Origin of the sequence: Halobellus captivus, from assembly GCF_003697845.1 — an archaeon.
Classification (GTDB): Archaea; Halobacteriota; Halobacteria; order Halobacteriales; family Haloferacaceae; genus Halorubrum; species Halorubrum glutamatedens.
On the sequence record NZ_RDQE01000002.1, the window covers coordinates 223,606 to 277,281 of the forward strand.

Here is a 53,676-nt window from a genome sequence, read left to right on the forward strand (position 1 = left end):
CACGGCGACCCGATCGGCGAGCGGCCACAGAGGCTCACGAGGTCGTGGAGGTCGTCGATCTCGTAGGTCGGCTGCGTGGAGAGCTCGAAGGACCGGCGGTGTGGGCGTCGGATGAACGCGGAGTCGATCCCGGCGTTGTCGGCCGCGAGGACGTCCGACTCGTTGTCGCCGACGAACAGCGCGGTCGACGCGTCGAGGTCGGCGATCGCCCGCTCGAGGTAGTACGGCGAGGGTTTCTTCCGCGAGAGGCTGGCGATGGAGGGCTCGCGGCCGTAGACGACGTCGAACCGGTCGGCGAGCCCGAAGTGTTCGAGGAGGTCGTCGACGGTGGCCTGTTGGTTCGACGAGACGATCCCGAGCGCGGCGTCGAGGTGTGCCAGCGCGCCGACGTCCTCGTAGGGGGTCTTGCGACCGGCCCGCGAGGCGGCGACCTGCGCGTCGGACGCGGTCCGGTCGCGGACGCGCCAGAACTCGACCGGATCGATCCCGTAGCGGTCACAGATGTCGGACAGCGTCGCCGGGTCGACGCCGACCGCGACGTCGTCGACGTGTGCGAGGTCCGGGTCGGTCACGCCCAGCCGCTCGAACGCCTCCCAGGCGGCCTCGCGGAGGGTGTCGAACGGCGTGCGGCCGACGATCACCCCGTCGTGATCGAGAACGACGGCGTCGTACACGTCGCTTCCTCGGTCCGTAACCGGCAAAAAGGTTTCAGTGGGAGCGCCGGCATCGATCTTTCGGGACTCGCGAGAACCCCTGTACTTTCAATACCCGGCGCGTCCAACGTTCCGCTTGGACCATGAACATCGCTGATATCGCAGTGCCGGAGTACGTCGAGGTCGACGCCGACGAGCGGCTCGCCAAGGTCCGATCCATCTTCGAGCGTGAGAACCCGAAGGGAATCGTCGTCACGGAGGACGGCGAGTACGCGGGAGTCGTCGGGGAGAAACAGCTGCTGCGGTCGCGGATGGAGGACGACACGAAGGTCTCCGCCGTCGTCAAGCCCGCCCCCTCGGTGAAGCGAACGGAGGACGTTCGCGAGACCGCTCGGCTCCTCGTCGAGGGCGACGTGAAGATCGCGCCGGTCTACGAGGGCGAGAAGCTCTACGGGATCGTGACCGTCGACCAGATCCTCGAGGCCGTCCTCGAGAGCCTCGACGCCATCACGGTCGAACAGATCGTCACGACCGACGTGATCGGCATCAACGAGAAGGACAGCGTGGGTCGCGCGATAAACTGGCTCCGCGAGAACGGGATCTCCCGGCTCCCGGTGCTCGACGACGACGGGATGCTCACCGGCGTCGTCACCACGAACGACATCGTGGAGTTCGTCGTCCGCGACCAGGAGCGGCAGGGGAGCGGCGACCGCGCCGGCGACATCGACCGGATGCTCGACCTCCCCGTCTACGACATCATGTCGAGTCCGGTCGTGACGGCGACCGCCGACGAGACCGCAAAGGAGGCGGTCTCCCGCATGTTCGACAACGACGTCTCCGGGCTCGTCGTCACTCCCGAAGACGTCGACGCGGTCGCGGGGATGGTCACCAAGACCGACGTGTTGCGCGCGCTCACGTTCACCGAGGAGGACTCGCTCGACGTCCAGATCACGAACGTCGACCTCCTCGACCGCACCTCGCGGGAACACATCGTCGAGTCGATCGAGAGCGTCGCGGACAAGTACGCCCAGATGCAGGTGATGCACGCGCACGTCCGGCTCCACCAGCACAAGGAGAAGCTCCGCGGGACGCCGCTCATCCAGTGTCAGATCCGCCTCCGGACGGACCAGGGCCAGCTCGGCGGCTCCGGCGAGGGATACGGCGCCGAACACGCCTTCCACGTGGCGCTCGACAAGCTGGAGCGGAACGTCCTCGAGCTCAAGGGCGTCAACGCCGACGAGGAGTACCGCGGCCAGCTGCTCCGGAAGCTCGGCGAACTCTAGGCGCTCCCGACGCGTCGTCGATCCGGCTCCGGCCCGCCCGACCTCGTTTCTCTTCTCGCTCGTCCGCTCTCCCGTTCGACCGTCCGCTCCCCGGTACCTAGTCGCCGCTCGCGCCGGCCATCAGCCCCTCCTCCACGATCCTGAACGTCGCGGAGTCGCCGGCGGGTCTCGAACGGTGTTTCTCCAGCGTCGCCCGCCGGTTGCCGCCGCGGAAGCGGTCGACGCGTACGATCGCGCCGGTCCAGTGGTTGAGCGTGTTTCCGCCGAGCGCGCGGTCGCGGTCGCTCTCGGGGTCCGTGAACACCTGGTTCGTTATCACCACCGCGACGTCGTGTCGTCGCGCCAGAGAGAGGAGGTGTGTCACCTGTTTCGCGACCTTCCGGAGCGACTGGCCGCCCTCCGTGTCGTCGGCGCGCTCGAGCCGATAGAAGCCGGTCGCGGAGTCCAACACGATGAGCTCCACCTCCGCCGCGAGCTCCTCGGCGTCGCGGACGGCCTCGCGCTGGTCCTCGAAGTCGTACGCCTCGGTTATCACCAGCCGGGAGGCCAGTTCCTCGACGCTCTCGTCGACGTCCGGACGGTCGATTCGGGCACTCGCCATCTGCTCGAACCGGTCGATCGAGAGCCCCTCGGTGTCGATGAAAAGCGATCGGTCGCCGGCCGCCGCGACCTCGATCGCCGCGGCGAGCGCGAGGTTGGTCTTGCCCGCGGCGGGCGGGCCGTACACCTGCGTGACGACCCCGCGTTCGAACCCCCCGCCGAGCAGGTCGTCGACCGACTCACAGCCGGTCGGGATCGGATCGCTCACTGGGGGACGTTCAGTCCCGTTCGTCTTTAAGGGGTCGGTACGGCGGAGCGGATCGACGGTCGGACCGTCGACCCCACCCTATCGCGCTGCCAACCGTCCAGATAACGTCCTACCGCGCCGCCAGCCACTCGGCGAAACCGCCGGTCAGGAAGTCGGCGTAGTCGACGATTCCCAGATACAGCGAGACGAGAACGACGACGACGATCGGGATCCGGACGATCCAGATCCAGGCGATTCCGAGCGAGCCGAGGTCGCCGATCCCCTTTTCGAGTTCGTTGCGGGCGACGTCGGGGATCACCCAGCCGACGAACAGCGCGAGCAGCAGGGAGCCGAGCACGAGCAGGACCCCGCCGGCCAGGTTGTCGTACAAACCGAGGAAGATCAGGTCGATCGTCACCGGGACGCCGAGCAGGAAGACGGCGACGCCGATGGCCGTCGCGGCGGGGACGCGCGCGACGTCGACCTCGTCGATCAGATACGAGACGAGCACCTCAAGGATGCTGATCGCCGAGGAGAGCGCCGCGATCCCGACCATCGCGAAGAACACGATCCCGATGACTCGACCGCCGGGGATCCCGGCGAACGCCGACGTGAGGCTCACGAAGATCGCGCTGGGACCGGGACCGCCGGGCTCGATCCCGGCCGCGAAGAGGAACGGGAACACGACGAACCCGACGAGCACGGCGACGAAGGTGTCGAGCGCGGCGATAATGCCCGCGTCCGCCGCGAGGTTCCGGTCCTCGCCGAGGTAGGAGGCGTAGGTGATCATCACGCCCATCCCGAGCGAGAGCGTGAAGAAGGCCTGTCCGGCGGCGGCCGGCAGGATGCTCGTCCAGTTCGCGGCGAGGTAGCCGAAGTCCGGCGTGAGGTAGTACGCGTACGCCGCTCCCGCGGCGTCCAGCGTGAACGCGTACCCCGCGAGCCCGACGAGCAGCACGACGATCGCCGGCACCATCACCTTCACACCGACCTCGATACCCCGACGCACGCCGGCCGCGATGATCCCGATGACGAGTGCCATGAACACGGCGTGAAACAGGAGGGAATCGAGTCCGGTGGTGACCGAACCGTACAGCGCGTTCGCCTCCTCGGGACCGGCGAGCGCGTACCCGTCGGTGACCCCGATCAGGGTGTATCGGAGGAACCAGCCGGCGACGACGCTGTAGTACGAGAGGGTGACGAAGCCGGTGACGACGAACAGCCAGCCGAGGTAGTTCCACGCCCCGCTGCCGAGTTCGCGTATCGCACCGACCGGGTTCAACTCGGTGTACCGGCCGATGACGAACTCGACGAGGATCGCCGGGAACCCGATCAACACGACGAAAAGCAGGTAGAGCAGCAGGAACGCCCCGCCGCCCTCCTGACTGGTGATGAAGGGGAACCGCCAGATGTTCCCGAGCCCCACCGCGCTCCCGACCGCCGCCAGGATGAACCCCATTCGTGTCGCCCACGTCTCGCGTGCCATCGTTATCGGACCGACCCGGTTGGTAACTAAAAGCGTGTCTTTCCGCCGCCGAGGATCGGCGGTAGAATTGGATGAACGATCGTTTTCGATCGGTCCGCGGCCGGCCGGACGCGAGTCCGGAACGGGCTCGAAACGGGCAGAACCGGGACGGTCGACCGAACCCCGGCGGCGACCGTGAATTTAATGCCGTGAGGTCGACCTCACAGGATATGGAACGCGTAGACGTCGCGATCGTTGGCGGGGGGCCTGCCGGTTCGGCCGCGGCGCACGCGGCCGCGAGCGGCGGCGCGGACGCCCTCGTGTTGGAGAAGGGGGTACCGCGGGCCGACCGCGAGGGGCTCGGTCCCGACTCTACCGACGCCGCCGGGATCTTGAACTACTGGGTCGACATCATGGGGATCCACCCCGACGAGTTCGCCGACGGGGTCGTCCAACGGGAGCTGACCCGGGCGGAGTTCCGCGGCCCCTCGGAGGCCGCAACGCTGTACGACACGGGCATCGAGTCCTCGTACGACGGGTTCGGATACACCTTCCACCGCGCCCGCTTCGACGACTGGCTCCGCGAGCGTGCCGAGGACGCCGGCGCGGAGTATCGGGTCGGCGTCTCGGTCCGCGAGGTCGACACCGACCCGGACGCGGGTCCCGACGGCGACGATACCGACGGAACGCCTCGACACGCCCTCCGGCTCGCCGACGGGGACGAGATCGGTGCCGACTTCGTCGTGCTCGCGGACGGGCCCCAGCGGACGGTGACCAACCGGGTGCTCGACGGATATCTCCCGCCGGGGGAGGGCGGGTCCGACCGGCTCGCGCCGCCGGAGGCCAACCACATCGCGTACCAGGAGTACCGTCGCGTCCCCGAGGCGGTCTACGAGGAGGTGAAGGACGCCATCGTCTTCTGGTGGGGCGTGATGCCCGGCGAGACCGCGTACCCGTGGATCTTCCCGAACCGGGACCGCGTCTGTCGGATCGGGCTCACGATGCCCATCGGGATGGACCTCGACGACTTCGACGTCGACGCCTACGAGCTGCTCTCGGCGGACGACGAGTCGATCCCGGGCGGCGCGGAGTACGTCCGCCGGCTGCTGGAGTGGCAGTACGGCGACGAGTACGACGTCGAGGAGGACTTCCCGCTCGTCGAGGACGCCGGCAAACGCGGCGGGACCGAGACGTATCCGATCTCCTCGACGCGGCCCATCGACTCCCCGACCAGCGCGGGGGTCGCGGTCGCCGGCGGTGCCATGGGGACCACCTCCGCGTTCCACGAGGGCGGCGACCACGTCGCCGTCCGCACCGGCGCGATCGCCGGCGAGCTCGCCGCCGCCGGCGACCTGGCCCCGTACAACCGCCGCTGGAAGGAGGCGATCGGCGACGAGGTCGTCCGAAACGTGACGATGGCGGACATGGTCGCCGACTACGGCCCCGAAGACTGGAATCGAGTCATCGGCGCGGCGGACGCGATGCTCGCCGCGGGGGCGGGCGACGGCCTGCTCGCACAGCCGTACCGGTCGGGCTGGGAGTCGCTGAAGCTGATCCTCGGCTACAAGTGGAACAAGCGGAAGACGAAACGAGACTACGTGACGATAGACGAGGACGAGTACGTCTACTGAACGATCCCTACGCCTCGCCCCGTCACTCGACCCGGCGATCGGCCGCCGTCGCCGCCGCCTCCCGTTCGCGCGCGTACAGGTCGAGGACCACCTTCGCTCCGCCGAGCGCGACCGGCCCGACGAAGAGACCGACCCCGCCGAAGAGAACGATCCCGCCGAATATCCCCACGACGATGATCGCCACGTTGATCGCGCCGGCCCGGTTGATCACGGCGGGGCGGAGGTACACGTCCGAGAGACTGACGAGAACGCCGAAGACGAAGAGGACGATCGCCGCGGTGGACCGGCCGCGGGCGAGGAGGAACACCGACATCGGGACCCAGACGCCGAACGAGCCGACGAGCGGGAGCAGCGTGAGGACGAACGCCGCCACGGTGAGGAACGTGACGCCCGGAACGCCGAGCAGGAACAGCCCGACGCCGAGAAGCAGCGCCTGGATCCCCGCGACGATGACGTTGCCGACGACCGACGCCCACATCAGGTCGTCGAGCTCCGACATCAGGTCACGCTGGACGCGGTCGGAGATCGGCGCGACGGCGAGCGCCCACCCGGCCAGTCGGTCGCCGTCACGCAACAGCGCGAAGAGAACGAAGAACGTCACCGACAGTCCCACGGTCAGGTCGGGGAGCCCGCGGAGCAGTCCGAGCCCCCAGCTCGCGAGGCGCTGTATGGCGGCGTTGATCGGCTCCTGATAGGTCACGTAGAGCACGTCGATATCGATGACGTACCCGAAGATCTCGATCTCTTCGACCACGAACTGCCGTAGCTCGCCGCGGCGGATCGCGGCGAGGAGCGTGATCCCCTGTCGGATCGCGACCGTGAGGACGTAGGTGATCGGAACGAACAACACGAGGATCGATCCCGCGATCACCGAGGCGGCGGCCACGTCCGACCGCATGTGCTCCTCCACACGGTGCTGGACGGGCGCGAGCACGTACGCGAGGACCACCGCGAGGAGCACGTACTGGAGATACGCGACGATGAACGCGGTCGCGAGCAGCACGCTGGCGGCCGCCAGGACCGTGAGTCCGGAGGGGTTCGGCAACCGCTGTGCTGTTCCGCCGCTCATCTCGATCCGGGGAGTCGGCGGGTTCGTTCGGGCATTCGATGTGTCCGTGACGGACGGGAGACCGTATAAATCCGTGCGGTGTGTCGGCACGGCTGGACGTGCCATCCCGATCCCGCGGATCGGTCGAAACGCCAGCAAAAACACCTCACTAGTCCAATTATATCCCGACAACACTTAATTTTCAACTTCGATATTTTCGGCAGCAAGTATTATGAGGGCTCCGTGCACGGTCAGGTAACCAGCAACCGGTCGGGGGAACTGACCGTCCCGAACCGTCGGATTCAGACAACCAAACCACACAACCCGTTCAACACGGACGACCGCACGAAGAAGCCGTACGTCCCCTACGAAACGGTCCGGATCGAGGTCGAGTTCGGCTACCGCGCGGCGAAGGATCAGATTCGGCCGTATCGGCGTAGCCGACGTCTTTGAAGTCTTCGATCTGGCGGTTCATGGCGCACACCCCCCGAACGCCGTTTACGGGCGATAGACGGTGCTAATACTCCCGATAATGGAGACTGTAAAACGTATGATGGGACCGCTGAGAGTCGAACTCAGGTCCTACGGACCCCATCCGCAGAGGATACCACTACCCCACGGTCCCGGGTCGCACTCGGAGGAACGAGTGTCCCGTAATTAAGGACTTCGTTTCAGTCGTCGCGGGGGACGACGAGGTCGCCGTCGTCGCGCACCGCCAGGCTCGCGATCGGGTCGCCCTCGTAGACGGCCAAGCCCTCACACCGCGAGACTACGTACCCGTCGTGGTCGGCCCGAACGCGTCCCAGCGGCTCGCCCGTCGCCGAGACGACCGTCGCGAGAGCGTCGCCCTCGACGAACTCCTCGCCCGCGTCGACGCGATGGCGGACGAGCCCGGAGACGTCCGTCGTCGGGCCTCGATAGCGCCGAACCGGGTAGTCGACGGGGCGCTCGTCGACGTATTCCGCGGGCTCGCCGACGCCTTCCGGCACTTCGTCGGAGGCGAGTAAGCCGAGTTCGACCGCGACCGCGAACGCACCCGCGACGCCGCCGGCGACGAGGCGGTCGTCGACGACGCTGTGGGAGCCGAGCTCGGCGGTGAACGCCGGGATCCCGGCCTCGTTGAGGACGGCTCCCGCGAGCGATCGCTGGAGCTCCTCCTCGACGTACTCCGCGGCCGGGTACTCGGTGAGCGTCGGGAAGCCGAACGCCTCGACGAGCGACTCGAGATCCGCCGCGAGCGCCTCCGCCGCCGCCTCGCCCCGTCGGTCGCCGTACAGGACCCGGTCGCGGATCGCGAACGGCTCGCTGTCGACGCCCGCGGTGTGACAGTCGATCAGGGCGTCCGCGGCGACGGCGTCGGCGGGACCCGACCCCGCCTCGCCCTTGCCGACGACCGCCTCGTAGAGCCGCGCGTCGATCCGCTCTTGAAGCTTCGGGGGGCGCGCCGACTCCGCGTCGGCGTCGGGGAAGTGTCGGTTCGGGTCCTCCTCGTCGTAGTAGGTGTGTCTGGCGTTTCGACGGAGCCCGGCGGGCGAGACGACCGGGACCGCGACGACCGCCCCCGCGAGCGAGGTCAGCGTCTCCGAGTCCGCGACGAGCGCGTCCATCGTCTCCAACACGACCGCGATCCCGGTCGCCTCGTCGCCGTGGACGCCGCCGGTCAGCCAGAGCGTCGGACCCGGGGCGCTCCCGTTGGCGACGATCACGGGGAGCCGTTCCGGCGTCCCGGTCGGGAGGTCGGCGATCTCGAGCCATCCGCGGTCGACGGTTCCGGGGGCGGCGCTCGCGCTTCCGAGTTCGAGGTCGCGTCGCTCGTCTTCCATGGGCGAACGGCTCCCGGAGCGCTTATAAAAGAACGCGTTCGAGCGCGACGGCGACCCCCGAGTCCACGTCCGGGTCGCCGACGAGGCGGCCGAGACAGACCGCCGTCCCGTTCGGAATGAAGCAGGCCACGAGCGGGGCGTCCGTGTCAGCGTCCCGCTCCGGTCCCGGCGCCGCGTCCGACGCGTCGAGGTCGCTCTCGATCACGCCGGGCGCGTAGACGGGGGCTCCGGTGGCGACGTTGCGCGCGGCGGAGGGCGCGACCGTCACCGACGGGAGGTGGACCAACGCGTCCTCGGCGGGGCGGACGACCTCCCGGAGGAATCCCTCATCGCCCTCCTCGGCCCACGCGAGCGCGTCCGTGAGGTCCTGGAGCGTGTGGAGGTCGCGGTCGTCGAAGGGGTCCGTGGCGGTCCGACGGAGGTGCCCCATGTGCGCGCCGACGCCGGCGGCGAGCCCGAGGTCGTGACACAGCTTTCGGACGTACGTCCCCGACTCACAGCCGATCCGGAGCAGGGCCCGTCGTTCCTCGAGTTCGAGCACGTCGAGCTCGTGGATCGTCCGAGTTCGCAGCCGGCGAGTGACCGCGCTCTTCCGGGGAGGTTTCTGGTATAGCTCGGTCTCGAACTCCGCGACGACGCTCCGGAAGTCCGAGGGTGCGGGACCGTGAAGCTCCAGCACGGAGACGTACTCCTTCGACCCCTCGAGGAACACCTGAGCCATCCGGGTCGCGGTGCCGGTGAGCGTGGGGAGACAGCCGGTCACCTTGGGGTCGAGCGTGCCCGCGTGGGCGACGCCGTCGATCCGCGGACCGTCGGGATCGAGCGCCGCGAGCGTGTCGTTGATCGCGTCGCGGACCCACGCAGAGAGCTGGTGTGAGGAGGGGCCCGCGGGCTTGTCGACGTTGACGACGCCGAACCGGAGCAGCTCCGGGACCGACCGCTCCCCGGGCGGGGCGCGGAGCGGGTCATCGGCGTCGTCGATGTCGTCGGTGTCGTCGGTCATCTGGATGTCCGTGTGTGCTGGATTTGCGAGTTCCGGTTCGGCGGCGTTCAGAAGTCGTAGGAGACGCCCTCGATCGGGACCTTCCCCTCGTCGTCGTCGGGATCGTAGGCCTCGACCGTGGCGACGAGCGCGTCGAGGAAGCGGTCGGGACCCCAGCGGGCGGTGTTGTAGGCGGCGTCGTAGATGGAGAGGTCGTCGATGTCGACGTCGTAGTACTCCAGGTACCGCTTTCGCTCGGAGGCCTCGCGACGGAGCGTCTCCTCGCGCGCCTGCGAGACGGGTTTGTCCTCCCGGTCCGCGATCCGTTCGGCGCGGACGTCGACGGGTGCGTCGAACCAGAACCGTAAGTCGGCGTGCTCGCCGGCGAGCCAGCCGGCCAGCCGCGACTCGAGCACGACCGCCTCGCGGGTCGTCGCGATCTCGCGGAGCCGGCGGTCGAGGTCGCGGTCGATGTCGCCGTCGTCCTCGGCGTGTTCGTTGAACTCGACGGGCGTCATGCCGCGGTCGGCGGCCATCTCCCGGAAGATGTCGCCGCCGGAGACGTGGTCGAGCCCGAGCGCCTCGGCGAGCCCCGCGGCGTTCGTGCTCTTCCCGCTCCCGGGCGGGCCGGAGACGGTGATCAACATATCCACCCTCCGGCAGGACCGTTCAAAACGGTTGTCGTTCGCGTCCGGTGCGGTTCATCCGTATCCGGTGCGGTTCGTCACGCGTCGCTCCACCGCGTGTCACTCCGTCGCGGCCGTCATCGACCAGACCGCGACGAGACCGAGGAGGACTGCCGGGACGAGCGGGAGCGCGAGGTACGTCGCGAAGAACGTGAACCCGAACGCTCCGGCCGCGTACGGATACGCGTAGATGATGCCGGGAATGACGAGGACGCAGGTGAACAACACGGCGGTCAGCGCCCATCCCTTTCGGCCGAAGCCGTCGGCGGTCGGCTCCATGGCTTCGGTCGCCGACTCCGGACCGTCGGCGGTCGGTCCCGGAGTCTCGGCGGCGGATACCGCTCCGTCCGTGTCGGAGTCCGCGGATCCCGCGTCGCCGTCGGCCGGGTCGTGGACGTACCCGTCCTCGCCGTCGGCCGAGGAACGGTCCGCCGCGTCGGTCTCAGAACTCACTGTCCGGTTTCAGGACCACTTTGCCAAAGCCCTCACGGTTCTCGATCATCTCGTGTGCGCGCGCGGCCTCGCTCATCGGGAGCGTCTCGCGGATCCGCGGCTCGAAGGTGCCGTCCCAGACGAGTTCGAGGACGTCGTCGACCTCTCCCGGCGTCGCCATCGTCGAGCCGAGCACGGAGAGCTGGTTCCAGAAGATCCGGTTGAGCCCCGCGTCCGGGTTCGGACCGGTCGTCGCCCCGCAGGTGACGAGCCGTCCGCCCTTCGCCATCGACCGCAGCGAATCCGGGTACGTCGCCTCGCCGACGTGGTCGACGACGACGTCGACCCCGCGTTTCCCGGTCAGTTCGGCGATCTCGTCCGCGAAGTCGGTCGCCTCGTAGTCGATGACGTGATCCGCGCCGCACGTCTCGGCGTGAGAGAGCTTCTCCTCCGTGGAGGCGGTCGCGAACACCTCACAGCCCGCGTGGTCGGCGATCTGGACCGCGGCGTGGCCGACCCCGCCCGACGCGCCGAGCACGAGCACGCTCTCGCCGGCCTCGACGTCCGCGCGCGTGTGGAGCATGCGCCACGCGGTCTGGAAGACGAGCGAGGCGGATCCGGCCACCTCCCAGTCGACGTCGTCCGGAACGGGAACGAGGTTCTCGGCGGGCACCGCGGCCCGTTCGGCGTGGACGCCGCGGACGTGCTCGCCGATGATGTGGAAGGAGACGCAGAGCGACTCCTCGCCGCTTCGGCAGAACTCGCACTCCCCACAGGCGACCCCCGCGCTCACCGCGACGTGGTCGCCGGGCTCGAACCGCGTCACGCCCTCGCCGACCGCCTCGACGACGCCCGCGGCGTCGCTGCCGGGGATATGCGGCATCTCCAGATCGACCCCTGGAAGCCCACGGCGGGTCCAGATATCGAGGTGATTCAACGCGCCGGCCTTAACGTCGACGAGCACCTCCCCGCGGTCCGGTTCGGGGTCGGGGAACTCGTCGTACTCGATCACGTCGCGGTCGCCGTGGGCGTCGAACTGGACGGCCTTCATGGAGACACCCATCGGGGGAGTGCACTAAACAGTACGCCACACGGCGTCGTCGCCGGCGGTCCTCGGCGACGGTTCTCGACGACGGTCCTCGTCGCCGGGATCCTCCGTGGGAACGGGGACCACTCGGCCGATCCTTTCGTGATGTTTAAGTACCGAAGCGGAGTTGATCCGGATGCACGAACTGCAGGGGTGCCGGACCCCGAGTCCGAGAGGGCGACGATACGACGCGAGTTGCGGTAGCCAAGCCTGGCCCAAGGCGCAGGGTTGCTAACTCTGTGGCGTCACTGCCTCCGGGGTTCGAATCCCCGCCGCAACGCTCGAAACGACCGAGCACCGCCGGGATCGCGCCGGTAGGGCTCACTGCGATCAACACATGAGCACGGAAGAATCACAGGACGACTCGCCGGAGGAGGAGGAAGACCTCCAGTACTTCGTTCGGATCGGGGGAGCGGACCTCGACGGGACGAAGACGGTCGAGCGAAGCCTATCTGAACTCAACGGCATCGGCACGCGCATGGCGCGGCTGGTCGCCGAGAAGGCCGGCGTGGACCGGACGTCCACGTTCGGGCTTCTCGACGAGGAGGAGATCGAGGCGGTGGTCGACGTCGCCGAGAACCTCGAGGACCACGTCCCGTCATGGATGACCAACCGACAGAACGACTTCTTCACCGGGGAGACGACCCACCTCGTCGGCACCGACGTCAACGAGAAACGTCGTCACGACATCAACCTGATGAAGCAGATCGAATCGTACAAGGGCGTCCGTCACAAGCGCGGCCAGAAGGTCCGCGGCCAGCGGACGAAGTCCACGGGCCGGACCGAGGGGACCATCGGCGTCAACGTCGAGGAGATCCGCGAGGAGATGGCCGAAGAGGAAGCGGGTGACGACGAATGAGCACCGGAAAGAACACCAAGGGCTACGAGACGCCGAACCACCCGTACCAGGGCGAGCGGATCGCCGAGGAGTCCGACCTCCTCTCGCGGTACGGCCTGAAGAACAAGGAGGAGCTCTGGCGAGCGCAGTCGGAACTGCGCCGCATGCGCCGGGAGGCACGACGCCTCCTCGGCGAGGCCCAGGGTGACGTCGAGGTCGCCGGGGAGGCCGGCTCGGAGTTCGTCGCACGACTGCGCCGCATCGGCGTGCTCGGCGACAACGACGACATCTCGACGGTCCTGTCGCTCGACGTGACGGACCTCCTCGAGCGCCGCCTGCAGACGGTGGCGTACCGACAGGGGTTCGCCTCCTCGACGCAGCAGGCCCGCCAGTTCATCGTTCACGGACACGTCACCGTCGACGGCGCGCGCGTGACGCGCCCCTCGGTGAAGGTCGACGTGAGCGACGAGGGCACCATCGCCTTCGACGAGAACAGCCCGCTCGCGGACGATCTCCACCCCGAGCGCGCGGAGTCACAGGAGTAACCAATCATGAGTGGATCCGAGGACGGAAAGTGGGGAATCGCCCACGTGTACGCGTCGTTCAACAACACCCTCATCACGGTCACCGACGAGACGGGCGCCGAGACGATCGCCAAGTCGTCCGGCGGCACCGTGGTGAAGCAGAACCGAGACGAGGCGTCGCCGTACGCCGCCATGCAGATGGCCGAGGTCGTCGCGGAGCGGGTCAAGGAGGCCGGCTTGGAGGGCGTCCACGTCCGCGTTCGCGGTCCCGGCGGCAACCTCAACAAGTCGACCGGCCCCGGCGCGCAGGCGACGATCCGTGCGCTGTCGCGTGCGGGGGTCGAGATCGGGCGCATCGAGGACGTCACGCCCATCCCGCACGACGGGACGAAGGCGCCGAAGAACAAACGAGTCTGACATGACGGAAGCCGACTTCGACGTGGAGTACGTCGAACGGGACGATCGCAGCGCGCGGGTGCTGATCCGCGGGCTCACGCCGGCGTTCGCCAACGGCATTCGCCGCGCGATGATCGCCGACGTCCCGACGTTCTCGATCGACACGGTGCGGTTCGTCGAGAACTCCTCCGTGATGTTCGACGAGATGATCGGGCTGCGATTAGGGCTCGTTCCGCTGACGACGCCGCTCGACGAGTTCGAGATCGGCGACACCGTCACGCTCGCGCTCGACGTCGAGGGGCCGGCGACCGCCTACTCCGGGGACATCGAGTCCGCGGAGCCGATGGTCGAGCCCGCCGACGAGAACGTGCCCATCGTCGAACTGAAGGAGGGACAGCGGCTGGAGTTCGAGGCCGACGCGGTCCTCGAGGCCGGCAAGAAGCACGCCAAACACCAGGGCGGCGTCTCCGTCGGCTACAGACACCTCCAGCGCGTCTCGGTCGAGGGCGATCGTGGCGAGTTCGACGACGAGGAGCCGCGCATCCTCCGTGGCGTCATCGAGACGCCCGAGGGAGAGGTCGTCGCCACCGACGAGTTCGGCAACGACCTCTCGGAGCGGTATCCCGGAAAGGAAGTGCGCGTCGAGGACGTCCCCGGCGCGTTCGTCTTCCACATCGAGACGGACGGCTCGTTCACGGTCGAGGAACTGCTGCTCCGCGCGATCGACTCCATCGAGGAGCGCGCGGACGAACTTCGAACGAAGGTCGCGGTCTAAGGAATGTCGACTCCCGGAACCACACACACGGCGCTCGCCCCGTTCGCGAGCGTCGGCGTCGCCCCGAACGGCGCCACCGTCACGGACGACGGGACGATCCCGCACGGCGGGACGCCCCCGAACGGCGGGACCGAAAGTGGTTTGAAGGGAGCCGGATTACCCAGGAGTGCACGCAGGGATAGCCAAGTCAGGCCAACGGCGCAGCGTTCAGGGCGCTGTCCTGTAGAGGTCCGCAGGTTCAAATCCTGCTCCCTGCACTCCGCTTTTCAGGAACCCCCCACAGGGAGGGACAGCTATGAGTAGCAAGACGAATCCGAACTTACAGAACCTCATCGCCGATCTGAAGTCGGTCTCGCGTGACTCCGGTGCCAACGTGTGGCAGGACGTCGCCGACCGACTGGAGAAGCCACGGCGTACCCACGCCGAGGTCAATCTGGGTCGCATCGAACGGTACGCAAACGAAGACGAGACGGTCGTCGTTCCCGGCAAGGTGCTGGGCAGCGGCGTCCTGGAGAAGAACGTCACCGTCGCCGCCGTCGACTTCTCGGGCACCGCCCGAACGAAGATCGACCAGGCGGGCGAGGCGGTGTCGCTCGACCGGTTCGTCGAACGGAACCCCGAGGGCGGCAACGTCCGGGTGATCCGATGAGCCTCGCGAAGGTCGACGCGGACGTCGTCGTCGACGCCCGGGACTGCATCCTGGGCCGGGTCTCCTCGAAGGTCGCACAGCGCGTCCTCGACGGGGAGACCGTCGCGGTGGTCAACGCGGAGCACGCGGTGATCACCGGCAACGAGGAGGCGACGATGGACACCTACCACACCCGCGCGGAGCTCGGCTCCGACAGCGGACCGTACTACCCCAAGCGGCCGGACCGCATCTTCAAGCGGGCCATCCGCGGGATGCTGCCGTACAAGAGCGAGGACGGTCGCGAGGCGCTCTCGAACGTCCGCGTCTACGTGGGCAACCCCTACGAGCGCGACGAGGACGCCGAGGCGGTCGTCCTCGAGGACACGTCGCTGGACCGACTCTCGAACATCAAGTTCACCACGCTCGGGGACGTCTCCGAGTCCCTGGGAGCTAACGTCACATGGTAACTAACACCTCGGGCAAGAAGAAGACGGCCGTCGCCCGCGCAACGGTGCGCGACGGCGAGGGTCGCGTTCGCATCAACTCCCAGCCGATCGAGCTGGTCGAACCACAGCAGGCGCGCCTCAAGATGCTGGAGCCGTTCCGCATCGCCGGCGAGGAGATCCGCGACGACGTCGACATCGACATCGACGTGACCGGCGGCGGGTTCAGCGGCCAGGCGGACGCGACGCGGACCGCCATCGCCCGCGGGCTCGTTCAGCACCTCGGCGACGCCGAGCTGCGCGACGCGTACATGAGCTTCGACCGCACGCTGCTGGTCAACGACGTGCGCCAGTCCGAACCCAAGAAGTGGGGCGGACCCGGCGCGCGTGCCCGCTACCAGAAGTCCTACCGCTGAGGTGATCCAGTCATGATGATCCCCGTCCGGTGTTTCACGTGCGGCAACGTCGTGGGCGAACACTGGGAGGAGTTCAAGGAGCGCGCTCGCGAGGGAGACGAGGACCCCGGCGAGGTGCTCGACGACCTCGGCGTGAACCGACACTGCTGTCGGCGGATGCTGGTGAGCCACCGGGATCTCGTCGACGTCGTCTCGCCGTACCAGTAACCATGTCAACACAGAGATATAATCGGTACGAGAAGGCGCGGATCCTCGGGGCGCGCGCCCTGCAGGTGTCCTACGGGGCTCCCGTGCTGATCGAGACGGACCAGACGGAGCCGATCCTCGTCGCCGCGGAGGAGTACGACGCGGGCGCGCTCCCCTTTACCGTCCGGAGGGAAGCCGACGCGTGACCCGGATCACCAACGTCTCGTTGCGACGGATCCTCGACTCGCGGGGCAATCCGACGGTCGAGGCGGACGTGCTCACCGAGTCCGGCGGCTTCGGTCGCGCGGCCGCGCCGAGCGGCGCGTCGACCGGCGAGTTCGAGGCGATCGAACTCCCCGCCGAGGAGTCGATAGCGAAGGCGAGGGAGCGCGCGGTTCCCCGTCTCGAGGGGCTGTTCGCCGGCGACCAGCGGTCCGTCGACGCCGCGTTGCGCGCGGCGGACGGCACCGACGACTTCTCGGCCATCGGCGCGAACAGCGCGGTCGCCATCTCGATGGCGGCGGCGAAGGCCGGCGCGGACGTGCTCGGCGCGCCGCTGTACCAACATCTCGGCGGCGCGTTCCGCGGCGAGAACTTCCCCGTCCCGCTCGGCAACGTCGTCGGCGGCGGGGAACACGCCAAGGAGGCGACGCACATCCAGGAGTTCCTCGCCGCGCCGGTCGGCGCGCCGAGCGTCTCGGAGGCCGTCTTCGCGAACGCCGCGGTCCACGCGGCGGTCGCGGACGTGCTCGACCAGCGCGGCGTCCCGGCGGCGAAGGGCGACGAGGGCGCGTGGGCCCCGCCGATCTCGGACGCGGAGGCGTTCGAGGTCGTCGAGGAGGCCGTCGACCGCGTCGAGGAGGAGGTGGGTTTCGAGATCCGCTTCGGGCTCGACGTGGCGGCCGCGGAGCTGTACGACGACGATCGGGAGGCGTACGTGTACGGCGACGAGACGCGCTCGACCGACGAGCAGATCGAGTACGTCGCCGGACTCGTCGAGGAGTACGACCTCGCGTACGTCGAGGACCCGCTCGACGAGAACGACTACGGGGCGTTCGCGGAACTCACCGACCGGGTGGGCGACCGGACGCTGATCTGTGGCGACGACCTGTTCGTCACCAACGTCGATCGGCTCCGCGAGGGGATCGACGCGGGCGCGGCCAACAGCATCCTGATCAAGCCGAACCAGATCGGGACGCTCTCGGACGCGTTCGACGCGGTCGAGCTCGCGACCCGAAACGGCATGGAGAGCGTCATCTCCCACCGCTCGGGCGAGACCGAGGACACGACCATCGCACACCTCGCCGTGGCGACCGATGCCGCCTACATCAAGACGGGCACGGTCGGCGGCGAGCGAACCGCCAAGCTGAACGAACTGGTCCGCATCGCGGACGACGCGGTATGACGGACCCATACGACGCATGAGTGAAGACAACGACGCGGTCGAACTCGACGAGGACGCCGAGACCGAGGCGGTCGACGCGGACGTCGAGGAGGAGGCCGACACGACCGAGGAATCGACCGCCGACGCGGGTGCCGAGGAGGCCTCCGCCGACGCCGACACAGAGACCGAAACCGCGGACGACGCGGTCGAGACGGACGCCGCGGCCGATCCGGATCCCGACGCCGACGAGGCCGAGGCGGAGGACGCCTCGCCGTTCGACGACGACGTGATGCCCGACGACGACGTCGACCTGCTCATCCCCGTCGAGGACTACCTCTCCGCCGGCGTCCACATCGGGACCCAACAGAAGACGAAGGACATGGAGCGGTTCATCCACCGCGTCCGCGACGACGGGCTCTACGTGCTCGACGTGAGCGAGACGGACGGTCGGATCCGAACGGCGGCCGACTTCCTCGCGCACTACGACCCCGAGCAGATCCTCGTCACGTCCTCGCGCCAGTACGGCCGGTTCCCGGCCCAGAAGTTCGCCGACACGGTCGGCGCACGCGCGCGGACCGGCCGGTTCATCCCCGGAACGCTCACGAACCCCGACTACGCCGGCTACATCGAGCCGGACGTGGTCGTGGTGACGGACCCGATCGGCGACGCCCAGGCCGTCAAGGAGGCGATCACGGTCGGCATCCCCGTGATCGCGATGTGTGACTCGAACAACCAGCTGTCGAACGTCGACCTCGTCATCCCGACGAACAACAAGGGTCGACGCGCGCTGTCGGTCGTCTACTGGCTTCTGGCCAACGAGACGCTCGACCGCCGCGGGACGGACACCGTCTTCGCCCTCGAGGACTTCGAGGACGAACTGTAAGCCGGCCGATTTTCGAGTTCGACTCGCCTTTTTACCGCCGCTCTGTCCCCGCCGAGCGACGGCTCCGTCGTTCAGTCCTCCTCGGGGGCGACCTCGGCGTCCGGCACGTCGTGGGTCCACCGCGACTCGATCTCCCGGTTGGCCATCACGATCCGGTCGCCGCCGTCGGTGTCGATCCGGGTCTTCCGGAGCTCGATCGCCGCGACCGTTCCGGTCACGCCCTTCGCCTCGACGCGGTAGCCGACGTTGAAGTCGGGGTCGCGGAGGAGGTAGACGCCCGCGACGGTGTCCTCGATCATTTCCGAGAGCGCGTAGGAGACGCCGAGCGCGATGAAGCCGATAGCGGTGCCGAGGCTGGCCGCGATCTCGCCCATGCCGACGACCTTCAGGAAGGTGAGCGCGACGCCGAACCAGAGGAAGACGGCCAGGATCGTGACGAGGAGGTCCCCGACCAGTTCGCGGTCGCCGACGTACATCCGCTCGACCGACGACCGGACGACCGCGAGGACGACCCGGACCGCCACGTACGCCAGCGCGAGGAAGACGATCCCCGAGAGGATCCGGGGGATCGCGGCGACGATGCCGTCGACGAAGTCGGCGAGCGATCCGGCGATCAGCGATCCGATCGGCGTCATGGAGGCACGACGGCGGCGGGGCGTGAAAAGGTACGGGGCGAACCGACCCCGACGTTGACGTCGAGGCGACCCGCCAAGCGCAACGCCTGTAAGCCCTCGGGGTGAGTGGGAGGACATGACCGTCTGTGAAGCGCCGGGGAAGGTCTACCTCTTCGGCGAACACGCCGTCGTCTACGGCGAACCCGCGGTGCCGGCGGCGATAGAGCGTCGGGCACGGGTGACCGCCGAACCCCGCGAGGACGACCACGTCCGGGTCACCGCCGAGGACCTCTCGCTCGACGGGTTCACCGTCGAGTACGCCGGCGGCACGGGTGAACGTCCCGACATCGACGCGCCCGCGCCGCTCGTCGAGGCCGCGATGGGGTACGTCGACGCCGCGGTGCGGCAGGCCCGCTCGGCGGCCGACGCGCCCGACGCCGGCTTCGACATCACGGTCGAAAGCGAGATCCCGCTCGGCGCCGGGCTCGGCTCGTCCGCCGCCGTCGTCGTCGCGGGGATCGACGCGGCGACGCGCGCGCTCGGCGAGCCGCTCGACCGTCGGGAGCTGGCCGACCGGGCCTACCGCGCCGAGTTCGAGGTCCAGGACGGGCAGGCCTCCCGCGCGGACACGTTCTGCTCGACGATGGGCGGGGCCGTCCGCGTCGAGGGCGACGACTGCGAGCCGATCGACGCGCCGAACCTCCCGTTCGTGATCGGGTTCGACGGCGGCGCGGGCGACACCGGCGAGCTCGTCGCCGGGGTCCGCGAGCTCCGCGAGGAACACCGGTTCGCCGCCGACACCGTCCGGTCGATCGGCGACATCGTGCGGGCGGGCGAGGAGCTGTTGGCGGACGCCGTCCCCGAGGCCGACCCGTCCCGCGAGCTGCTCGAGGAGCTGGGCGACCTGATGGACTTCAATCACGGCCTCCTGTCCGCGCTCGGCGTCTCCGCGCGCTCGCTCGACGCGATGGTCTGGGCGGCCCGTGACGCGGGCGCACACGGCGCGAAGCTCACCGGCGCGGGCGGCGGCGGCTGTATCGTCGCGCTCGACCCCGGCGAGGAGACGCCGACCGCGCTCTCGTTCACGCAGGGGTGTGAGGAGGCGTTCCGCGCCGAGTTGGCGACCGAAGGGGTCCGAGCGGTGGATCCGTGACGCCCGGCAAGGGAGGGAGCGGCGAGTCCACCCTCGACGCCCCAGTCGTGCTCAAGCTCGGCGGGAGCGTGATAACCGAGAAGGACCGCCCCGAGACGGTCGACGAGCCGGCGCTCGCGGCCGCCGGCGACGCGGTCGCCGACGCTCTCGATCGGGGCGCGATCGAGCGGCTCGTCCTGGTTCACGGCGGCGGGAGTTTCGGCCACCACCACGCCAACGAACACGGGATCTCGACGAGCGAGGGGACCCGGGACGCCGGCGCGGTGATGGACGTCCACGGCGCGATGAAGCGGCTCAACCGGGCCGTCCTCTCGGCGCTCCACGACCGCGACGTGCCCGCCGTCCCCGTCCATCCGCTCTCGCTCGCGGCGCGGTCCGCGGGCGTCGACGACGACCTCGACCTGCCGCTCTCCTCGACGGCGACGCTGCTCGGGGAGGGGTTCGTCCCCGTCCTCCACGGCGACGGGGTCGCGACCGCCGGCGAGGGGGTGACGGTCGTCTCCGGCGACGAACTCGTCGTCGAGCTCGCTGCGGGGCTCGGAGCCGACCGGGTCGGCGTCTGCTCGACGGTCCCCGGCGTCCTCGACGACGACGGGTCGGTGATCCCGTCCATCGACGACTTCGACGCGGTCGCCGACGCGCTCGGCGCGAGCGACGTGACGGACGTCTCGGGGGGCATGGCGGCGAAAGTAGGGGAGCTGCTCGCGCTCGACGCGCCGGCGTCCGTCTTCGGCCCGGACGGACTGGAGGCGTTCCTTCGGGGGGAGACGCCGGGAACGCGGATCGAGTGACGACGCCGAGCCCGATCGAAACCGATCCCTCGATCCGTCCGGGTACTTATGTAGTCCGCTCAACGATCCCCATAGAGCCGGCACCATCATGAGTACACTCTCGGATACGATCCGCCTTCTCCACGTGGACGACGAGCCGGAATTCGCGGAGACGACTGCGGCACTTCTCGAACGCGAGAACGAGCGTTTCACCGTCGAGACGGCGGCCAGCGCGAGCGAAGGTCTCGATCACGTCGCGACGAACCACGTCGACTGTATCGTCAGCGACTACGACATGCCCGGGCTGAACGGGATCGAGTTCCTCGAGGCCGTCCGCGAGGAGAACCCCGACGTCCCCTTCATCCTGTTCACCGGAAAGGGGTCCGAGGAGGTCGCAAGCGACGCCATCTCGGCGGGCGTCACCGACTACCTTCAGAAGGGGTCCGCCGCCAGCCAATACGCCGTCCTGGCCAACCGGATCCGCAACGCCGTCGAGGGCTTCACCGCCAAGCGTGAACGCCGACGACACCTCGACGCCATCGAGACCGCCCAGGAGGGGATCAGCATCCTCGACGATGGACGGTTCATCTACGTGAACCAGGCGTACGCCGACCTGTACGGATACGAACCTGCGGAGATGATCGACGAGCATTGGGAGCTGATCTATCCCGACGGGGAGGTGGCTGCGGTCCGCGAGGAGGTCCTCCCGACCGTAGCCGAGACGGGCACCTGGCACGGAGAGACGACCGGCCTCCGGGCTGACGGCAGTACGTTCGTCGAGGATCACACCCTCGCGAGGACCGAAGGGGGTGAACTCGTCTGTACCGTTCGGGACGTCACCGAGCGCGAGGAACGGGAGAAGCGGCTCGAACGAACCACGGCCCGTCTCGAACTCGCGGTCGAGGGCGCGAACCTCGGAGTCTGGGACTGGGACATGCGTACCGACGAGGTCCAGTACAACGAGAAGTGGGCCGAGATGATCGGCCACACGGTCGCGGAGATCGAACCGCATCTCGATGCGTGGGAGACCCGCGTCCACCCGGACGACCTCGACGACGTCGAGGCGGCGTTAGAGGCTCACATCGACGGAGAGACTCCGTACTACGACTGCGAACATCGGATGCGAACCGCCGATGGCGGCTGGAAGTGGATACGTGACATCGGCACGGTCGTCGAGCGGGACGACGCGGGCGAGCCGGTCCGCGCCGTGGGGATCCACCTCGACGTCACCGAGCAGAAGGAGCGCGAGCGGGAACTCGACCGACGCACCGAGAGCTTGGAGGAGTTGACCACCGAACTCGAGGAGCAGTATCGGTATTTCTTCGAACAGGCACCGGTCATGGCGGCCGTGACCCGGGTCGAAGACGGGAAACCGGTCGTCGAGGACTGCAACCAGTTGTTCGCCGAAACGTTGGGATACAGCAAGGAGGACGTTCTCGGCCGGGGGCTGGCGGAGTTCTATACGGCCGAGTCACGCCGAGAGCTCCTGCGTGAGGGGGGCTACGAGCGAGCCCTGAACGGGGAGTTCCTCCGGGAGGACAGGGAACTGAGAACCGCCGACGGCGAAACCGTCGAAGTCCTCCTGCGGGCCGTTCCCCGGCACGACGCTCGCACGAACGCCGTCGGAACGCTCGCGTTCTACATCGATGTCAGCGAGCGAAAGGAGCTCGAACGGGAGAAAAATCGGCTGGAGGAGTTCACCAGCATCGTCTCCCACGACCTGCGGAACCCCCTGAACGTCGCAGCAGGACGAGTCGATCTGGCCCGTGACGAGTGTGACAGCGACCATCTCGAGAACGCCGCGGATGCACTGGAGCGGATGGAAGAGCTGATCGACGACCTCCTGCGGCTCGCACGGAGCGGGGACCACGTCGACGGGGCGGTCCCGATCGATCTCGAAGCCGCCGTGCAGAACTGTTGGCGGAACGTCGAGACCACCGACGCAACGCTCGTGGCCGGGATCGAACGGACGATCCGGGCCGATCGAAGTCGGATGAGTCAGCTCTTCGAGAACCTCTTTCGGAACAGCGTCGAGCACGGCTCGACGAGCAGTCGGCCGCAGGCCGACGACAGCGTGGAACACGATTCCACGAGCAGCCGGGCGGAGCCCGGCGACGGCGTCGAGCACGGCGGGACGGGCGTGACCGTCACCGTGGGCGAACTGGATGACGGGTTCTTCGTCGAGGACGACGGGCCGGGGATACCCGAAGACGTCCGGGAGGACGTGTTCGAGGCCGGATACTCGACCTCGACCGAAGGGACCGGCTTCGGGCTCTCGATCGTGAGACAAGTCGCCGAGGCACACGGGTGGACGATCCGCGTAACCGACGGCTCCGAAGGCGGAGCACGGTTCGAGATCACGGACGTCGAGTTCGTCGAGACGTAGCTCCGCCGTACCGGGAGCGGCACCGATCGAGCACGAGGACGCGAATCGTCGTCTGAGACCGAACTGTCGTGTGACGTCCGCACGTCGGCGGACGATCGGAGGCGGACAGAACCCTTATTCGACCGACTACCCTCCCTTCGGGCATGAACGAAGCGGACGTCAGAGAGCGGCTGCGGGCGGTCACCGATCCCGACCTCGGGGACGACGTGGTCTCGTTGGGACTGGTGAACGGGATCGACCTCGACGAGGGGGCGGGGACCGTTCACGTCTCGCTGGCGCTCGGAGCGCCGTTCTCGCCGCACGAGTCGACGATCGCCGACGAGGTGCGGGCGGCGCTGTCGGACGCCGGCCTCGACGTGGAGCTGTCGGCGTCGATCCCGAACGACCTCTCGGCGGACGAGCAGGTCCTTCCGGGCGTCGAGAACGTGATCGCGGTCGCCTCCGGGAAGGGCGGCGTCGGGAAGTCGACGGTGGCGGTGAACCTCGCGGCGGGGCTCTCCGAACTCGGCGCGCGGGTCGGCCTCTTCGACGCCGACGTGTACGGTCCGAACGTCCCGCGGATGGTCGCCGCCGAGGAACGGCCGCAGACCGACGGCGAGACGATCGTCCCGCCGGAGCGGTACGGGGTGAAACTCATGAGCATGGACTTCCTCACCGGCGAGGACGACCCCGTGATCTGGCGCGGCCCGATGGTCCACAAGATCATCACCCAGCTGGTCGAGGACGTCGAGTGGGGCGAGCTGGACTACCTCGTGATGGACCTCCCGCCGGGTACCGGCGACACCCAACTCACGATCCTCCAGACGCTGCCGCTGACGGGCGCGGTGATCGTCACCACGCCACAGGACGTGGCGCTCGACGACGCGACCAAGGGCCTTCGAATGTTCGGCAAACACGACACGAACGTGCTCGGGATCGCAGAGAACATGGCCGGGTTCCGGTGTCCGGACTGCGGCGGGTTCCACGAGATATTCGGCTCCGGCGGCGGGAAGGCGCTCGCGGCCGACCACGACCTGCCGTTCCTCGGCGGGATCCCGCTCGATCCGGCCGTCCGGACCGGCGGCGACGACGGCGCGCCGGTCGTGCTCGGCGAGGGCGACACCGCCGACTCCTTCCGGGTGCTCGTCGAGAACGTCGCGAACAACGCCGGCGTCGTGCGCCGCCGCGAGGTGACCGAGGGGCGATGACGGCGGAAGGGTCGGGCGACGACGATGCCGAGGAGGCGGCCGACGTCGACGACGAGGAGGCGGCCGACGTCGACGACGAGCCCGCCGACCCGCTGGAGGCCGCCGGCGTCGACCCGGTGGTGCCGGAGTCGGCCTCGGACGCGGCGGCCGCGGAGTTCCCCGACGACGCGGAGGTCCGCGAGTTCCTTCGGGAGGTCGCCGCCGACGTGCGCGGCGACAGCTCCGAGAGCAAACAGCTCTCGGCGGTGTTGTACCGCGTGTCGGACCTGTACGACCCCGCCGAGTCGACGTCGCCCGAGGAGATCTACCTCAACGTCCGCCACATCATGCGGATCAAAGAGCAGGGCGGGATCGAGCGGTAGTCAGGGTCGTGGAAGAAGGGAAGCCAGGGCAGGGATTTGAACCCCGGAAGTCTCGATTACAAGTCGAGTGCATGAACCACCCATGCTCCCCTGGCGCGGCCGGACGTTCTCGGCGCTCGTATGAGTGCGTGTCGCTTTCGGCGAACCTCCCGGGACGAGCGAGTCCGGGTCCGACTCATTCCTCGTCAGCGATCTCCTTGCGGAGTTCGACCCGGTGAAGGTCGTATCCGCGGTCCACGTAAAACGATCGCGCCCGCCCGTTGTCCGCGAGCGCCTCCAGCGCGATCGCATCGGCGCCCGCCTCGTCGAGTTCGCGTTCGGCCGCCGCGAGCAGCGCCGACCCGATCCCCTCGCCGCGCCGCTCCGGCGACACGAAGAGGTTGCTCACGACGCCGCGCGTACAGTCGCGTTCGTAACCGTCGCGCTCGATCGAGAACGCCACGAATCCGACGATCGTTCCCGATCCGTCCTCTTTGTCCTCCTCGGTGACTGCCTCCTCGTCGCCCGTTTCGTCGTCCCCACCCCCCGTTCCGTCCTCCTCCCCGTCCCGCGCCACGAGGAGTTCGCCGGTGACGACGCTCCGGGCGACCCACTCCCTGACCGTGGGCCGGTTCTCCGACGCGAGCAGCGTCGATCCGTGCCGGCGTTGGTCGCGGGCGAGGCTCACCCATCGGTCGGTGATCGCATCGACGTCGTCGACGGACGGCGCGACGATCCGCGGTTCCTCGGGTTTCGACACGGGTCGTGATAGCGCCGCGTGGCGTTTGAGCCTGCCGCTCGAACGATACGGATCGGACCTCTCCGGAGTGGGTCGGGCCTCGTCGTGGCGGATCGGACCGCCTCGGGGCGGGGCAGGCCTCGTCGGGGCGAGTCACACCTCCCGGCAGTTCGGACAGACCGCCTGTCCGTTCGCGTCCGCGAGCTCCGGGGCGAGCGCGCCACACACCTCACAGACGCCCTGCGTCGGGACGCCGGCGGCGTCCGTCGAGGACGCGGTCCGTGCCCTGTCGGATCCGCGCGCCGCGTCGGCGGTCCCCGACCGGGTCGTTTCGAGACGGGTTCCGTTCCGCGCGTCGGCGTCGATCGCCGGCTCGTCGGCGGCGTCCTCCTCCCGCGTCGCGCCCGCGGCGAGCGAGTCGCGCGCGGTGACGACCCCGACCGCCTCCCCGTCGACGGCGACGACGACGCGGTCGACCCCCTCGGCGACCAGCCGCTCCTCGACGGCCCGAAGCCCGTCGTCGGGCGCGACGGTGGGGAGCGGCGGCCGCATCACCGATCCCACGGTCGCGTCGTCGACGCCGCCCTCGAGGACGGCCGCGAGCGCGTCCCGGGCGGCGAGCCGGCCGACGGCCTCCCCGCCACGGAGGACGACCAGACAGTCGGTTCCCTCCTCGACCAACAGCGCGGCCGCGTCAGCGAGCGGGTCCGACTCGCTGACCCCGAGGAACTCCCGGTGCATCACGTCGCGAACCGTGGTGTCTATGCGCATACTCGCGGATCATCGGCGAACGGCTAAAAACTGCCCCCGGTACCGTTATCACGCCTCCGGGCGTAGGACCCGGTTCGGTGAACGATCCGCGAAACGCGCGATACGGACCGTCGTTCGATACGAAACGCGGAGCCGAAAGGGAGCCTTGAAACGCCCCGGCGTCGGAACGCGGGTATGACCATACCCTCGTTCGTGATCGGGATCGCGGGGGGGACCGGCGCGGGGAAGACGACGGTCTCCCGGCTCGTCACGCAGAACCTCGGCGACGACGTCACGCGGATCCCGCTCGACAACTACTACGAGGACCGCTCGGAGCTCTCCTTCGAGGAACGTCAGGAGGTCAACTACGACCATCCCTCCGCCTTCGAGTGGGACCTCCTCCGTGATCACCTCGAGACGCTGTTGGAGGGTCGGTCCATCGAGATGCCCCAGTACGACTTCGAGGTACACAACCGGAAGGACGAACGCGTGACCGTCGAGCCGACCGACGTCATCGTGCTCGAGGGGATCCTCGCGCTCCACGACGAGAACGTAAACCGGATGATGGACCTCCGGCTGTACGTCGAGACCGACGCCGACGTGCGGATCCTCCGGCGGATCCGCCGCGACGTGCTCGACCGGGGCCGCGATCTGGAGGGAGTCATCGATCAGTACCTCTCGACGGTGAAACCGATGCACGAGCGGTTCATCGAGCCGACGAAGGGCCACGCCGACCTGATCATCCCGGAGGGAGCGAACAGCGTGGCGGTCAACCTCATCGAGGAGAAGCTTCACGCCGAGATCGAGGGGAGCGCCGTGCGCAACTGGGAACGCGGGAGCCTGGAGCGCGAGCTCGCCGAGAAGCGCTCGCCGGACCTCGACGCCGAGAAGTGAGAGGCGGGTCGGGAACCGGTCTCACCCGAACCGCTCGTCCACGGTCATCCAAGCCGCTCGTCCAGGATCAGTCGCGTCTTCGTGGACTTGACGTCGTCGAGCTCTCGCGCCTGCGTGATGAGTTCGTTGACGGCGCGGGTGTCCACCGCGTCGACGACGAGGACGATGTCGTCCTCGCCGGAGACCTGCCAGACGAAGTCGACCTCCTCCCACTCCATCATACGCTCGCCGACCGCCGCGGTGTCGACGTTCATCTCCACGGATATCTCGATCATCGCCTTCACGTTGCCGGTCCGGGTGGTCACCGTGAACCGCTCGATGACTCCCTCCTCGGTCATTCGGTCGACGCGGTTGCGGACCGTCCCCTCGGAGGTGCCGACCCGGTCCGCGATCTCGGTGTAGGGGGTTCGCGCGTCCCGTCGCAGGATCGAGAGGATCCGGCGGTCGAGGTCGTCCATACGGCGCGAAGGAGCGGCGACGACTTACGGCTTACGAACATCGTAACGACACTTCGAACTCCATAGAGAACAACCGGTGAGAGTGCGATGTTCGTAGCCGGTTCCGTGGCCGTCGGCCCCGGCGTGGACAGACGGATCGAACGGGGATTTCCGGCGTTGGATCGGCCCGTCCGGACGACGACTCCTCGCCCGGCGCGCTTGTTACGAATTTCGTAACTCACCTTCGAACGACGCATTTAATACGGTTCATCCGTACGTATCTCGTAATGTCGGACGCCTACATCGCGCTGGCCGACGGACGCGTGCTCGAAGCGCGCACCCGTGCGCCGGGGCGGACACGTGGTGAACTCGTGTTCACGACCGCGTACACCGGCTACGAGGAATCGCTGACCGATCCCTCCTACGCCGAGCAAGTGCTGACCTTCTCGTACCCCCTGATCGGGAACTACGGCGTCCGATCCGAGCGGTTCGAGTCCGACTCCGTCCAGCCGCGCGCGGCGATCGCCCGCGAGATGACCGACGACGTCGCCGAGTGGCTCGAAGGCGAGGGCGTCCCGGCGATCGACCACCTCGACACCCGCGAGATCGTCACCACCGTCCGCGAGGAGGGCGCGATGGCCTGCGGCATCGCCGCCGGCGAGGACGCGACTCCCGAGGACGCGGTGGCGGAGATGGAGGCCTGCGAGCCGATGAGCGCGCACGTCGACATCGGCGCGCAGGTGTCCGTCACGGAGCCGACCGTCCACGAGGGCGGCGACGAGGCGACGGTCGCGCTGCTCGACTGCGGCGCGAAGGGATCCATCATCTCCTCGCTCACCGAGCGCGGCGCGGACGTCCACGTCCTCCCGTACGATGCGACTCCCGAGGACGTGGCGGCGGTCGAGCCCGACGTGCTGTTCGTCTCGAACGGCCCGGGCGACCCGGAGAACTTCGTCGCGGCCCACGAGGTCGTCGACGCCTTCGCTGGCGACCTGCCGATGGCCGGGATCTGCCTCGGCCAGCAGGTGATAACCAGCGCGCTCGGCGGTTCGACGGAAAAGATGTCGTTCGGCCACCGCGGCGTCAACCAGCCGGTGAAGGACCTCCGGACCGACCGGGTCGTGATGACCACCCAGAACCACGGCTACACCGTCGACGACACCGGCCCGCTCGAGGTGACGCAGGTGAACGTCAACGACGACACCGTCGAGGGGCTCGACAGCGCGGAACTCGACGTCATCACCCGCCAGTACCATCCCGAGGCGAACCCCGGTCCGCACGACTCCCTCGGCTTCTTCGACGAGGTGCTCGAGCTGGCGGAGTCGCGCCAGCCGGTCGCCGCCGACTGATCGGCCCGCCGGATCCGTCCTCGATTCCGGATCGATTCTCGACGCCGGATCTCTCCCGTTCTACCGCGCGGTTCCCGCGACCGAACCCCACCGTTTGGAGTACCAGTCCTCCACCGACGCTCCCCTCTCTTTCCGAGCACCGTCCCCCTACCTCCGCCCGCTTCCGGCGGCGTTTTCACCCGTGGCCTCCCAGGGACCTCCATGACACGCGAGGTCCTCCTCACCAACGACGACGGGATCGACGCGGCCGGGATCCGGGCGCTCTCGGACGCGCTCTCCGCGGAGTACGACGTGACCGTCGTCGCGCCGGCGACGAACCAGTCGGGCGTCGGCGGGAACCGATCGTGGTGGGAGACCACCGTCGAGTACACCGAGCGCGACCTCGGCTACGCCGTCGAGGGGACCCCCGCCGACTGCGTCGCCGTCGCGGAAGTCGCCCTCGAGTTGGACCCCGACGTGGTCGTCTCCGGCTGTAACCACGGACCGAACATCGGCGCGCACGTCCTCGGCCAGTCGGGGACGGTCGGCGCGGCCATGGAGGCGGCGTTCCTCGGGACGCCCGCGATCGCGGTCTCGCTGTACGACCGCGGGAACCTCCCCGTTCCGCCGACGGTGAGCCACGACGACTTCGCGCTCGCGGGTCGGGTGGCGACCGACCTCGTCGCTCGCGTCGACGACGACGGGCGGCTCCCCTTCGGCGCGGACGTGCTCAACGTCAACGTCCCCGCCGCGGACGACGAGGCCGCCGCCGACCCGACCTACCGGGTGACCGAACCCGCTCGCGGCTTCGACGTGATCGAGTTCCACCCCGGAACCGACGCGGCGGGCGACGGGGGAGAAACCGAAAACGGGGCGGCGGACGGCGACGCCGCGAGCGGGACGGCCGGCTCCGGCGATCCCGGCGGCGACGCCTCGGGGTTCGGCGAGCGCCGCGGCGAGATGGGAATGGAGCTGCGCGACCGCTTCTGGCGGGAGTTCCTCCGGGGCGACGTGGCCGACGACCCCGGTTCGGACCGGCGCGCGACGGTCGAGGGCGAGGTGAGCGTCTCGCCGCTGTCGTCGTCGCGGTCGGTCGCCGGCGACCGGGTCGGCGAGACGTTCGACGTGACGGGCGAGACGCTCGACGTCGTCAGGGGGACGGGAGACCTCGCCGGCGAGTAGGACTGAGTAGGACTCGACCTACCGGAGCCGACGGGAGCCGTCGGTGAACTCCGAGGCGAGCCTGCTCAGGTACCAGACGAGGAGCAGTCCGAGGAGGAACCCGCCGCCGGTCGCGACGGCCAGTTGGGCGGGAGTCGGGTCGCCGAGGAGGGTGATGAGCGGCGGCGAGACGGTCACCAGCAACAGGAATCCGACCTTCACCTTTCGGTTTCCCGCGTCGCGCTCCTCCCGCGACATCGGCTCTACCATCCCGCACCTCCGGGCCGTAGGGACCCCGATCCGGACCATCGCGTCTCCATGTCCGGTCCACGGCCCGGGCGGCTATCAACCCCGTGGACCGAGCCGCGTCGATCGCGGACCGATCTACGCCACACGACGCCGTTGACGTATAAACGTCTCGACCGTTCACGCCGTATGCGGTGGTTATCGGCGTGAACGGTCTCGACGGTTTATGCCTGCGCGTCTCCGACGTTCGGGTGCCCCTACCCGCGGCCCCGACGGCGGGACGGGAGCGGACGGATCGCCGGTGTCTCGTCGACGCGATCCGCGTCTCCCGCCGTGACGCCGACGGTTTCGCGGCGTTTTTGAGTCGACCCCGACAACCCGACGGTATGGACGACGAACTCCGCGAGCGGGTCGAGGCGGCCGGCGAGACGGCCGCGCTCTTCAACGCGCTCAAACACGACAGCGATCCCGACGTGGGCGCGATCATGGGCCCGCTGATGGGCGAGAATCCCGAGTTCCGCCCGCACGGCGACGAGATACCCGGCATGCTCGCCCCGATCGTGAGCGAGGTCGGCCGGATGAACGAGACGGAGCGCCGGGAGCGCCTCGGGGAACTCGCCCCGGAGCGGCTCGCGGAGCTGGAGGCCGACGACGAGGAGGACGAACGCGTCCTCCCCGACCTCCCGAACGCGGAGGCGGGCGAGGTCGTGATGCGCGCCGCGCCGAACCCCAACGGCCCCTGGCACATCGGTCACGCCCGCATGCCAGCGGTCATCGGGACGTACAAGGAACGGTACGACGGCGAGTTCATCTGCCGGTTCGACGACACCGACCCCGAGACGAAACGACCCGACCTCGACGCCTACGACGCCATCCTCTCCGACATCGAGTACCTCGGCTTCGAGGCGGACCGCGTCCTCCGGGCGTCCGACCGGCTCGAGACCTACTACGAACACGCTCGCGAGCTGATCGAGCACGGCGGGGCCTACACCTGCTCGTGTTCCGGCGAGGCGTTCTCGGCGTTGAAGAACGACGGCGAGGCCTGTCCGCACCGCGAGAAGGACGAGGAGATCATCCGAGAGGAGTTCGAGGCGATGGTCGACGGCGAGTACGCCGCCGGCGAGATGGTCCTCCGTGTACGGACCGACATCGACCACAAGAACCCGGCGCTGCGCGACTGGGTGGCGTTCCGGATGATCGACACGCCACACCCCCGCGAGGCGGCCGCCGACTACCGCTGTTGGCCCATGCTCGACTTCCAGTCGGGCGTCGACGACCACCTCACCGGGGTCACCCACATCATCCGCGGCATCGACCTCCAGGACTCCGCGAAGCGCCAGCGCTTCGTCTACGACTACTTCGGCTGGGAGTACCCAGAGGTGCTCCACTGGGGCCACGTCCAGCTCGACGAGTACGGCGTGAGCCTCTCGACGTCGACGATCAAGGAGCTCATCGAGGCGGGAGAGCTGACGGGGTGGGACGACCCGCGCGCGCCGACGATCCGCTCGGTCCGCCGGCGCGGCATCCGGGGCGAGGCGCTCGTCGAGTCGATGACCGACCTCGGAATGTCGACCTCCGACGTCGATCTGGCGATGTCGTCGGTGTACGCCAACAACCGTGACCTCGTCGACGACGAGGCGGACCGGTTCTTCCTCGTGCGTGACCGCGCGGACGACCCGGCCGTCGAGCTGTCGGTCGTCGACGGCGACGCGCCCGCGCCGGCCGCCGGACGGCCCGCGCGACACCCGGAGCATCCGGACCGCGGCGACCGAACGATCCCCGCGGGACGGGTCCGTCTCGAGTCGTCCGACCTCCCGCCGACCGGCGAGCGCGTCTGGCTGAAGGGGTACGGCTGCGTGCGCCACGCGGACGACGAGCTCGTCTACGTCGACGCCGACATCGACGTGGTCCGTGACGGCGACGTCGACGTGGTTCACTGGGTCCCCGCGGCGGAGTCGCTCGGGACGCTCCTGCGGACCGTCGAGGGCGACGTCCGTGGCTACGCCGAGCCCGAGATAGCCGACGCCGAGACCGACGCAGTCGTCCAGTTCGAGCGCATCGGCTTCGCCCGACTCGACTCGTTCGACCCGGCGGGCACCGATGAACCCGACGGGCCGACCGGCGAGGAGGACCTGATCGCGTACTTCGCACATCCCTGACGCCCGCGGTGCCGAGGTGGGCACGGTGTTGACGTTCCTCCCGGGCCGCCGTCGGGACGGCGTTCCCGCGCGGCCCGCCGTCGCGGAGTTTAACTACCGACGCGCGAAACCCCCTACGAGATGGGCATCGACCCGAACTTCGAGCGGAACCTCGAGCGGACCGGCGAGGAGCACGACGTCGACGTGTGGGGACCGGTCGAGCCGCCCGAGAAGCTCGGGATCCGCGGGACCCACGTCGCCGTCGACTTCGACATCTGCCTGGCCGACGGGGCGTGTCTGGAGGACTGTCCCGTCGACGTCTTCGACTGGGTCGACACCCCCGATCACCCGGAGTCCGAACGGAAGGCGAACCCGACCGACGAGGACCAGTGTATCGACTGCATGCTGTGCGTCGACGTCTGTCCCGTCGACGCGATAGACGTGGACCCCGGCCGCGAGAACCGGATCTGACGGCCACGTCCCCGGCCGGTCCCTCGTTTCGTCAACCGCCACGGGTCCCGGTTCCCGGAGGTTACAAGGCTCTCGGCCGGGAGTGACGCGTATGTTCGGAACCAGCGGGATCCGCGGACGTGTCGGGAAGGAGGTCACGGCCGCCGTCGCGCTCGACGTGGGTCGCGCGGTGGGCACCGAGGCGGATCGGGTGATCGTGGGCCGTGACGCCAGGCGGTCGGGCGAGACGCTCCGCGACGCGTTGGTCGCGGGGCTCCGCGAGACCGGCGCGGACGTGGTCGACGTGGGACGTGCGGCGACCCCGACGGTCGCGCGGGCGATCGGGGACCGCTCCGCCGACTCCGGGGTCGTCGTGACCGCCTCGCACAACCCGGCCCCGGACAACGGGCTCAAGCTGTGGACCCCATCGGGACAGGCGTATCCGCCGGCCCGTCAGGACGTCATCGAGCGGCGTATCCGGGAGGAGACGTTCGACCTCGTCGACTGGGAGGAACAGGGCGGATACGAGCGACGGAACGACGCGACGGACCGCCACCGCGACGCGCTGGTCGCGGCCGGCGAGCGCGCGGCCGAAACGGGGACGACGGAACTCGACGACTCGGGAGGGCTTCCGGCCGACGATCCCCTCGCCGACCTCTCGGTCGTCGTCGACGTGGGTAACGGAATGGGTGGGGTGACCGCCGACGCGCTCCACGAACTGGGCGCGGACGTCGAGACGCTCAACGCGACCCCCGACGGTCGCTTTCCCGCCCGGCCGAGCGAGCCGACCGCGGGGAACTGCGAGACGCTCGTCGCCACGGTCGGGGCCATCGACGCCGACGTCGGGGTCGCCCACGACGGCGACGCCGACCGCATGATGGCCGTCACCGACGGGGGAACGTTCGTCCCCGGCGATCTGCTCCTCGCCGTCTTCGGCCGGGCGGCGGCCGGGGAGGGCGACCGCGTCGCCGCGCCGGTCGACACGAGCCTCGCGGCCGCGGACGCGCTCGCGGCGGTCGGTGCCGAACTCGTCTACACGCGCGTCGGTGACGTGTACGTGGCCGAGCGCGCCGCGGACGCGGGGGTTGCCTTCGGCGGGGAGCCCTCCGGCGCGTGGATGTTCCCCGAGGAGACGCTGTGTCCCGACGGGCCGCTGGCGGCGATCCGGCTCGCCATCCTCGCGGCGTCGACGCCGCTCTCGGAGCGAGTCGCCGCGATGGACCGGTACCCGATCCGGCGTCGGTCGGTCGAGACGGAACACAAGACGGCGGCGATGGAACTGATCGAGGAGCGCGTGACTGAGGAGTTCGACGGGGTCTCCACGCTCGACGGGGTGCGCGTCGACGCGGACGACGGCTGGTTCCTCCTCCGGGCATCCGGGACGGAGCCCCTGGTTCGGATCACGGCGGAGGCGCGGGAGGCCGACGCCGCGGACCGTCTGCTCGACTGCGCGAGCGGGATCGTCGACCGCGCGCTCGCGGACGCGGGCGGTCGGTGAGCGGATCGGCAGCCGCCGGTCGGCCGACGGCCGCCGGACGACGCCGCAATACCTTTCCCGCCGTCGGCTGACGTGCGGGTATATGCAGACCGTCGTACTCGCGGCCGGCGAGGGAACGCGGATGCGTCCGCTGACCGCGAACACGCCGAAGCCGATGCTACCGGTCGCCGGAAAGCCGCTCGTCGTCCGGTGTCTGGAGGACGCGATCGCCGCCGGCGCGAGCCGCGTCGTCGTCGTCGTGGGATACGAGGCGGACGTGGTCCGAACCGCCCTCGACGAGCGCGACTGGCCGGTACCCGTCGTGACCGTCACGCAGGCCGAACAGCGCGGGACCGCGGACGCCGTCCGCACCGCCCGAAGCGAGCTCGGCGAGGACCCCTTCGTCGTGTTGAACGGGGACGCGCTCTACGACCGCGAGTCGTTGGCGACGCTGTACGAGTCGGACGCCGCGGTCGGCTCCTATCGGGTGGAGAAGCCCTCGTCGTACGGGGTGTTGCGCGTCGTCGACGGTCGGGTCGAGGGCGTCGTCGAGAAGCCCGCGGACCCGCCCTCGAACCTCGTGAACACGGGCGGGTACGTCTTCCCCGCCGAGGCGCTCGCGTGGCTCGACGTCGACGAGAGCGAGCGCGGCGAGCTGGAGCTCACGGACGTGCTCCAGCGAGCCTGTGAGACGGCCGACGTGCGGTCGGTTCCCTTCGATCGCTGGCTCGACGTGGGCCGGCCGTGGGAGTTGCTCGCGGCCAACGAGTGGAAGCTCGCGGAGCTCGATCGCGAGGTCGCGGGCGACGTCAGCGACGACGCGGAGCTCCGGGGGGACGTCGTCGTCGAGGCGGGCGCGACCGTCGAGCCCGGCGTCGTGATCGAGGGACCGGCGCTCGTCGGGGCCGGCAGCCACGTCGGCCCGAACGCGTACGTCCGCGGCGCGACGTACCTCGGACCGGACGTGCGAGTCGGCCACGGCGTCGAGATCAAGAACAGCGTCGTGATGGCCGACTCGGCGGTGCCACACCTCACGTACCTCGGCGACAGCGTGCTCGGCGAGGACGTCAACCTCGGCGCGGGCACGACCGTCGCGAACCTCAGACACGACGGGGAACCGGTCGAACTCACGGTGAAGGGCGAGCGAGTGAGCACGGGGCGTCGGAAGTTCGGGATCGTCTGTGGCGACGGCGTCAGGACCGGGATCAACTGTACGATCAACGTCGGGATCGTCCTCTCCTCGGGCGCGACGGTCGCGCCGGGCGAGACGGTCCTGCGGGACCGGTGAGGAGACGGGAAGGAACGCCGCCATGTACCGGAACGGCCACGTCGGGGCCGCGCTCGCCGCGTACTCGCCGGTCGGGTTCACGCTCGCCGCGCTCTCCGGGATCGAACTCGCGGCGGGCGCGGGCGCGGTCGTCGTCTCGACGGCGATGCTCCCCGACCTCGACACCCGCGTCCCGTTCGTGACACACCGCGGGATCACCCACACCGTCTGGTTCGCGCTCGCGGTCGGGCTCGTCTTCGCGCTCGTCGGCGGGGTGCTCGGGATCGAGGGCGGCCCCGTCGCGACGCTCACGCTCGCCGGGCTCGGGTTCGTCGTGGGCGCGGGAACGGTCGTCTCACACCTCCTCGCCGACGTCATCACGCCGATGGGGATCCGGCCGTACGCGCCCGTCAGGGGCGACCACTACACCCTCGACGTCGTGCGGGCGGCGAACCCGGTGGCGAACTACGTCCTGCTCGTGCTCGGCGTGACGGTCGCCGGTGCCGCGGTACTCGCCGGGACGGTCGTCGGCGGGTGAGGACGTGGGTGATCGGTGAGGAGCGTGTTTTGCGCATCTATTTAGAATATAAGAACGGACCTTCTCAAACTAATTACCCCCTATTATTGAGAATACATCATGAATCCCTGACCGGCATATCACTTATCAGTAACCTCTCGTATCTGGCTACATGACCAAAGAAGATCTACTTCGGAACCGACTGAACGATCCAAACGTCACCATCGAAAACATCCGGGAGGATGAAATCGGTTACTGGGCCAATATCGTTTTTTCCGGGACTGAACAGCAGTACCACGAGTTTGTCGAGAAAACGGAGGACATCATCCACGGTGGGCCACTTGCGCTTGGGAGAGATGGTGTTCACGCGGAGGTTAGGCTACGATAACCTCTTATCAACCACAGATAGTATCCACTCGCCATCGCGCGGTTTTCGTTTATAAGGGAGTGGGTTGGGGCAGATTTGAACTGCCGGCCTCCTCCATGTCAAGGAGGTGTCATAACCGGACTAGACTACCAACCCGCCGGGGCTTACTGACGCATCTCGTCGTATCCGGGGGACGTAATTGAACCTTTCGTTTCGGGGGCCCGCGGGACGATCACGGATCCGAGTCGACCCCGCCGTGATGGCGCGCCGTCGACGGTTTTCGACCGGTTTTACTGCGTCGGCACGAGCCGTTTCGTATGGTCGATCTCTCCGCTCGTGCGGACCGGTTGGACGAGTACCTCGACGCCCGCGCGCTCGAGGCCGTCTGGTTCGCCGAGCCCAACGGCTTCGCGTGGCTCACCGGCGGCGACAACGTCGTCGACGCGGACGCGCCGCTCGGGATCGCCGCCGCCGGCTACGACGGCGAGTTCCGCGCCGTCACGGACAGCATCGAGGCCCGCCGGCTCGCCGACGAGCAACTGCCGGAGGCGTTCGCGGTCGAGTCCTTTCCGTGGTACGCGAACTCGCTCGCGGAGGCGGTCGCCGACCGCTCCCCGCTGCCCGCCGCCGCCGACTTCGACGCGCCGGAGTTCGAGCCGGTCGAGGCGAGCCGACTCCGACAGCCGCTCACCGACGAGGACGTCGAACGCTACCGCGAGTTGGGCCGTGAGGCGGCCGCCGCCCTCGAAACCGTCTGTCGAAACCTCGAGCCGGAGGATCCCGAGTACGAGGTGGCAGCCGGGATCGACATCTCGCTCGCCTCGCGGGACGTGAACACGCCGGTGGTCCTCGTCGGCGGCGCGGAACGCGCGAGGTCCTACCGCCACTTCGTCCCCACCGACGCGACCCTCGGCGAGTACGCGCTCGTCTCGATCACCGCCGAACGTGGGGGACTGTACGCCTCGCTCACGCGGACGGTCGCGTTCGACGCGCCGGACTGGCTCGAGCGACGCCACCGTGCGGCCGCCCGCGTCGAGGCCACGGCACTCGCCGCGACCCGAGCGGCCGCCGCCGGCGACCTCGGGGAGGGCGAGGGTCCGGGGACCGCCGGCGACGTCTTCGAGGCGATCCGCGAGGCGTACGACGCGGTGGGGTTCGAGGACGAGTGGAAACACCACCACCAGGGCGGGGCCGCGGGCTACGCGGGACGGGAGTGGATCGCGCGCCCCGACGGCGACGAGCCCGTGGTCGAGCCGATGGGGTACGCCTGGAATCCGACCGTGGCCGGCGCAAAGAGCGAGGACACGTACCTCGTCGACGGCGACCGCCACGAGCTGCTCACGAAGACCGGCCAGTGGCCTACACACGAGGTCGACTCCGTCGCCGTCGACGGCGTTCCGACGGAGACGTTCGAGCGGCACTCGCCGACGGTCCGCTGAACTCCGGCCTCGACGATCGTTCCACCTCACGTCACCGCACGCCCCGCTTCGTGTGCGGGCGACGCCGCGACCCGCGTGGGGGGAAGTTTCATGCCGGTGGAACCCGACTCGTCTTCCATGTCGGACGACCCGTATCGCGGACCTCGATCGGCGCTCGAGGCTGCGGCCGAAAGACGGGGTATCGACGACCCGAGCCCGGATTCGGGGCCGCGGGTCGCGCGAGTTCCGGACCCACACGTCCACGACACCTTCGAGGTGGGGGGACTCGAGACGAAACGCGAGGAGTCGCTGTTACAGGCGGTCCTCGCGGACCGTGACGGGATCAGCGCCGCCTCGGCGACCCAGCGAAACGGGACGGTCGGCGTCCATCACGACCCGTCCGTCTCGCGGGACGACCTCCGGGAGGAGCTGGAGTCGTACGGCCTCGCGGTCGCACCGGGGGACGAGGCGTTCGCGAGCCGGCGGGCCTCGCAGTTCGCCTCCGCCCGCGTCGCCGTCGCGGTGCTGTTCGGGCTCATGGTCGCGACGCCGTACGTCGCGGTGTTGTACCCCACGCGCGTCGAGTGGCTGTTCTACGACCCCGTCACCGTCGAGTACCTCCGGTCGATCCTCGACTCGCGGGTAGCGACGCACTTCTTCGTCAACCTCGCCACGCTGTCGGGCGTCGCGTTCCTCGTCGCCTGCGGACCGACGATCCGCCGGGCGGTCGCCGCGGCGACCGAGGGTCGGCTCACCCGAGAGCTCGCGTTCGTCGGCGGCGTCTGTGCCGTCTTCGGGTACAGCACCCTCGCGGCGTTCACCGGCTTCGGCGGCGCGGTCCACTACGACCTCGTCGCCTACGCGGTCGCCGGCGTCACCGTCTGGACCCACTTCGCGACGGAGGAGGCGTCCGTCGAGCGGCGCGCGACCGAATCGGACGCCGTCGTGAGCGGCCGGGAGTCCGAGGCGGACGCCGACGTCGACGACCGCGTCGCGCTGACCGACGGCGGGCGGTAGGCCGGAACGGCTCCGTTCCGCCGCCCTGCCGCACGGTCGCGCCTTTCCGCACGGTCGCGACCCTTCCGCGCAATCGTCACGCGTTTATCACTGGAATCGAACGATCGGACATGAAGGAGACTCTGGAGTCGGACCTCTACCGACGGACGAAGGCGCTCCTGGAACCCGGCGACATCGAACTCTCCGGCTGTATCGTGCACACGGAGCTGACCGGCCAGGAGGACCTCGAGATGCACGAACTCACCGTCGACGCCAACGAGGTCATCGCCGACCACGCCGGGAAGGGTGAGACGTACATCGAGGCGGGCAACGACGACACCGACTTCTCGTCGAACCAGTTCCAGGGACGCACTCTCGAGGACGAGGCGTTCGTCTGGGAGTGTCAACAGCTCCTGCGCGACGGGACCTTCGACGTGGTGTTCTACTACGAGGCTGACGTCGACCAGACGGGGCTCGCGGCCGACCTCGCCGACCTCGACGGCGTCGACCGCGTGACGCAGGTCCCGTGAGGACGCGAACGCCGTGAGCGACACGGTCCTGATTCCCGGCGGCCGCGACGTGCGCGCGACGCTCGATACCGCCGGCAGCGACGGGTCCGTCGGGGCGGACGCGACCGCGGACGCCGTCGTGGTCGCGTGTCCGCCACACCCCCGCCACGGCGGCCACCGCGGGGACGGGCGGCTGATCGCGGTCTCCGACGCTCTGACCGCCCGCGGGATCGACTGCCTCCGGTTCGACTACGGCGAGTACGACGAGGGGTACGGTGAGTGTACCGACGCCGACAACGCCGTCGGCTGGGCGCTCGATCGGTACGAGCGGGTCGGGCTGTTCGGCTACTCGTTCGGCGGCACCGTCGCGCTCGTCACGGCCGGTTCTCGGCCGGAGCTCGCCGGCGTCTGCGCGCTCGCTCCCACCGATCGGCTCGCGAGCGACATCGACGCGGTCGCCGCCCTCGACGACCTCGCGACGCGCGGGACGCCCGTCCGCGTCGTGTACGCGACTCGCGACTCGACCGCCGACTGGGAGCCCGTCGTCGACCGGACGCGAGAGTTGGGCCTGGACGTCGTCGATATCGACTCGGACCACTTCTTCGTCGGCCGTACCGACGACGTCGCCGGCGCGGTCGCCGACTTCCTCGCGCCGCGGCTCGGCGCGAAGTGACCGCCGACGCCGCGAGCGCCGGAGCGAGAACCCGTCGCGGGCCGGCCGCGGTCAGCACAGCCCGTCGATCAACTCCGCGGCCATCCGCTCGCCGCGAGCGGGGTCGTACCCCTCCATCCGGAGGTGTGCGAGCGGGGCCACGTACGGGTTCCGCTCCCAGTGGGCCCACACCTCCGTCGAGCCGTCGGCGGTCGGGAACAGCCGGACGTGGACCTGCCAGTCGCCGGTGAGCCCCTCCGGGCGGTGGACGAAGCTGCCGACCTCGTGGACCGTTTCCCCGTCCCGGTCGTACGCGTGGAAGTACGCGCGGACCAGCTCCGAGAAGCCGCACTCGGGAAGCCGCTCGCGGGTCTCCGCCGGGGTCGTCGGCAGGGTACCGGCGTACTCGTCGGCCGGCGGCGGCAGCACCCGCACGTGATCGGGTACGTCCTCGTCGGGCAACAGCGCGAGCAGTCTCCCGACCGCGAGCCGGACCCGCCAGAACCCGATGAGACGCCCGAGAAGGAACCCGATCGGGAGGATCGCGAGAAGCAGTCGACGTCGCGAGCGGGTCAGGATCCGGCGCATCGAGTTCAGTTGTACCCGCGCCAGCGTCGGCCACACTCCTTGCACTTGAAGAATCGGGTGGGGGGCTCGTCGGCCGCGCCGGTCTGTTTGATCGTGTACCACGCCTCGCCGTGACCGCACTCCTCACAGACGACGTCGGTGGCGGTCGGCTTCCCCTCGAAGTTCGCGCCCTCCTCCGTCTCGATCACCTCCTCGCCGGTCTGTTCGGTGGTCGACTCGAACCGCTCGGCGAGCTCCTCGTCGCGCTCGGTGGTCGCCCCGCAGTCGTCGTTCTGACACACCATCACGCCGTCCCGCGAGACCATCATCGAGCCGCAGTCGTCACAGAACTGCATCTCCCGACGCTACGGCTCGGACACGTTTATCTCCCCCGTTGATCACGCTCGTCCCCGAGTCACTCGTCGATCCGGCCGTGCCGATCGAATCGAGGGCCCTCGTCCGTCACCATCGGACAGTCGCGGAGGCGGAACTCCTCGAACCCGATCGCCTCGAGTATCGACGCGTCCTCGTGAGTACAGGCGGTCTCCGGCGGCTTCGCGAAGTGCGGACACCGGTGACAGTACGTCCGCTTGTCGACGACGTGGTCGATCGCCTCGCGCGGATCCGCCTCCGGGACCTCCACGCTTTCGTCGAGGTCGTCGGGACCCGCCTCCAGCGCGTCCCAGACGCCGTCGACGTCGACCTCGTCGACCTCCATCCGCTCGAACGGGTCGTCTCCAACTCCCACGGGCTCCGTCTCGTCTCCGAGTTCCGCGAACGGGTCGGCGTCGTCAAGCACGTCGACCTCGTCGTCCGATCGATCGGTCGGATCCTCGGATCGCTCGCTCGGGTCGTCACTCATCGTCCGCCCCGATCGCTCTCGCCGCTCGGGTCGTCGGCGCGACGGATCCCCTCGCCGCTCGCTTCCCCGCCGCTCGCTTCCTCGCCGCCCGTGCTCGATCCCGGTGGCGTCCCGTCTCCGGGGCTCGACGGGGAACGGGCCGGTTCGTCCGGGGCCACGTCACCCTCGAGTGCGGGCCTGTCGTCGACGGTCAGCGTCGAGCGCCGGTAGAACCGGTCCGCGGGGTCGAGATCGTCGAACCGGGACTCGCAGTAGGGACACTCGGGAGTCGAGAGCAGCGAGAGGCGGACCGTGTTGCCACAGCCGCCACAGTCGGCCTTTCGAACCCCGTGCCGGTTCGCCGCCCGGAGGAGCGTATCGAGCCGCTCCCGGTCGGCACGGTCCCGTCGAACCACGCGGAGCTCGCGCTGTGCCCGCACGACCGCGCTCGCGACCCGCGAGAGCTTCTCCGAACGGTCCTCATCCGCCGCCGTCAACTCCTCGAGACGGTCCTCGGCGGTCGAGAGGCGTTCCGCCGCGTTCGCGACGCGATCGTCGACCGCGCCGACGTCGGTCTCGACGGCCGTCACCGTCGCGTCGAGCCGGTCGAGCGCCTCCTCGACCGAGTCGGCTCGAGTCTCCACGTCGTCGAGCCGCTCTGCGACGGTCTCCGCGTCGGCCGCGACCGTCTCGAGTCGGTCGACCGTCTCGGGGTGTTCGTGGTCGGCCTCGGCTTTCCCCTCCAGGTCGCGATAGAGCCGGACGAACCGCTCGCGGAGGTCCTCGACGTCCTCGTCTACCGACGAGTCGAGCGACTCGAGTTCCGAACGCACAGAGTCGATCGATCCCTCCAGGCGATCGGTCGTCTCGCGCAGGTCCGCGAGCGCGGCGCGGATATCGGGAGACGACACGCGGTGGCCGTCGCTCCCAGGATCCGCGGCCTCCACGCCGTCTCCCCCGTCGGTGACGCTCTCGACCGGTTCCTCGACGGTCCCCTCGCCGTCGGGATCACTCATCGCGATGTCCCCGCATCTACGTCACCTTCGGCGGCGAGACTTAAGTAACCTGTCGCGCAGTTCTCCGGATCGATACTTCCGCCCCCGTGGTACTCGGCATCGGCGACCGGCCCGGGACCGTCGTTCGCCGGTTCGCTCGAGGCTCACCGGACGTCTCGACCGGTCACCGGATCTTTCGGACGTCGCTGATGTCGAAGCCGCCGTCGTGGACCTCCGTCTCGAACCGGACGATGTTCTCCGCCTCGAGCCGCGAGAGGACGCCGCGGAACTCCCGGACGAACATGGTCCGAGCGCGCTTCGACCCGCCGCTCTCCCACGTGAACTGGAGCGTGCCGCCGGCGGCGTCCATCAGCGTGCCGAACTCCCGGTCCGAGAGCGCGTCCGCGTTGACCAACACCAGGATCAACCCCTGCCACCGGGTGGCGGCCTTCTTCAATCCCTTCATCACCATCGCGATGTCGCTCCACTCCATGTCGTCGGAGGCGGCGGAGACGAGGTCGGTCACGGAGTCGATACAGACGACGTTGCCGGCGGCGTGGTCGGTCAGATAGTCGCCGAAGGCGGTGAGCACGTCGTCGTAGCGACCGTGTTCGCCGAGGTCCTCGATCGTCGTCGTCTCCCCCTCGTACCACTCCCGCGGGACCGGACTGAGCTGGAAGAACTCCGGCGAGAGGTCGCGGAACTCGATCCCCTCGACCGCGGCGTCGACGACCTCCTCCGCCAGCGTGTACTCCATCTCCCTCGTCAGCGCCTCCTCGCCGGCGGTGAACGAGAGGTAGTGGACCTCCGGCGGGATCTCCCCGTCGCCGGGGAGATCGCCGTAGTAGAGGTCGAACAGCTCCTCGTCGGTCCGGCCGAGGCCGTTCATCGCTGCGCTCGTGTAGAGGAACTCCCGCGCGCCGGCCCCCGACTCGCCGGCGAGCAGGACCACGCTTCCGGGGGGCGCGCCGCCGTCCAGGATCGAATCCAGTCGGGCGACGCCGAACGGGACACTCGACATACCTCGGTACGGGTCGCGGGCCCGCTTAGTGTTGTCCCTCGTCGTCCAGCCGGGCCGGCCGCGATCCTCGTCGTGATCCCCGTTCAGCCCTCGATCCGCGCGCCCTCGTTCGTGGCCCGGACGACGGCGACGTTCCCGGCGACGCCCGCCGTGTCGAGCGCTCGGTCGCCGGCTTCCCTCGCCGCGTCGGCGTGGTCCGCGTCGGTGACTCCGTAGACGACGGGGCCCCAGGAGGACTGCCCGGCCCCGAAGATCGCCGGCGACGCCGACAGCGCCGCCACCACGTCGCCGACGGGCGGGCGGTAGACGCCGCCCTGCTCGTCGGCGTACCACGCGCCGTTGAGCCGTCCCACCGACGCGACCGCCGATCCGAACGTCTCCCCCCGGCCCGCGGCGATGGCGGGCAGTATCCGGCGGGTGACGATCCCGGCGATGCGGTCGGCGAGCCCCGGCTCCGCCCGCTCGACGGCCGCCCGCATCGAGGCGTCCTCGCTCTCCCCGTTTCGTCCCGGTTCCGCGTCCGGTCGGACGAGCAGGAACCGCCAGTCGTCCGGGACCCGGTGGCGTGCGGCGACCGGGGGCACCCGCCACTCCCCGTCGTCCGGGCGGTCGGTGGTGAACCGCGCGGTCGGGTGGCCGGCGTCGAGGACGAACCCGCCCGCCTCGAAGGTCGCGACGCCGACCCCGGAGCGACCCCCCCGACCCAGCGCGGGAGCCCGTTCCCGGACCGCGGGATCCATCCCGTACGCCCGGGCGATCGCTGCCAGCGTCGTCGCGGCCAGCTGGGTCCCGCTCCCCAACCCCGCGTGTCGGGGGAGCGAGGCGTGAACCGTGACGGTCGCGCCCGGAACGCCGAGGAGGCCGGCGGCGGTCGCGGCGTACTCGCGGACGTCGTCGTGGAGCGCGCTCGCGACGGCGGACGCGGAGCGACTCCCGACGGCCTCCGCGGCTTCGTCCCGGACCCTCACCGCGACCGACTCGGCCGGCGTCGCCTCGATCTCCACGTGCGGCTCCGCGAGCGCCAGCCCGACCGCGCCGTACAGCCGCTCGTGTGAGAGGCTGAGGTTACAGAAGCCGAAGTGAAGCCGTGCGCCGGCGCTCGCGAGTGCCATCGTCGTCTCCGCGTTCGGTCCGGATACCTAAAAGGAACCGAGACGGTGGCGAAAACCGCCGTCGTGGACGGGACGGGCTTCGATCGTCGGCGCTTCGGGTCGCGGAAGCGGCCGTCGATACGCCCCCGTGCGCGTCCAACGAGGCCGCGATCGGCGACGGTTCGCCGCGATCGGCGACGGTTCGATCGGGGGATGCCGCGGCCGATCTCGAGCCCGTTTCCGAACCCATTAGTCGCTCGAGCGGCCATCCCGGGACATGTCTTCTCCGGAGCAGTCGTCCGATAGCGTGGCTCGAGCGAACGGGATGCCGGTCCTCGGGCTCGGTACCTGGGAGAACGAGAACCCGGAACAGTGCGCCGAGAGCGTCAGAACCGCCCTCGAGACGGGGTACCGTCACGTCGACACCGCACAGGCGTACGGCAACGAGTCGGCGGTCGGTCGGGGGATCGCCGCTGCCGACGTCGACCGCGAGGACGTCTTCCTCGCCACCAAGGTGTGGATATCGAACCTCGCGTACGAGGACGTCATCGAGACGACCGAGGAGAGCCTCGAGAAGCTCGGCGTCGACGCGGTCGACCTGCTGTACGTCCACTGGCCGGCGGGCGCGTACGACCCCGAGGAGACGCTTCCGGCGTTCGACGAACTCCGCGACCGCGGACTGATAGAGCGCGTGGGCGTCTCGAACTTCGAGCCCGACCACGTCGAGCGGGCCATGGACGTCCTCGACGCCCCGGTCTTCGCGAACCAGGTCGAGACGCACCCGTTCTGTAAGCAGACGGAGCTGCGCGCTCACGCCGAGGAGCACGGCTACGAGATCGTCGGGTACTCGCCGCTCGCGCGCGGCGCGGTGTTCGACAATGACGTGATCGGCGAGATCGCCGCAGACCGCGACGCCAGCGCGGCACGGGTCAGTCTGGCGTGGCTCCGCGAGAAGGGCGTGACGGCGATCCCGAAGGCCACGAGCGAGGGTCACATCGCCGACAACTGGTCGAGCCGGGAGCTCGAGCTGACCGACGAGGAGATCGGCCGGATCGACGGGATCGAACGGTACTCCCGGGAGGTCCACCCGGACTTCGGCCCCGACGCCTGGGAGTAGGCGCCGGCCGCGACGCTCCGGAGCGTCCGAGCGACTACCGCGTCTCGTCCGGCGAGACCGAGCAGGTGTCGACGCCGAGAAGTGAATACAGTCCGCAAGTCCCGGTAGCCGCGGTACCGAGCATGACGAGCGCGACGACGCCGAGGATCGGCGACGCGATCGCGGGGAGCGGAGCGGCACCGACGAGCGTCGCGAGCGAAACCGTTCCCATCACCGCACCGATCGCGGTCCTGACGCGCTTGTCCATGGCTCCTACGTTCTTGTCCATACTACACACTACTGCTGGCACAAACTAAAGCCTGTCGACGGTCGGTCCGATGAGGTGACATCGATGGTGGGGGCGTGGACGACGACCGCGTGGCGGCGGACGCCGGCGAACGACGACCGCGGACGGCTGCCACGGAACGGCCGTGATCGAATGACCGTCATCGAGTCGCCGTCACCGAATGGCCGTCACCGGATGACCGTCACCGGAACCACCGCCTTGTCGACGACGCTCTTCGCGACGCTGCCGACGACCTGTTCGCGCTCCTCGGAAAGTCCGCGGTGTCCGACGAAGATCGCGTCGGCGTCGCTCTCGCCCGCGAACTCGGTGATCGCGTCCGCGGGTCGTCCGGTGAGCAACTGCGTTTCGACGTCTATCTCGGTGGCCGCCTCGTCGGCGACGTCGTTCGCGACCGACCGTGCGTTCTCGAGGACGCGTTCGCCCTCCTCGACGGCCGCCTCCTCGCCGGGGAGGACGAGCGTGCCGTCGATCAGTTCGGAGTCCGGCGTCAACACGTGCGCGACCACGAGCGTGGCGTCGAACGCGGCCGCCTGGCGCGCGGCGTATCGGACCGCTTCGTCACCCAGCGTGGACCCGTCGGTGGCTACGAGGTAACGCATACCTGGTGGTTCCGCCGCGACCTACATAACTCCTGTCGGGGTTCCCGCGTCCTGACGCTCCGAACGTCGCGGACGGCCGCTCGCTACTCTCCATCCCAGTAGCCGACGGTGTCCTCGGCGTCGTAGTAGCCCTCCAGCGAGCGCTCCTCCCGGCCGCCGGGCGGGGATCCGACGTACACGCCGAACGTCCCCGAGTCGGGGTACACCGTGACGTCCGGTTCCACCATCGTCGAGATCGCGAGGTAACGGAGAGAACCGTCCGAGTCGTTGATCACCCGGTGGCTCCCGGATTCGTCGGCCGGGAGCGCGACGTACGTGCCCGCCACGAGCTCGTGGGCTTCGTCCGTCCCGGTGTCGTCCGCTCCGGGTTCGTCCGCCACCGTCGCCAGCCGTATCGTACCGGTCCCCTCGAGGACGTATATCGCCTCCTCGTTCGCCGTGTGGTAGTGGAACGGCCACGACTTGCCCCCCGGCGGCAGCTCGTAGAGGCTACACCCGATCGCGTCGCCACCGGCCGCCTCGGCCAGCTGCTTCCGCTTGAACCGCGTCTCTCCGCGATCGGTCTCGGTCCACTCCAACTCGGCCTCGTTGACGCGTCCCATGGGTCGCCAACGGAACCGGACCTCATAGTTCCGGGGGCGGAGCCCACCAGCGTCGTGGACCTTTATGCCCTACCCGCCCGAACCGGGCGACGTGACACCCTCCACGACGGCTCCTGCGAGTTCATCCGCGGTCTCGTCACGGTCGCGCGCCAGCCCTTCGCGGTCGTCCGCCACTCGTCGATGTATCTGACCCTGTTCGGCGGCCTCTTCGTCGGACTCGGTCTCGCGATGGCGTGGTACGGAGCGCGTCCGCTCGTCGTCCTCCCGCGGCTGCTCCGGACGGAGGTCCGCCGACCCGACGCGGTGACCGACGCCGGAGACGGCGAGTTCGTCGCGGTCCTCGGGACCGCGCGTGCGTCGGCGGAAACGCTCAGGAGCCCGTTCACCGGAACCGAGTGTCTCGGGTTCGAGTTCGAGGTCACCGAACGCCAGCCGTTCGGGATCGGGGTCCCGTGGTTCCACGCGCACCTCGACGACGGGATCGCCACCGCTCCGTTCTCGCTGGACGATCCGAACCACCCGAGCGTCCCCGATGACCCGGGCGTCCTCGACGACGCGGCCGGCGGCCTCGCCGTCCGCCCGTCGTCGCGGCGGTTCTCGCTCGACACGGTCCCGACGGTCGTCCGCGTCGGCGCGAGAGAGACGCCCCCCGACCGGGTGCGCCGGTTCGTCGACGTCCGCGAGGGACTCGATCCGGTCGCCGGACGGATCGCGGCGATCCCCTTCCTCGGCGCTCGCCGCTACGTCGAGCGCCGGATCGACCCGGGCGAGGAGTATCTCGTCGCCGGCCGGATCGAACGCGACGGGCGCGGGGAGAACGGGACGACCGGGATCGCGCTCTCCGGCGACCTCGTGATCACGGAGCGATCGATCCGTGGGTTCGTGCTCTCGAGACTCCGTCGAGCCGCGTTTCCCCTCCTCGTCGCGGCCGTGTTCGTAGTCGCGGGGCTATGGGGGATCGTGGGCTGACCGTGACGGCTTGACGGCCGCCGAGCACCCACGTGGACCGTGACGGAAGCCGAAGAACGTACGTCGACGGGTTCGGGGGCCGATCCATCGTCACGTGTTCTTTCGAATTCCCGAAGACCGAGAAACATAACTATCTATTATGAAGTTTGCTCCATAGGTTCAGACGGGTGACCCCGAATGCCGATCCAAGACCTCGCTCGAAGCGACGTCGTCACGGCCGCTCCTGAAACCCCCGTCGCCGAACTCGCAGCGACCATGGACGAGGAGCAGGTCGGAAGCGTCCTGATCACGAACGACGAGACGCTCGCGGGAATCGTCACGGATCGGGATCTGACCGTTCGCGTCCTCGGAGAGGAGCGTGACCCGACGGGTCAGACCGCCGAAGACGTGATGACCGACGATCTCCGTACGGCCGGCCCCGATGCCGGCTTCCACGAGGCGGCCAGCCTGATGGCCGCCTACGGGATCCGACGGCTTCCCGTCTGTGAGGGCGATACGCTCGTCGGGATCGTTACCGCCGACGACGTAACCGAGTTGCTCGCCGACGAACAACAACTGCTCGGAGACGTCATCCGAGCCCAGCGGCCCGAGTACTGATCAACCATGCCCGAAGAAGTCCTCTTCAAAACCGAAGAACAGGCCACGAGAACGGAGATCGCCGACGCGTTACGTGACGCCGCCGACCAGGTGGAATCCGGAGACGTCCGGCTAACCACGGATACGGAGGAGCGGACCACCTCCGTTCCGGAACGACCCCGGTTCGAGGTCGAGCTCGAACGACTCACGGATTCGGAAACCGGAGAACAACGGTACGAACTCGAATACGAGATCAGATGGACGAAGTAGGCGTTTCACCGTGCCGATCGGCTCCTCCGTATCCACCAAGCGTTCTCGATGCTCCAACGGGCCGTCGTTCGGTCGGTTCCCTGTGGAGGTCGATTCAACTGACTCGGACGACCTGCTTCCCGACGTTGTCCCCCGAGAAGAGCCCGAGGAAGGCGTCCGGGGCGTTCTCCAACCCCTCGACGACGGTCTCTCGATGCTCGATCTCGCCGTCGGCGACCCACTTCGAGAGCCGGTCCGCCGCCTCGTCGAACCGGGTCGCGTAGTCACTCACCAGCAGTCCCTGAACCCTCGCACGCGCGGCGATGAGAAGCGGGAGCTTCCGCGGCCCGGTGGGCGTCTCCTCGTCGTTGTAGTGGGCGATCTGTCCGCAGACGGCGACCCGTGCGTCGAGGTTCAGGTCTCGGAACACCGCGTCCGTGATCGGGCCGCCGACGTTGTCGAAGTAGACGTCGATCCCTTCCGGGGCGGCCTCGGCGAGCGCCGCACCGTAGTCGTCCGCGGTCCGGTAGTTGATCGCGGCGTCGAAGCCGAGGTCCGCCGTGAGCCACTCGGTCTTCTCGTCGGTGCCCGCGAAGCCGACGACGCGACAGCCGTTCAGCTTCGCGATCTGGCCCACGACGGACCCGACCGCGCCGGCCGCCCCGGAGACGACGACCGTGTCGCCCGGCTTCGGCTCGCCGACCTCGAGCAGGCCGAAGTACGCCGTCCGACCGGGCATCCCCAGGACGCCGAGGTACGCGGGCGGGTCGGCCACGGCCGGGTCGACGGGTGCGACGTCGTCCGCGTCGAGGAGCGCGTGGTCGGCCCACGTCCCGTTTCCGACCACGAGGTCGCCGGGTTCGTACCGGTCGTCGGCGCTCTCGACCACCTCGCCGACGACGCCACCCTGCAGCGCGTCGCCGACCGCCCACGGCTCCGCGTACGACTCGGCGTCCCGCATCCGCCCGCGCATGTACGGGTCGACGGAGAGGTAGCGGACGCGGACGAGCAGTTCGTCGGGGTCGGGACTCGGGCGGTCTCGCTCCCGGAGGTCGAAACAGTCGAGGTCCGGTTCGCCGCGGGGCCGCTCGGCCAGGATCCACTCGCGCGTGGTGTCGGTGTCGGTCACGTCCTCCCTTCTCGCCTGCGAGTCAATAGCCTTCTGACGGCGGCGGTCGGAGGGCGGCGGTCGGCCGCCGTCCCCTCGGTCGCCCCTCCCCTCAGTCGTCGCCGACGTCCCCGACGGGCCGGGCGACCATCTCGCCCCAGGACTCGAAGCCGTGCCGGTCGTAGAAGCCCCGTGCGCGCTCGTTCTTCGGGTCGACGTCGAGCACGATCCGGTCGAGCGGGAGGTCCTGGTCGGCGGCGAGGTCGAGCGCGGCATCCATGAGGTCGTCGGCGACGCCGGTGCCACGGTAGTCGGGCGCGAGGTAGAGCTCGTTGATCACGGCGGCGTCCCAGACGAACGCCAGCCGCTCGGGCAGACAGAAGACGTAGCCGACGAGGTCGGAGTCGTTCCCGTCGGCGTCCGCGGATCCCCCGTCAGCGTTCGTAGTTCCCCCGTCCACCGCGACGGTCACACAGCGCGGCTCGTCGGCGACGCAGCGGTCGACCCACGCCAACCACTTCTCGCGGTAGTCGTCGGTGAGCTTGCCGGCGTATGTCGTCGCCTTCGCTTCGCCGCCGGTGTTCTCGCCGAGTCCGCGCTCGAAGGCCGTCTTCAGCCCGTAGAGTGCCTCGGCGTCGGTCGAGGCGTCGTAGGGACGGAGCTCGACGCTCACGCGTTCTCACCCGCCTCCGCGATCGCCTCGGCGTCCTCGTCGAGCACGAACTCCGCGAGCGTGGGCACGAACGTGCCGATGTCGGTGACCATGCCGACCGCCTGCGCGGAGCCGCGGTCGAGCAGCTGCGTGACGGTGGCGGGGTTGATGTCGACACAGACCGTCTTCGTCGTCGAGGGGAGACAGTTCCCGACCGCGACCGAGTGGAGCAGGGTCGCGAGCATGAGCACGATGTCGGCGTCGTGGGCCTGGTCGCGGATCGCGTCCTGCGCCTCGACCGCGTCCGTGACCGTGTCGGGGAGCGGTCCGTCGTCGCGGATGGACCCCGCGAGCACGGTGTCGACGTCGTTTTCGACGCACTGGTACATCACGCCCTCGGTGACGATCCCCGCCTCGACGGCGGCCTCGATCCCGCCGGCACGGATGACCTCCGAGATGGTCCAGATGTGGTGTTTGTGTCCCTTCCGCGGGTGCTCGAGCGTCTCGACGTCCATCCCGAGCGAGGTGCCGTACAGCGAGCGTTCCAGGTCGTGGGTGGCGAAGCCGTTGCCCGCCGACAGCGAGTCGACGTAGCCGGCCTCGACGAGGTCCGCGAGCGCGTCGCCCGCGCCGGAGTGGATCACCGCGGGGCCGGCGACGACCATCACGTTGCCGCCCGCCTCCTTCACCTCGCGCAGCTCCGCGGCCACCTCGCGGATCGTCGACTCGGAGGGACGCTCGGAGGAGACGCCGCCCTGCATGAACCCGAACGCGCCGCCGGAGCCACGGGGTCGCTCCGGCGGGTTCACGCGGATCCCCGACTCGTCGGTCGCGACGAGGTCCCCCTCCTCGACGGCGTTGAGGACCTTCGTGTACGCCCGCGGCTCACCGTCCGGACCGTCCGGATCGACGATCAGCGCACAGTCCATCTCGATCCGGTCGACGTCGATCCACTCGCCGTCGTATCGAACCTCCGTCGGATGGTTCGTCGTCGAGTAGAAGTCCGGCGGGACGACCTTGTCGTCGGGGGCGGCGACGAGCGCCACGTCGGAGGGGTCCTCCAACACCGCGCCGTTCTGGTGCAGTTCGTGGAGGATCGCCCGGAGCGTCTCCTCGTCGTCGGCGGAGACGCGCATTCGGCAGTACGACTCGGCCTCCTCGTGGGTCCCCACGTCGAACTGCTCGACGTCGAAGGAGCCGCCCAGGTCCATCACCGCACCGAAACAGCGCTGCATCGTCCCGCTGTCGATGATGTGGCCCTCGATCTCGACGGTTCGCGAGTGGCTCATACCTGCCCGTGTCCCCCCGCGGAGAAACCCGTTTCCCCTGCGGCCGGCGTTGCTGTCGGCGGGACGTTGCCGTCGGCGGAGCGGTGGGTCGGTGGACCGTCGGTCAGATCAGCCCGAGCGCCGAGAGGATCTGGTTGCCGAACACCATCGACACCAGCCCGAAGAGCATGACCAGCCCGGAGGAGACCGTGATGGTCCGGACGGCCGCGTGCCGGTCGCCGATCGGGAGCCGGCTCACGACCGCCTCGGCGACCATCCGGAGGATCCGGCCGCCGTCGAGCGGGAACGCCGGGAGGCAGTTGAACAGCGCGAGCTGGATGTTGATCCAGCCGGTCCAGAAGAGCAGGTTCGCGAGCAGGAACGCGCCGCCGCCGAGGAACGCGAGTCCGCCCTCGAGGACGTAGAAGTTGGTGATACCGCCGGCGAACCCGGCGAAGTTGAACGGCAGCCCGAACAGGCTGCCGAGCGGGAGGATCAGCGTCACGAAGACGAGTCCGAGCGCGGAGTCCGCGAGCCCGCCGAGTGCGACTCCGTCGAGCGCGCCCTCGCCGCCGTCGCCCCCGAGCAGTTCGAGGTACGCGCCGGCGGGGTACTCGGAGACGCCGACGTCGTCGAGCGCGAGCCCGCTCGTGCCCGGGAAGACGCTCACGCCGATGAACCCGCCCTCGCGGTTCGGATGGGGATCGAGCTCCACGTCGTAGCTGACGCGCTCGTCGGCGGCGGTGTACGCGACCACCTCGACGGTCGTTCCGGGCTCGCGCTCCTGGAGCGTGGCCGCCAACGCCTCGTCGTCACGGATCCGGTCGCCGTCGATCTCCACGACCGTGAGCGGCTCGCCGACCGCCGCGCCCGCGTCGTGGATCGGGCCGCCCTCCTGGACGCCGACGATGTACGCGCCGACCGGCACCTCGCGTTCGGTGGCGTTCGCGCCGTCGGCCCCTTCGAGCGCCACGGTCGCCCGCTCGTCGTCGCCGACCGCGGCGAGGAAATCGCCCTCGGTCCGCACCGGCTCGCCGTTCACCGCGGTGACGACGAACGGCTCCTCCGTCACGGTGACGCCGAAGGGGTTGCCGCCGGCCGACCCGACCGCCTGGAGCTCCCGTTCGACGGTGACTGTGCGTTCCTCGTCGCCGTCGTCGACGACCATCGGGACGTCCGCGCCGGCCTCGGCGACCGCGGCCTCGAACGCCGCGGCGTCCGCGACCGGCTCGCCGGCGACCTCGACGATCCGGTCGCCCTGCGCGAGGTCCGCGGCGGCCGCGGGCGACCCAGGATTCACCTCGCCGACCGCGTAGCCGGGCGCGACGCCCATCGCGCCCACGACGGGGCCGAAGAGCAGCGCGAAGACGACGACCGTGAGGACCACGTTCGCCGTGACGCCGGCGGCGAACATCCGGGCCCGGGCCCCGCGGGACGCCTCCCGGGTCGCCTCCTCGTCCGGCTCGACGAACGCGCCGACCGGCAGGACCGCGAGGAAGACCAGCCCCATCGAGTCGATGTCGATGTCCTCGACGCGGCAGAGCAGGCCGTGTGCGCCCTCGTGGACCACCATCGCGATCGCGAGCCC

The 53,676-nt window shown here is 69.3% G+C and carries 62 protein-coding genes and 5 tRNA genes (2 of these 67 cut by a window edge); 37 read left to right on the plus strand and 30 right to left on the minus strand.

Annotated features, from left to right (window positions below; translation table 11 throughout):
• Nucleotides 1-674, minus strand: partial view of an HAD family hydrolase gene (locus EAO78_RS03135; RefSeq protein WP_122104397.1) — the 5' portion only. 1 nt of this gene lie to the left of the window's left edge; the window shows 674 of its 675 coding nt (coding positions 1-674); it begins with the start codon at nucleotides 672-674; the stop codon is cut by the window's left edge — 2 of its three bases fall inside, at nucleotides 1-2.
• Between the two features lie 122 nt (nucleotides 675-796).
• Between EAO78_RS03135 and EAO78_RS03140 the strand changes: the two genes are divergently transcribed.
• Complete coding sequence (locus EAO78_RS03140; protein ID WP_122104398.1) at nucleotides 797-1,936, plus strand: CBS domain-containing protein; 1,140 nt, start codon at nucleotides 797-799, stop codon at nucleotides 1,934-1,936.
• Nucleotides 1,937-2,033: 97 nt separating this feature from the next.
• Here EAO78_RS03140 and radB read toward each other — a convergent pair whose 3' ends face one another.
• Nucleotides 2,034-2,744 (minus strand): DNA repair and recombination protein RadB, encoded by a 711-nt coding sequence (gene radB / locus EAO78_RS03145; protein ID WP_122104399.1) that lies wholly within the window; start codon nucleotides 2,742-2,744, stop codon nucleotides 2,034-2,036.
• 109 nt (nucleotides 2,745-2,853) lie between these two features.
• Nucleotides 2,854-4,209, minus strand: coding sequence for a sodium-dependent transporter (locus EAO78_RS03150; protein ID WP_122104400.1), 1,356 nt, complete (start codon nucleotides 4,207-4,209; stop codon nucleotides 2,854-2,856).
• 209 nt (nucleotides 4,210-4,418) lie between these two features.
• On the opposite strand from EAO78_RS03150, the gene EAO78_RS03155 reads away from it, so the two are divergent.
• A complete protein-coding gene (locus EAO78_RS03155; protein ID WP_122104401.1) occupies nucleotides 4,419-5,819 on the plus strand; it encodes an NAD(P)/FAD-dependent oxidoreductase in 1,401 nt (466 codons plus the stop codon).
• Between the two features lie 22 nt (nucleotides 5,820-5,841).
• Here EAO78_RS03155 and EAO78_RS03160 read toward each other — a convergent pair whose 3' ends face one another.
• From EAO78_RS03160 to EAO78_RS03195, 7 genes are all read right to left on the minus strand, one after another.
• On the minus strand, nucleotides 5,842-6,888 hold the full coding sequence (locus EAO78_RS03160; protein ID WP_122104402.1) for an AI-2E family transporter: 1,047 nt from the start codon (nucleotides 6,886-6,888) through the stop codon (nucleotides 5,842-5,844).
• Between the two features lie 533 nt (nucleotides 6,889-7,421).
• A tRNA-Pro gene (locus EAO78_RS03170) sits at nucleotides 7,422-7,492 on the minus strand.
• Nucleotides 7,493-7,538: 46 nt separating this feature from the next.
• The gene (locus EAO78_RS03175) at nucleotides 7,539-8,690 is read right to left on the minus strand and encodes a succinylglutamate desuccinylase/aspartoacylase family protein (protein WP_122104403.1); all 1,152 of its coding nucleotides are present in this window, start codon (nucleotides 8,688-8,690) and stop codon (nucleotides 7,539-7,541) included.
• 22 nt (nucleotides 8,691-8,712) lie between these two features.
• Nucleotides 8,713-9,693: an RNA-guided pseudouridylation complex pseudouridine synthase subunit Cbf5 gene (locus EAO78_RS03180; protein WP_122104404.1), complete on the minus strand. Its 981-nt coding sequence runs from the start codon at nucleotides 9,691-9,693 to the stop codon at nucleotides 8,713-8,715.
• Nucleotides 9,694-9,740: 47 nt separating this feature from the next.
• Entirely contained in the window at nucleotides 9,741-10,319 is a 579-nt protein-coding gene (gene cmk, locus EAO78_RS03185) for a (d)CMP kinase (protein WP_122104405.1), read from the minus strand.
• Nucleotides 10,320-10,418: 99 nt separating this feature from the next.
• Nucleotides 10,419-10,811: a hypothetical protein gene (locus tag EAO78_RS03190; protein WP_122104406.1), complete on the minus strand. Its 393-nt coding sequence runs from the start codon at nucleotides 10,809-10,811 to the stop codon at nucleotides 10,419-10,421.
• The gene (locus tag EAO78_RS03195) at nucleotides 10,801-11,841 is read right to left on the minus strand and encodes a zinc-binding dehydrogenase (RefSeq protein WP_122104407.1); all 1,041 of its coding nucleotides are present in this window, start codon (nucleotides 11,839-11,841) and stop codon (nucleotides 10,801-10,803) included. The genes EAO78_RS03190 and EAO78_RS03195 overlap by 11 nt, the downstream gene beginning before the upstream one ends.
• Before the next feature lie 230 nt (nucleotides 11,842-12,071).
• Between EAO78_RS03195 and EAO78_RS03200 the strand changes: the two genes are divergently transcribed.
• From EAO78_RS03200 to rpsB, 13 genes are all read left to right on the plus strand, one after another.
• Nucleotides 12,072-12,157, plus strand: a tRNA-Ser gene (locus tag EAO78_RS03200).
• Between the two features lie 57 nt (nucleotides 12,158-12,214).
• The gene (locus EAO78_RS03205) at nucleotides 12,215-12,736 is read left to right on the plus strand and encodes a 30S ribosomal protein S13 (protein ID WP_122104408.1); all 522 of its coding nucleotides are present in this window, start codon (nucleotides 12,215-12,217) and stop codon (nucleotides 12,734-12,736) included.
• Nucleotides 12,733-13,260 carry a 30S ribosomal protein S4 gene (locus tag EAO78_RS03210; protein WP_122104409.1) on the plus strand — a complete coding sequence of 176 codons (528 nt, stop codon included), beginning with the start codon at nucleotides 12,733-12,735 and terminating at the stop codon, nucleotides 13,258-13,260. The genes EAO78_RS03205 and EAO78_RS03210 overlap by 4 nt, the downstream gene beginning before the upstream one ends.
• 6 nt (nucleotides 13,261-13,266) lie before the next feature.
• Nucleotides 13,267-13,656, plus strand: a complete 390-nt coding sequence (locus EAO78_RS03215; RefSeq protein ID WP_066417396.1) for a 30S ribosomal protein S11 — start codon at nucleotides 13,267-13,269, stop codon at nucleotides 13,654-13,656.
• A 1-nt stretch (nucleotide 13,657) separates the two neighbouring features.
• Entirely contained in the window at nucleotides 13,658-14,410 is a 753-nt protein-coding gene (locus EAO78_RS03220; RefSeq protein WP_122104410.1) for a DNA-directed RNA polymerase subunit D, read from the plus strand.
• Between the two features lie 172 nt (nucleotides 14,411-14,582).
• Nucleotides 14,583-14,667 (plus strand) — tRNA-Leu (locus EAO78_RS03225).
• Nucleotides 14,668-14,705: 38 nt separating this feature from the next.
• Complete coding sequence (locus EAO78_RS03230) at nucleotides 14,706-15,059, plus strand: 50S ribosomal protein L18e (RefSeq protein WP_122104411.1); 354 nt, start codon at nucleotides 14,706-14,708, stop codon at nucleotides 15,057-15,059.
• Nucleotides 15,056-15,505, plus strand: coding sequence for a 50S ribosomal protein L13 (locus EAO78_RS03235; protein WP_122104412.1), 450 nt, complete (start codon nucleotides 15,056-15,058; stop codon nucleotides 15,503-15,505). Before EAO78_RS03230 ends, EAO78_RS03235 begins: the two co-directional genes overlap by 4 nt.
• On the plus strand, nucleotides 15,499-15,897 hold the full coding sequence (locus tag EAO78_RS03240; protein WP_122104413.1) for a 30S ribosomal protein S9: 399 nt from the start codon (nucleotides 15,499-15,501) through the stop codon (nucleotides 15,895-15,897). Before EAO78_RS03235 ends, EAO78_RS03240 begins: the two co-directional genes overlap by 7 nt.
• A 12-nt stretch (nucleotides 15,898-15,909) precedes the next feature.
• Nucleotides 15,910-16,104 carry a DNA-directed RNA polymerase subunit N gene (locus tag EAO78_RS03245; protein ID WP_066417409.1) on the plus strand — a complete coding sequence of 65 codons (195 nt, stop codon included), beginning with the start codon at nucleotides 15,910-15,912 and terminating at the stop codon, nucleotides 16,102-16,104.
• Between the two features lie 2 nt (nucleotides 16,105-16,106).
• Complete coding sequence (locus tag EAO78_RS03250) at nucleotides 16,107-16,289, plus strand: DNA-directed RNA polymerase subunit K (RefSeq protein WP_066417411.1); 183 nt, start codon at nucleotides 16,107-16,109, stop codon at nucleotides 16,287-16,289.
• Entirely contained in the window at nucleotides 16,286-17,488 is a 1,203-nt protein-coding gene (gene eno / locus EAO78_RS03255; RefSeq protein ID WP_122104414.1) for a phosphopyruvate hydratase, read from the plus strand. The genes EAO78_RS03250 and eno overlap by 4 nt, the downstream gene beginning before the upstream one ends.
• A gap of 16 nt (nucleotides 17,489-17,504) precedes the next feature.
• A complete protein-coding gene (gene rpsB, locus EAO78_RS03260) occupies nucleotides 17,505-18,350 on the plus strand; it encodes a 30S ribosomal protein S2 (protein ID WP_122104415.1) in 846 nt (281 codons plus the stop codon).
• A 71-nt stretch (nucleotides 18,351-18,421) separates the two neighbouring features.
• On the opposite strand, the gene EAO78_RS03265 is transcribed toward rpsB, so the two are convergent.
• Nucleotides 18,422-18,985: a mechanosensitive ion channel domain-containing protein gene (locus EAO78_RS03265; protein ID WP_122104416.1), complete on the minus strand. Its 564-nt coding sequence runs from the start codon at nucleotides 18,983-18,985 to the stop codon at nucleotides 18,422-18,424.
• 115 nt (nucleotides 18,986-19,100) lie between these two features.
• On the opposite strand from EAO78_RS03265, the gene mvk reads away from it, so the two are divergent.
• The 5 genes from mvk to EAO78_RS03290 all read left to right on the plus strand — a co-directional run bounded on the left by mvk (nucleotide 19,101) and on the right by EAO78_RS03290 (nucleotide 24,822).
• Nucleotides 19,101-20,117 (plus strand): mevalonate kinase, encoded by a 1,017-nt coding sequence (gene mvk / locus EAO78_RS03270; RefSeq protein ID WP_122104417.1) that lies wholly within the window; start codon nucleotides 19,101-19,103, stop codon nucleotides 20,115-20,117.
• The gene (locus EAO78_RS03275) at nucleotides 20,114-20,908 is read left to right on the plus strand and encodes an isopentenyl phosphate kinase (protein ID WP_122104418.1); all 795 of its coding nucleotides are present in this window, start codon (nucleotides 20,114-20,116) and stop codon (nucleotides 20,906-20,908) included. The genes mvk and EAO78_RS03275 overlap by 4 nt, the downstream gene beginning before the upstream one ends.
• A gap of 88 nt (nucleotides 20,909-20,996) precedes the next feature.
• Nucleotides 20,997-23,273 carry a hybrid sensor histidine kinase/response regulator gene (locus tag EAO78_RS03280; protein WP_122104419.1) on the plus strand — a complete coding sequence of 759 codons (2,277 nt, stop codon included), beginning with the start codon at nucleotides 20,997-20,999 and terminating at the stop codon, nucleotides 23,271-23,273.
• Between the two features lie 143 nt (nucleotides 23,274-23,416).
• Nucleotides 23,417-24,460 carry an Mrp/NBP35 family ATP-binding protein gene (locus tag EAO78_RS03285; RefSeq protein WP_122104420.1) on the plus strand — a complete coding sequence of 348 codons (1,044 nt, stop codon included), beginning with the start codon at nucleotides 23,417-23,419 and terminating at the stop codon, nucleotides 24,458-24,460.
• A complete protein-coding gene (locus EAO78_RS03290; protein ID WP_122104421.1) occupies nucleotides 24,457-24,822 on the plus strand; it encodes a hypothetical protein in 366 nt (121 codons plus the stop codon). Before EAO78_RS03285 ends, EAO78_RS03290 begins: the two co-directional genes overlap by 4 nt.
• 21 nt (nucleotides 24,823-24,843) lie before the next feature.
• Here EAO78_RS03290 and EAO78_RS03295 read toward each other — a convergent pair.
• The 3 genes from EAO78_RS03295 to EAO78_RS03305 form a co-directional block, all read right to left on the minus strand.
• A tRNA-Thr gene (locus EAO78_RS03295) sits at nucleotides 24,844-24,917 on the minus strand.
• Between the two features lie 80 nt (nucleotides 24,918-24,997).
• A complete protein-coding gene (locus EAO78_RS03300; protein WP_203227814.1) occupies nucleotides 24,998-25,561 on the minus strand; it encodes a GNAT family N-acetyltransferase in 564 nt (187 codons plus the stop codon).
• Between the two features lie 132 nt (nucleotides 25,562-25,693).
• Entirely contained in the window at nucleotides 25,694-26,311 is a 618-nt protein-coding gene (locus EAO78_RS03305) for a CBS domain-containing protein (protein WP_122104422.1), read from the minus strand.
• A gap of 174 nt (nucleotides 26,312-26,485) precedes the next feature.
• On the opposite strand from EAO78_RS03305, the gene udk reads away from it, so the two are divergent.
• Complete coding sequence (gene udk / locus EAO78_RS03310) at nucleotides 26,486-27,184, plus strand: uridine kinase (RefSeq protein WP_122104423.1); 699 nt, start codon at nucleotides 26,486-26,488, stop codon at nucleotides 27,182-27,184.
• A gap of 44 nt (nucleotides 27,185-27,228) precedes the next feature.
• Here the strand turns inward: udk and EAO78_RS03315 are convergent, their stop codons facing one another.
• Complete coding sequence (locus tag EAO78_RS03315) at nucleotides 27,229-27,642, minus strand: Lrp/AsnC family transcriptional regulator (RefSeq protein ID WP_122104424.1); 414 nt, start codon at nucleotides 27,640-27,642, stop codon at nucleotides 27,229-27,231.
• 266 nt (nucleotides 27,643-27,908) lie between these two features.
• Between EAO78_RS03315 and carA the strand changes: the two genes are divergently transcribed.
• Complete coding sequence (gene carA, locus EAO78_RS03320; RefSeq protein WP_122104425.1) at nucleotides 27,909-28,970, plus strand: glutamine-hydrolyzing carbamoyl-phosphate synthase small subunit; 1,062 nt, start codon at nucleotides 27,909-27,911, stop codon at nucleotides 28,968-28,970.
• 201 nt (nucleotides 28,971-29,171) lie between these two features.
• Entirely contained in the window at nucleotides 29,172-30,131 is a 960-nt protein-coding gene (gene surE, locus EAO78_RS03325; protein WP_122104426.1) for a 5'/3'-nucleotidase SurE, read from the plus strand.
• Nucleotides 30,132-30,149: 18 nt separating this feature from the next.
• Here surE and EAO78_RS03330 read toward each other — a convergent pair whose 3' ends face one another.
• Entirely contained in the window at nucleotides 30,150-30,380 is a 231-nt protein-coding gene (locus tag EAO78_RS03330; RefSeq protein WP_122104427.1) for a hypothetical protein, read from the minus strand.
• A 362-nt stretch (nucleotides 30,381-30,742) separates the two neighbouring features.
• Between EAO78_RS03330 and EAO78_RS03335 the strand changes: the two genes are divergently transcribed.
• From EAO78_RS03335 to EAO78_RS03360, 6 genes are all read left to right on the plus strand, one after another.
• Nucleotides 30,743-32,515 (plus strand): glutamate--tRNA ligase, encoded by a 1,773-nt coding sequence (locus EAO78_RS03335; protein WP_122104428.1) that lies wholly within the window; start codon nucleotides 30,743-30,745, stop codon nucleotides 32,513-32,515.
• Nucleotides 32,516-32,635: 120 nt separating this feature from the next.
• Nucleotides 32,636-32,965, plus strand: coding sequence for a 4Fe-4S dicluster domain-containing protein (locus tag EAO78_RS03340; RefSeq protein ID WP_122104429.1), 330 nt, complete (start codon nucleotides 32,636-32,638; stop codon nucleotides 32,963-32,965).
• A 91-nt stretch (nucleotides 32,966-33,056) separates the two neighbouring features.
• Nucleotides 33,057-34,442: a phosphoglucosamine mutase gene (gene glmM, locus EAO78_RS03345; RefSeq protein WP_122104430.1), complete on the plus strand. Its 1,386-nt coding sequence runs from the start codon at nucleotides 33,057-33,059 to the stop codon at nucleotides 34,440-34,442.
• Nucleotides 34,443-34,524: 82 nt separating this feature from the next.
• A complete protein-coding gene (glmU, locus tag EAO78_RS03350) occupies nucleotides 34,525-35,709 on the plus strand; it encodes a bifunctional sugar-1-phosphate nucleotidylyltransferase/acetyltransferase (protein WP_122104431.1) in 1,185 nt (394 codons plus the stop codon).
• Nucleotides 35,710-35,731: 22 nt separating this feature from the next.
• Nucleotides 35,732-36,226 carry a metal-dependent hydrolase gene (locus EAO78_RS03355; RefSeq protein WP_122104432.1) on the plus strand — a complete coding sequence of 165 codons (495 nt, stop codon included), beginning with the start codon at nucleotides 35,732-35,734 and terminating at the stop codon, nucleotides 36,224-36,226.
• 151 nt (nucleotides 36,227-36,377) lie between these two features.
• On the plus strand, nucleotides 36,378-36,593 hold the full coding sequence (locus EAO78_RS03360) for a hypothetical protein (RefSeq protein ID WP_122104433.1): 216 nt from the start codon (nucleotides 36,378-36,380) through the stop codon (nucleotides 36,591-36,593).
• 60 nt (nucleotides 36,594-36,653) lie between these two features.
• On the opposite strand, the gene EAO78_RS03365 is transcribed toward EAO78_RS03360, so the two are convergent.
• Nucleotides 36,654-36,728 (minus strand) — tRNA-Val (locus EAO78_RS03365).
• A 161-nt stretch (nucleotides 36,729-36,889) separates the two neighbouring features.
• Between EAO78_RS03365 and EAO78_RS03370 the strand changes: the two genes are divergently transcribed.
• From EAO78_RS03370 to EAO78_RS03385, 4 genes are all read left to right on the plus strand, one after another.
• Nucleotides 36,890-38,011, plus strand: a complete 1,122-nt coding sequence (locus tag EAO78_RS03370; protein ID WP_122104434.1) for a M24 family metallopeptidase — start codon at nucleotides 36,890-36,892, stop codon at nucleotides 38,009-38,011.
• A gap of 117 nt (nucleotides 38,012-38,128) precedes the next feature.
• On the plus strand, nucleotides 38,129-39,007 hold the full coding sequence (locus EAO78_RS03375; RefSeq protein WP_122104435.1) for a hypothetical protein: 879 nt from the start codon (nucleotides 38,129-38,131) through the stop codon (nucleotides 39,005-39,007).
• A 110-nt stretch (nucleotides 39,008-39,117) separates the two neighbouring features.
• Entirely contained in the window at nucleotides 39,118-39,516 is a 399-nt protein-coding gene (locus tag EAO78_RS03380) for a DUF5778 family protein (protein WP_122104436.1), read from the plus strand.
• 13 nt (nucleotides 39,517-39,529) lie between these two features.
• Entirely contained in the window at nucleotides 39,530-40,168 is a 639-nt protein-coding gene (locus EAO78_RS03385; protein WP_122104437.1) for an alpha/beta hydrolase, read from the plus strand.
• Nucleotides 40,169-40,219: 51 nt separating this feature from the next.
• On the opposite strand, the gene EAO78_RS03390 is transcribed toward EAO78_RS03385, so the two are convergent.
• The 6 genes from EAO78_RS03390 to EAO78_RS03415 form a co-directional block, all read right to left on the minus strand.
• Nucleotides 40,220-40,735, minus strand: a complete 516-nt coding sequence (locus EAO78_RS03390; RefSeq protein ID WP_122104438.1) for a hypothetical protein — start codon at nucleotides 40,733-40,735, stop codon at nucleotides 40,220-40,222.
• Between the two features lie 5 nt (nucleotides 40,736-40,740).
• Complete coding sequence (locus EAO78_RS03395) at nucleotides 40,741-41,070, minus strand: transcription factor S (RefSeq protein ID WP_122104439.1); 330 nt, start codon at nucleotides 41,068-41,070, stop codon at nucleotides 40,741-40,743.
• A gap of 59 nt (nucleotides 41,071-41,129) precedes the next feature.
• Complete coding sequence (locus EAO78_RS03400; RefSeq protein WP_122104440.1) at nucleotides 41,130-41,576, minus strand: hypothetical protein; 447 nt, start codon at nucleotides 41,574-41,576, stop codon at nucleotides 41,130-41,132.
• Nucleotides 41,573-42,571 (minus strand): coiled-coil domain-containing protein, encoded by a 999-nt coding sequence (locus EAO78_RS03405; protein WP_122104441.1) that lies wholly within the window; start codon nucleotides 42,569-42,571, stop codon nucleotides 41,573-41,575. The genes EAO78_RS03400 and EAO78_RS03405 overlap by 4 nt, the downstream gene beginning before the upstream one ends.
• Before the next feature lie 163 nt (nucleotides 42,572-42,734).
• Nucleotides 42,735-43,571, minus strand: coding sequence for an RAD55 family ATPase (locus EAO78_RS03410; RefSeq protein ID WP_122104442.1), 837 nt, complete (start codon nucleotides 43,569-43,571; stop codon nucleotides 42,735-42,737).
• 83 nt (nucleotides 43,572-43,654) lie between these two features.
• Nucleotides 43,655-44,683, minus strand: a complete 1,029-nt coding sequence (locus EAO78_RS03415; RefSeq protein WP_122104443.1) for a beta-ribofuranosylaminobenzene 5'-phosphate synthase family protein — start codon at nucleotides 44,681-44,683, stop codon at nucleotides 43,655-43,657.
• 304 nt (nucleotides 44,684-44,987) lie between these two features.
• Between EAO78_RS03415 and EAO78_RS03420 the strand changes: the two genes are divergently transcribed.
• Nucleotides 44,988-45,779: an aldo/keto reductase gene (locus tag EAO78_RS03420; protein WP_122104444.1), complete on the plus strand. Its 792-nt coding sequence runs from the start codon at nucleotides 44,988-44,990 to the stop codon at nucleotides 45,777-45,779.
• A gap of 34 nt (nucleotides 45,780-45,813) precedes the next feature.
• Here the strand turns inward: EAO78_RS03420 and EAO78_RS03425 are convergent, their stop codons facing one another.
• From EAO78_RS03425 to EAO78_RS03435, 3 genes are all read right to left on the minus strand, one after another.
• Nucleotides 45,814-46,047 carry a YgaP family membrane protein gene (locus EAO78_RS03425; RefSeq protein ID WP_122104445.1) on the minus strand — a complete coding sequence of 78 codons (234 nt, stop codon included), beginning with the start codon at nucleotides 46,045-46,047 and terminating at the stop codon, nucleotides 45,814-45,816.
• A 185-nt stretch (nucleotides 46,048-46,232) separates the two neighbouring features.
• Complete coding sequence (locus EAO78_RS03430) at nucleotides 46,233-46,664, minus strand: universal stress protein (RefSeq protein WP_122104446.1); 432 nt, start codon at nucleotides 46,662-46,664, stop codon at nucleotides 46,233-46,235.
• A gap of 83 nt (nucleotides 46,665-46,747) precedes the next feature.
• Entirely contained in the window at nucleotides 46,748-47,266 is a 519-nt protein-coding gene (locus EAO78_RS03435) for a cupin domain-containing protein (protein ID WP_122104447.1), read from the minus strand.
• Nucleotides 47,267-47,320: 54 nt separating this feature from the next.
• On the opposite strand from EAO78_RS03435, the gene EAO78_RS03440 reads away from it, so the two are divergent.
• From EAO78_RS03440 to EAO78_RS03450, 3 genes are all read left to right on the plus strand, one after another.
• The gene (locus EAO78_RS03440) at nucleotides 47,321-48,235 is read left to right on the plus strand and encodes a hypothetical protein (RefSeq protein ID WP_238987609.1); all 915 of its coding nucleotides are present in this window, start codon (nucleotides 47,321-47,323) and stop codon (nucleotides 48,233-48,235) included.
• A 177-nt stretch (nucleotides 48,236-48,412) separates the two neighbouring features.
• Nucleotides 48,413-48,832 (plus strand): CBS domain-containing protein, encoded by a 420-nt coding sequence (locus EAO78_RS03445; RefSeq protein ID WP_122104448.1) that lies wholly within the window; start codon nucleotides 48,413-48,415, stop codon nucleotides 48,830-48,832.
• 6 nt (nucleotides 48,833-48,838) lie between these two features.
• Nucleotides 48,839-49,081 (plus strand): amphi-Trp domain-containing protein, encoded by a 243-nt coding sequence (locus tag EAO78_RS03450; RefSeq protein WP_122104449.1) that lies wholly within the window; start codon nucleotides 48,839-48,841, stop codon nucleotides 49,079-49,081.
• 94 nt (nucleotides 49,082-49,175) lie between these two features.
• Here EAO78_RS03450 and EAO78_RS03455 read toward each other — a convergent pair whose 3' ends face one another.
• The 4 genes from EAO78_RS03455 to EAO78_RS03470 form a co-directional block, all read right to left on the minus strand.
• Entirely contained in the window at nucleotides 49,176-50,189 is a 1,014-nt protein-coding gene (locus tag EAO78_RS03455) for an NADP-dependent oxidoreductase (RefSeq protein WP_122104450.1), read from the minus strand.
• A 91-nt stretch (nucleotides 50,190-50,280) separates the two neighbouring features.
• Complete coding sequence (locus EAO78_RS03460; RefSeq protein ID WP_122104451.1) at nucleotides 50,281-50,841, minus strand: GNAT family N-acetyltransferase; 561 nt, start codon at nucleotides 50,839-50,841, stop codon at nucleotides 50,281-50,283.
• Nucleotides 50,838-52,109 (minus strand): ornithine cyclodeaminase, nickel-pincer nucleotide-dependent, encoded by a 1,272-nt coding sequence (locus tag EAO78_RS03465; RefSeq protein WP_122104452.1) that lies wholly within the window; start codon nucleotides 52,107-52,109, stop codon nucleotides 50,838-50,840. The genes EAO78_RS03460 and EAO78_RS03465 overlap by 4 nt, the downstream gene beginning before the upstream one ends.
• Nucleotides 52,110-52,212: 103 nt before the next feature.
• Nucleotides 52,213-53,676 carry the 3' portion of a site-2 protease family protein gene (locus tag EAO78_RS03470; protein ID WP_122104453.1) on the minus strand. Its footprint extends 369 nt past the window's final position, so the window shows 1,464 of its 1,833 coding nt (coding positions 370-1,833); its start codon lies off the right edge, out of view; its stop codon occupies nucleotides 52,213-52,215.

Bases quoted from the DNA above. Each gene is read 5' to 3' on its own strand.
- EAO78_RS03140 (WP_122104398.1), top strand. From the start codon at position 797: ATGAACATCGCTGATATCGCAGTGCCGGAGTACGTCGAGGTCGACGCC.
- EAO78_RS03150 (WP_122104400.1), bottom strand. From the start codon at position 4,209: ATGGCACGCGAGACGTGGGCGACACGAATGGGGTTCATCCTGGCGGCG.
- EAO78_RS03155 (WP_122104401.1), top strand. From the start codon at position 4,419: ATGGAACGCGTAGACGTCGCGATCGTTGGCGGGGGGCCTGCCGGTTCG.
- EAO78_RS03160 (WP_122104402.1), bottom strand. From the start codon at position 6,888: ATGAGCGGCGGAACAGCACAGCGGTTGCCGAACCCCTCCGGACTCACG.
- EAO78_RS03175 (WP_122104403.1), bottom strand. From the start codon at position 8,690: ATGGAAGACGAGCGACGCGACCTCGAACTCGGAAGCGCGAGCGCCGCC.
- EAO78_RS03180 (WP_122104404.1), bottom strand. From the start codon at position 9,693: ATGACCGACGACACCGACGACATCGACGACGCCGATGACCCGCTCCGC.
- cmk (WP_122104405.1), bottom strand. From the start codon at position 10,319: ATGTTGATCACCGTCTCCGGCCCGCCCGGGAGCGGGAAGAGCACGAAC.
- EAO78_RS03195 (WP_122104407.1), bottom strand. From the start codon at position 11,841: ATGAAGGCCGTCCAGTTCGACGCCCACGGCGACCGCGACGTGATCGAG.
- EAO78_RS03205 (WP_122104408.1), top strand. From the start codon at position 12,215: ATGAGCACGGAAGAATCACAGGACGACTCGCCGGAGGAGGAGGAAGAC.
- EAO78_RS03210 (WP_122104409.1), top strand. From the start codon at position 12,733: ATGAGCACCGGAAAGAACACCAAGGGCTACGAGACGCCGAACCACCCG.
- EAO78_RS03215 (WP_066417396.1), top strand. From the start codon at position 13,267: ATGAGTGGATCCGAGGACGGAAAGTGGGGAATCGCCCACGTGTACGCG.
- EAO78_RS03220 (WP_122104410.1), top strand. From the start codon at position 13,658: ATGACGGAAGCCGACTTCGACGTGGAGTACGTCGAACGGGACGATCGC.
- EAO78_RS03230 (WP_122104411.1), top strand. From the start codon at position 14,706: ATGAGTAGCAAGACGAATCCGAACTTACAGAACCTCATCGCCGATCTG.
- EAO78_RS03235 (WP_122104412.1), top strand. From the start codon at position 15,056: ATGAGCCTCGCGAAGGTCGACGCGGACGTCGTCGTCGACGCCCGGGAC.
- EAO78_RS03240 (WP_122104413.1), top strand. From the start codon at position 15,499: ATGGTAACTAACACCTCGGGCAAGAAGAAGACGGCCGTCGCCCGCGCA.
- EAO78_RS03245 (WP_066417409.1), top strand. From the start codon at position 15,910: ATGATGATCCCCGTCCGGTGTTTCACGTGCGGCAACGTCGTGGGCGAA.
- EAO78_RS03250 (WP_066417411.1), top strand. From the start codon at position 16,107: ATGTCAACACAGAGATATAATCGGTACGAGAAGGCGCGGATCCTCGGG.
- rpsB (WP_122104415.1), top strand. From the start codon at position 17,505: ATGAGTGAAGACAACGACGCGGTCGAACTCGACGAGGACGCCGAGACC.
- EAO78_RS03265 (WP_122104416.1), bottom strand. From the start codon at position 18,985: ATGACGCCGATCGGATCGCTGATCGCCGGATCGCTCGCCGACTTCGTC.
- mvk (WP_122104417.1), top strand. From the start codon at position 19,101: ATGACCGTCTGTGAAGCGCCGGGGAAGGTCTACCTCTTCGGCGAACAC.
- EAO78_RS03280 (WP_122104419.1), top strand. From the start codon at position 20,997: ATGAGTACACTCTCGGATACGATCCGCCTTCTCCACGTGGACGACGAG.
- EAO78_RS03285 (WP_122104420.1), top strand. From the start codon at position 23,417: ATGAACGAAGCGGACGTCAGAGAGCGGCTGCGGGCGGTCACCGATCCC.
- EAO78_RS03290 (WP_122104421.1), top strand. From the start codon at position 24,457: ATGACGGCGGAAGGGTCGGGCGACGACGATGCCGAGGAGGCGGCCGAC.
- EAO78_RS03305 (WP_122104422.1), bottom strand. From the start codon at position 26,311: ATGCGCATAGACACCACGGTTCGCGACGTGATGCACCGGGAGTTCCTC.
- udk (WP_122104423.1), top strand. From the start codon at position 26,486: ATGACCATACCCTCGTTCGTGATCGGGATCGCGGGGGGGACCGGCGCG.
- EAO78_RS03315 (WP_122104424.1), bottom strand. From the start codon at position 27,642: ATGGACGACCTCGACCGCCGGATCCTCTCGATCCTGCGACGGGACGCG.
- carA (WP_122104425.1), top strand. From the start codon at position 27,909: ATGTCGGACGCCTACATCGCGCTGGCCGACGGACGCGTGCTCGAAGCG.
- surE (WP_122104426.1), top strand. From the start codon at position 29,172: ATGACACGCGAGGTCCTCCTCACCAACGACGACGGGATCGACGCGGCC.
- EAO78_RS03330 (WP_122104427.1), bottom strand. From the start codon at position 30,380: ATGGTAGAGCCGATGTCGCGGGAGGAGCGCGACGCGGGAAACCGAAAG.
- EAO78_RS03335 (WP_122104428.1), top strand. From the start codon at position 30,743: ATGGACGACGAACTCCGCGAGCGGGTCGAGGCGGCCGGCGAGACGGCC.
- EAO78_RS03340 (WP_122104429.1), top strand. From the start codon at position 32,636: ATGGGCATCGACCCGAACTTCGAGCGGAACCTCGAGCGGACCGGCGAG.
- glmM (WP_122104430.1), top strand. From the start codon at position 33,057: ATGTTCGGAACCAGCGGGATCCGCGGACGTGTCGGGAAGGAGGTCACG.
- glmU (WP_122104431.1), top strand. From the start codon at position 34,525: ATGCAGACCGTCGTACTCGCGGCCGGCGAGGGAACGCGGATGCGTCCG.
- EAO78_RS03355 (WP_122104432.1), top strand. From the start codon at position 35,732: ATGTACCGGAACGGCCACGTCGGGGCCGCGCTCGCCGCGTACTCGCCG.
- EAO78_RS03360 (WP_122104433.1), top strand. From the start codon at position 36,378: ATGACCAAAGAAGATCTACTTCGGAACCGACTGAACGATCCAAACGTC.
- EAO78_RS03370 (WP_122104434.1), top strand. From the start codon at position 36,890: ATGGTCGATCTCTCCGCTCGTGCGGACCGGTTGGACGAGTACCTCGAC.
- EAO78_RS03375 (WP_122104435.1), top strand. From the start codon at position 38,129: ATGTCGGACGACCCGTATCGCGGACCTCGATCGGCGCTCGAGGCTGCG.
- EAO78_RS03380 (WP_122104436.1), top strand. From the start codon at position 39,118: ATGAAGGAGACTCTGGAGTCGGACCTCTACCGACGGACGAAGGCGCTC.
- EAO78_RS03390 (WP_122104438.1), bottom strand. From the start codon at position 40,735: ATGCGCCGGATCCTGACCCGCTCGCGACGTCGACTGCTTCTCGCGATC.
- EAO78_RS03395 (WP_122104439.1), bottom strand. From the start codon at position 41,070: ATGCAGTTCTGTGACGACTGCGGCTCGATGATGGTCTCGCGGGACGGC.
- EAO78_RS03400 (WP_122104440.1), bottom strand. From the start codon at position 41,576: ATGAGTGACGACCCGAGCGAGCGATCCGAGGATCCGACCGATCGATCG.
- EAO78_RS03405 (WP_122104441.1), bottom strand. From the start codon at position 42,571: ATGAGTGATCCCGACGGCGAGGGGACCGTCGAGGAACCGGTCGAGAGC.
- EAO78_RS03410 (WP_122104442.1), bottom strand. From the start codon at position 43,571: ATGTCGAGTGTCCCGTTCGGCGTCGCCCGACTGGATTCGATCCTGGAC.
- EAO78_RS03415 (WP_122104443.1), bottom strand. From the start codon at position 44,683: ATGGCACTCGCGAGCGCCGGCGCACGGCTTCACTTCGGCTTCTGTAAC.
- EAO78_RS03420 (WP_122104444.1), top strand. From the start codon at position 44,988: ATGCCGGTCCTCGGGCTCGGTACCTGGGAGAACGAGAACCCGGAACAG.
- EAO78_RS03425 (WP_122104445.1), bottom strand. From the start codon at position 46,047: ATGGACAAGAACGTAGGAGCCATGGACAAGCGCGTCAGGACCGCGATC.
- EAO78_RS03430 (WP_122104446.1), bottom strand. From the start codon at position 46,664: ATGCGTTACCTCGTAGCCACCGACGGGTCCACGCTGGGTGACGAAGCG.
- EAO78_RS03435 (WP_122104447.1), bottom strand. From the start codon at position 47,266: ATGGGACGCGTCAACGAGGCCGAGTTGGAGTGGACCGAGACCGATCGC.
- EAO78_RS03445 (WP_122104448.1), top strand. From the start codon at position 48,413: ATGCCGATCCAAGACCTCGCTCGAAGCGACGTCGTCACGGCCGCTCCT.
- EAO78_RS03450 (WP_122104449.1), top strand. From the start codon at position 48,839: ATGCCCGAAGAAGTCCTCTTCAAAACCGAAGAACAGGCCACGAGAACG.
- EAO78_RS03465 (WP_122104452.1), bottom strand. From the start codon at position 52,109: ATGAGCCACTCGCGAACCGTCGAGATCGAGGGCCACATCATCGACAGC.